60 protein-coding genes and 4 pseudogenes (2 of these 64 only partly in view) are annotated in these 52,691 nt (G+C 72.4%); 23 read left to right on the top strand and 41 right to left on the bottom strand.

Going from position 1 to position 52,691, the window contains the following annotated elements; all coding sequences use genetic code 11:
* A protein-coding gene (locus MOTC310_RS11130; protein WP_331301792.1) for an ABC transporter ATP-binding protein crosses the window boundary here: on the top strand, positions 1-846 show its 3' portion. 132 nt of this gene lie to the left of the window's left edge; only the last 846 of its 978 coding nucleotides appear in the window; the start codon falls outside the window, past its left edge; the stop codon is at positions 844-846.
* On the top strand, positions 843-2,051 hold the full coding sequence (locus tag MOTC310_RS11125; protein WP_331301791.1) for an ABC transporter permease: 1,209 nt from the start codon (positions 843-845) through the stop codon (positions 2,049-2,051). The genes MOTC310_RS11130 and MOTC310_RS11125 overlap by 4 nt, the downstream gene beginning before the upstream one ends.
* Before the next feature lie 29 nt (positions 2,052-2,080).
* On the opposite strand, the gene MOTC310_RS11120 is transcribed toward MOTC310_RS11125, so the two are convergent.
* Together MOTC310_RS11120 and MOTC310_RS11115 are read right to left on the bottom strand one after the other, a co-directional pair.
* Entirely contained in the window at positions 2,081-2,545 is a 465-nt protein-coding gene (locus MOTC310_RS11120; RefSeq protein WP_331301790.1) for a cache domain-containing protein, read from the bottom strand.
* A gap of 148 nt (positions 2,546-2,693) precedes the next feature.
* Complete coding sequence (locus tag MOTC310_RS11115; protein WP_331301789.1) at positions 2,694-3,002, bottom strand: hypothetical protein; 309 nt, start codon at positions 3,000-3,002, stop codon at positions 2,694-2,696.
* Positions 3,003-3,197: 195 nt separating this feature from the next.
* Between MOTC310_RS11115 and MOTC310_RS11110 the strand changes: the two genes are divergently transcribed.
* The 4 genes from MOTC310_RS11110 to MOTC310_RS11095 all read left to right on the top strand — a co-directional run bounded on the left by MOTC310_RS11110 (position 3,198) and on the right by MOTC310_RS11095 (position 7,731).
* A complete protein-coding gene (locus MOTC310_RS11110) occupies positions 3,198-4,046 on the top strand; it encodes a type 1 glutamine amidotransferase (RefSeq protein WP_331301788.1) in 849 nt (282 codons plus the stop codon).
* A gap of 97 nt (positions 4,047-4,143) precedes the next feature.
* The gene (locus tag MOTC310_RS11105) at positions 4,144-5,673 is read left to right on the top strand and encodes a phytoene desaturase family protein (RefSeq protein WP_331301787.1); all 1,530 of its coding nucleotides are present in this window, start codon (positions 4,144-4,146) and stop codon (positions 5,671-5,673) included.
* Between the two features lie 95 nt (positions 5,674-5,768).
* The gene (locus MOTC310_RS11100) at positions 5,769-6,527 is read left to right on the top strand and encodes a lysophospholipid acyltransferase family protein (RefSeq protein WP_331293152.1); all 759 of its coding nucleotides are present in this window, start codon (positions 5,769-5,771) and stop codon (positions 6,525-6,527) included.
* A gap of 67 nt (positions 6,528-6,594) precedes the next feature.
* The gene (locus tag MOTC310_RS11095) at positions 6,595-7,731 is read left to right on the top strand and encodes a glycosyltransferase family 2 protein (RefSeq protein ID WP_331301786.1); all 1,137 of its coding nucleotides are present in this window, start codon (positions 6,595-6,597) and stop codon (positions 7,729-7,731) included.
* 45 nt (positions 7,732-7,776) lie between these two features.
* Here MOTC310_RS11095 and MOTC310_RS11090 read toward each other — a convergent pair whose 3' ends face one another.
* Positions 7,777-8,388, bottom strand: a complete 612-nt coding sequence (locus MOTC310_RS11090; protein ID WP_331301785.1) for a cupin domain-containing protein — start codon at positions 8,386-8,388, stop codon at positions 7,777-7,779.
* Positions 8,389-8,893: 505 nt separating this feature from the next.
* The gene (gene cutA, locus MOTC310_RS11085; RefSeq protein WP_331301784.1) at positions 8,894-9,247 is read right to left on the bottom strand and encodes a divalent-cation tolerance protein CutA; all 354 of its coding nucleotides are present in this window, start codon (positions 9,245-9,247) and stop codon (positions 8,894-8,896) included.
* A gap of 143 nt (positions 9,248-9,390) precedes the next feature.
* On the opposite strand from cutA, the gene MOTC310_RS11080 reads away from it, so the two are divergent.
* The gene (locus MOTC310_RS11080) at positions 9,391-10,158 is read left to right on the top strand and encodes an NAD kinase (RefSeq protein ID WP_331293148.1); all 768 of its coding nucleotides are present in this window, start codon (positions 9,391-9,393) and stop codon (positions 10,156-10,158) included.
* Positions 10,155-10,643 carry a GNAT family N-acetyltransferase gene (locus MOTC310_RS11075; RefSeq protein ID WP_331301783.1) on the top strand — a complete coding sequence of 163 codons (489 nt, stop codon included), beginning with the start codon at positions 10,155-10,157 and terminating at the stop codon, positions 10,641-10,643. The genes MOTC310_RS11080 and MOTC310_RS11075 overlap by 4 nt, the downstream gene beginning before the upstream one ends.
* A 12-nt stretch (positions 10,644-10,655) precedes the next feature.
* Here MOTC310_RS11075 and MOTC310_RS11070 read toward each other — a convergent pair whose 3' ends face one another.
* The 6 genes from MOTC310_RS11070 to MOTC310_RS11045 all read right to left on the bottom strand — a co-directional run bounded on the left by MOTC310_RS11070 (position 10,656) and on the right by MOTC310_RS11045 (position 13,904).
* Positions 10,656-10,856 (bottom strand): hypothetical protein, encoded by a 201-nt coding sequence (locus MOTC310_RS11070; RefSeq protein WP_331293146.1) that lies wholly within the window; start codon positions 10,854-10,856, stop codon positions 10,656-10,658.
* Between the two features lie 35 nt (positions 10,857-10,891).
* Entirely contained in the window at positions 10,892-11,260 is a 369-nt protein-coding gene (locus MOTC310_RS11065; protein ID WP_012321929.1) for a DUF6481 family protein, read from the bottom strand.
* A gap of 122 nt (positions 11,261-11,382) precedes the next feature.
* Positions 11,383-11,592 carry a cold-shock protein gene (locus MOTC310_RS11060; RefSeq protein WP_010683690.1) on the bottom strand — a complete coding sequence of 70 codons (210 nt, stop codon included), beginning with the start codon at positions 11,590-11,592 and terminating at the stop codon, positions 11,383-11,385.
* Between the two features lie 369 nt (positions 11,593-11,961).
* Positions 11,962-13,086, bottom strand: a complete 1,125-nt coding sequence (locus tag MOTC310_RS11055; RefSeq protein ID WP_331301782.1) for a beta-ketoacyl-ACP synthase — start codon at positions 13,084-13,086, stop codon at positions 11,962-11,964.
* A gap of 7 nt (positions 13,087-13,093) precedes the next feature.
* The gene (locus MOTC310_RS11050) at positions 13,094-13,573 is read right to left on the bottom strand and encodes a 3-hydroxyacyl-ACP dehydratase FabZ family protein (RefSeq protein ID WP_012321926.1); all 480 of its coding nucleotides are present in this window, start codon (positions 13,571-13,573) and stop codon (positions 13,094-13,096) included.
* A 22-nt stretch (positions 13,574-13,595) separates the two neighbouring features.
* Positions 13,596-13,904 carry an acyl carrier protein gene (locus MOTC310_RS11045; RefSeq protein WP_010683687.1) on the bottom strand — a complete coding sequence of 103 codons (309 nt, stop codon included), beginning with the start codon at positions 13,902-13,904 and terminating at the stop codon, positions 13,596-13,598.
* A gap of 302 nt (positions 13,905-14,206) precedes the next feature.
* On the opposite strand from MOTC310_RS11045, the gene MOTC310_RS11040 reads away from it, so the two are divergent.
* Entirely contained in the window at positions 14,207-15,319 is a 1,113-nt protein-coding gene (locus MOTC310_RS11040) for an AI-2E family transporter (protein WP_331301781.1), read from the top strand.
* 13 nt (positions 15,320-15,332) lie between these two features.
* On the opposite strand, the gene MOTC310_RS11035 is transcribed toward MOTC310_RS11040, so the two are convergent.
* Entirely contained in the window at positions 15,333-15,836 is a 504-nt protein-coding gene (locus MOTC310_RS11035; protein ID WP_331293143.1) for a thermonuclease family protein, read from the bottom strand.
* Positions 15,837-16,046: 210 nt separating this feature from the next.
* Here MOTC310_RS11035 and MOTC310_RS11030 point away from each other — a divergent pair, with 210 nt between their 5' ends.
* Positions 16,047-16,325, top strand: a complete 279-nt coding sequence (locus MOTC310_RS11030; protein WP_331301780.1) for a hypothetical protein — start codon at positions 16,047-16,049, stop codon at positions 16,323-16,325.
* Between the two features lie 28 nt (positions 16,326-16,353).
* On the opposite strand, the gene MOTC310_RS11025 is transcribed toward MOTC310_RS11030, so the two are convergent.
* Positions 16,354-17,034, bottom strand: coding sequence for a L,D-transpeptidase (locus tag MOTC310_RS11025; RefSeq protein ID WP_331293141.1), 681 nt, complete (start codon positions 17,032-17,034; stop codon positions 16,354-16,356).
* A 171-nt stretch (positions 17,035-17,205) separates the two neighbouring features.
* Here MOTC310_RS11025 and MOTC310_RS11020 point away from each other — a divergent pair, with 171 nt between their 5' ends.
* Entirely contained in the window at positions 17,206-17,646 is a 441-nt protein-coding gene (locus MOTC310_RS11020; RefSeq protein WP_331293140.1) for a VOC family protein, read from the top strand.
* 11 nt (positions 17,647-17,657) lie between these two features.
* Here MOTC310_RS11020 and MOTC310_RS11015 read toward each other — a convergent pair whose 3' ends face one another.
* Positions 17,658-18,101 carry a cyclic nucleotide-binding domain-containing protein gene (locus MOTC310_RS11015; RefSeq protein WP_331293139.1) on the bottom strand — a complete coding sequence of 148 codons (444 nt, stop codon included), beginning with the start codon at positions 18,099-18,101 and terminating at the stop codon, positions 17,658-17,660.
* 79 nt (positions 18,102-18,180) lie between these two features.
* Here MOTC310_RS11015 and MOTC310_RS11010 point away from each other — a divergent pair, with 79 nt between their 5' ends.
* On the top strand, positions 18,181-18,996 hold the full coding sequence (locus MOTC310_RS11010; RefSeq protein ID WP_419539888.1) for a thioredoxin domain-containing protein: 816 nt from the start codon (positions 18,181-18,183) through the stop codon (positions 18,994-18,996).
* Between the two features lie 31 nt (positions 18,997-19,027).
* Here MOTC310_RS11010 and MOTC310_RS11005 read toward each other — a convergent pair whose 3' ends face one another.
* Complete coding sequence (locus MOTC310_RS11005) at positions 19,028-19,234, bottom strand: hypothetical protein (RefSeq protein ID WP_331293137.1); 207 nt, start codon at positions 19,232-19,234, stop codon at positions 19,028-19,030.
* Positions 19,235-19,472: 238 nt separating this feature from the next.
* Between MOTC310_RS11005 and MOTC310_RS11000 the strand changes: the two genes are divergently transcribed.
* Positions 19,473-19,661 (top strand): con-10 family general stress protein, encoded by a 189-nt coding sequence (locus MOTC310_RS11000; protein WP_010683678.1) that lies wholly within the window; start codon positions 19,473-19,475, stop codon positions 19,659-19,661.
* 151 nt (positions 19,662-19,812) lie between these two features.
* On the opposite strand, the gene MOTC310_RS10995 is transcribed toward MOTC310_RS11000, so the two are convergent.
* Both MOTC310_RS10995 and MOTC310_RS10990 read right to left on the bottom strand, forming a co-directional pair.
* Positions 19,813-20,175 carry a hypothetical protein gene (locus MOTC310_RS10995; protein WP_331301778.1) on the bottom strand — a complete coding sequence of 121 codons (363 nt, stop codon included), beginning with the start codon at positions 20,173-20,175 and terminating at the stop codon, positions 19,813-19,815.
* A gap of 437 nt (positions 20,176-20,612) precedes the next feature.
* Positions 20,613-21,416 carry a response regulator gene (locus tag MOTC310_RS10990; RefSeq protein ID WP_192706375.1) on the bottom strand — a complete coding sequence of 268 codons (804 nt, stop codon included), beginning with the start codon at positions 21,414-21,416 and terminating at the stop codon, positions 20,613-20,615.
* A gap of 174 nt (positions 21,417-21,590) precedes the next feature.
* Here MOTC310_RS10990 and MOTC310_RS10985 point away from each other — a divergent pair, with 174 nt between their 5' ends.
* Positions 21,591-21,938: a NepR family anti-sigma factor gene (locus tag MOTC310_RS10985; protein ID WP_331301777.1), complete on the top strand. Its 348-nt coding sequence runs from the start codon at positions 21,591-21,593 to the stop codon at positions 21,936-21,938.
* Positions 21,939-22,134: 196 nt separating this feature from the next.
* On the opposite strand, the gene MOTC310_RS10980 is transcribed toward MOTC310_RS10985, so the two are convergent.
* Positions 22,135-22,311 (bottom strand): DUF1328 domain-containing protein, encoded by a 177-nt coding sequence (locus MOTC310_RS10980; RefSeq protein ID WP_007568853.1) that lies wholly within the window; start codon positions 22,309-22,311, stop codon positions 22,135-22,137.
* Positions 22,312-22,516: 205 nt separating this feature from the next.
* Between MOTC310_RS10980 and MOTC310_RS10975 the strand changes: the two genes are divergently transcribed.
* The gene (locus MOTC310_RS10975; protein ID WP_331293134.1) at positions 22,517-22,693 is read left to right on the top strand and encodes a hypothetical protein; all 177 of its coding nucleotides are present in this window, start codon (positions 22,517-22,519) and stop codon (positions 22,691-22,693) included.
* A 160-nt stretch (positions 22,694-22,853) separates the two neighbouring features.
* Positions 22,854-23,774 (top strand): MBL fold metallo-hydrolase, encoded by a 921-nt coding sequence (locus tag MOTC310_RS10970; protein WP_331301776.1) that lies wholly within the window; start codon positions 22,854-22,856, stop codon positions 23,772-23,774.
* A gap of 13 nt (positions 23,775-23,787) precedes the next feature.
* On the opposite strand, the gene MOTC310_RS10965 is transcribed toward MOTC310_RS10970, so the two are convergent.
* A complete protein-coding gene (locus tag MOTC310_RS10965) occupies positions 23,788-24,567 on the bottom strand; it encodes a DUF1499 domain-containing protein (RefSeq protein WP_331302222.1) in 780 nt (259 codons plus the stop codon).
* A 67-nt stretch (positions 24,568-24,634) separates the two neighbouring features.
* Positions 24,635-26,470, bottom strand: a complete 1,836-nt coding sequence (locus MOTC310_RS10960; RefSeq protein WP_331301775.1) for an AsmA family protein — start codon at positions 26,468-26,470, stop codon at positions 24,635-24,637.
* Between the two features lie 304 nt (positions 26,471-26,774).
* On the opposite strand from MOTC310_RS10960, the gene MOTC310_RS10955 reads away from it, so the two are divergent.
* Positions 26,775-27,515: a CoA transferase subunit A gene (locus tag MOTC310_RS10955; protein ID WP_331293130.1), complete on the top strand. Its 741-nt coding sequence runs from the start codon at positions 26,775-26,777 to the stop codon at positions 27,513-27,515.
* A gap of 24 nt (positions 27,516-27,539) precedes the next feature.
* Positions 27,540-28,202 carry a 3-oxoacid CoA-transferase subunit B gene (locus MOTC310_RS10950; protein ID WP_331293129.1) on the top strand — a complete coding sequence of 221 codons (663 nt, stop codon included), beginning with the start codon at positions 27,540-27,542 and terminating at the stop codon, positions 28,200-28,202.
* Positions 28,203-28,424: 222 nt separating this feature from the next.
* On the opposite strand, the gene MOTC310_RS10945 is transcribed toward MOTC310_RS10950, so the two are convergent.
* The 14 genes and pseudogenes from MOTC310_RS10945 to MOTC310_RS10875 form a co-directional block, all read right to left on the bottom strand.
* A complete protein-coding gene (locus MOTC310_RS10945; protein WP_331293128.1) occupies positions 28,425-28,718 on the bottom strand; it encodes a formate dehydrogenase subunit delta in 294 nt (97 codons plus the stop codon).
* A 9-nt stretch (positions 28,719-28,727) separates the two neighbouring features.
* Positions 28,728-31,589: a formate dehydrogenase subunit alpha gene (gene fdhF / locus MOTC310_RS10940; protein ID WP_331301774.1), complete on the bottom strand. Its 2,862-nt coding sequence runs from the start codon at positions 31,587-31,589 to the stop codon at positions 28,728-28,730.
* 10 nt (positions 31,590-31,599) lie between these two features.
* A complete protein-coding gene (locus tag MOTC310_RS10935) occupies positions 31,600-33,159 on the bottom strand; it encodes a formate dehydrogenase beta subunit (protein ID WP_331301773.1) in 1,560 nt (519 codons plus the stop codon).
* Positions 33,156-33,629 carry a formate dehydrogenase subunit gamma gene (locus MOTC310_RS10930; protein ID WP_331293125.1) on the bottom strand — a complete coding sequence of 158 codons (474 nt, stop codon included), beginning with the start codon at positions 33,627-33,629 and terminating at the stop codon, positions 33,156-33,158. Before MOTC310_RS10930 ends, MOTC310_RS10935 begins: the two co-directional genes overlap by 4 nt.
* Positions 33,630-34,023: 394 nt before the next feature.
* Positions 34,024-34,680 carry a glutathione S-transferase family protein gene (locus tag MOTC310_RS10925; protein WP_331293124.1) on the bottom strand — a complete coding sequence of 219 codons (657 nt, stop codon included), beginning with the start codon at positions 34,678-34,680 and terminating at the stop codon, positions 34,024-34,026.
* A gap of 96 nt (positions 34,681-34,776) precedes the next feature.
* Positions 34,777-35,241 carry a cytochrome c-type biogenesis protein gene (locus tag MOTC310_RS10920; protein ID WP_331301772.1) on the bottom strand — a complete coding sequence of 155 codons (465 nt, stop codon included), beginning with the start codon at positions 35,239-35,241 and terminating at the stop codon, positions 34,777-34,779.
* Positions 35,241-37,241 (bottom strand): heme lyase CcmF/NrfE family subunit, encoded by a 2,001-nt coding sequence (locus tag MOTC310_RS10915; protein ID WP_331301771.1) that lies wholly within the window; start codon positions 37,239-37,241, stop codon positions 35,241-35,243. The genes MOTC310_RS10920 and MOTC310_RS10915 overlap by 1 nt, the downstream gene beginning before the upstream one ends.
* Before the next feature lie 10 nt (positions 37,242-37,251).
* Positions 37,252-37,764, bottom strand: coding sequence for a cytochrome c maturation protein CcmE (gene ccmE, locus MOTC310_RS10910; RefSeq protein ID WP_331293121.1), 513 nt, complete (start codon positions 37,762-37,764; stop codon positions 37,252-37,254).
* 197 nt (positions 37,765-37,961) lie between these two features.
* Positions 37,962-38,628: pseudogene (gene ccmI, locus MOTC310_RS32785) on the bottom strand (c-type cytochrome biogenesis protein CcmI).
* 200 nt (positions 38,629-38,828) lie between these two features.
* The gene (locus MOTC310_RS10895) at positions 38,829-40,247 is read right to left on the bottom strand and encodes an ATP-binding protein (protein ID WP_331293120.1); all 1,419 of its coding nucleotides are present in this window, start codon (positions 40,245-40,247) and stop codon (positions 38,829-38,831) included.
* Between the two features lie 15 nt (positions 40,248-40,262).
* A complete protein-coding gene (locus MOTC310_RS10890; RefSeq protein ID WP_331301770.1) occupies positions 40,263-41,423 on the bottom strand; it encodes a 2-methylaconitate cis-trans isomerase PrpF family protein in 1,161 nt (386 codons plus the stop codon).
* Positions 41,420-42,097: a response regulator transcription factor gene (locus tag MOTC310_RS10885; protein WP_012321897.1), complete on the bottom strand. Its 678-nt coding sequence runs from the start codon at positions 42,095-42,097 to the stop codon at positions 41,420-41,422. The genes MOTC310_RS10890 and MOTC310_RS10885 overlap by 4 nt, the downstream gene beginning before the upstream one ends.
* A gap of 35 nt (positions 42,098-42,132) precedes the next feature.
* On the bottom strand, positions 42,133-42,504 hold the full coding sequence (locus MOTC310_RS10880) for a PepSY domain-containing protein (protein WP_331301769.1): 372 nt from the start codon (positions 42,502-42,504) through the stop codon (positions 42,133-42,135).
* Positions 42,505-42,740: 236 nt separating this feature from the next.
* Positions 42,741-44,132: pseudogene (locus tag MOTC310_RS10875) on the bottom strand (baseplate multidomain protein megatron); the annotation flags it as partial.
* Positions 44,133-44,207: 75 nt separating this feature from the next.
* Here MOTC310_RS10875 and MOTC310_RS10870 point away from each other — a divergent pair.
* Complete coding sequence (locus MOTC310_RS10870) at positions 44,208-44,510, top strand: type II toxin-antitoxin system RelE/ParE family toxin (RefSeq protein ID WP_331301768.1); 303 nt, start codon at positions 44,208-44,210, stop codon at positions 44,508-44,510.
* Entirely contained in the window at positions 44,510-44,794 is a 285-nt protein-coding gene (locus MOTC310_RS10865) for an addiction module antidote protein (protein WP_331301767.1), read from the top strand. Before MOTC310_RS10870 ends, MOTC310_RS10865 begins: the two co-directional genes overlap by 1 nt.
* On the opposite strand, the gene MOTC310_RS10860 is transcribed toward MOTC310_RS10865, so the two are convergent.
* The 4 genes and pseudogenes from MOTC310_RS10860 to MOTC310_RS10845 all read right to left on the bottom strand — a co-directional run.
* A complete protein-coding gene (locus MOTC310_RS10860) occupies positions 44,725-45,261 on the bottom strand; it encodes an NlpC/P60 family protein (protein ID WP_331301766.1) in 537 nt (178 codons plus the stop codon). The genes MOTC310_RS10865 and MOTC310_RS10860 overlap by 70 nt on opposite strands.
* Positions 45,258-46,133 (bottom strand): DUF2163 domain-containing protein, encoded by an 876-nt coding sequence (locus MOTC310_RS10855; RefSeq protein WP_331301765.1) that lies wholly within the window; start codon positions 46,131-46,133, stop codon positions 45,258-45,260. The genes MOTC310_RS10860 and MOTC310_RS10855 overlap by 4 nt, the downstream gene beginning before the upstream one ends.
* 14 nt (positions 46,134-46,147) lie before the next feature.
* A complete protein-coding gene (locus tag MOTC310_RS10850; RefSeq protein WP_331301764.1) occupies positions 46,148-46,789 on the bottom strand; it encodes a DUF2460 domain-containing protein in 642 nt (213 codons plus the stop codon).
* Between the two features lie 214 nt (positions 46,790-47,003).
* Positions 47,004-47,189, bottom strand: a pseudogene (locus MOTC310_RS10845) (phage tail tape measure protein); the annotation flags it as partial.
* A 50-nt stretch (positions 47,190-47,239) separates the two neighbouring features.
* On the opposite strand from MOTC310_RS10845, the gene MOTC310_RS10840 reads away from it, so the two are divergent.
* Positions 47,240-47,785, top strand: coding sequence for a hypothetical protein (locus MOTC310_RS10840; protein WP_331302237.1), 546 nt, complete (start codon positions 47,240-47,242; stop codon positions 47,783-47,785).
* A gap of 466 nt (positions 47,786-48,251) precedes the next feature.
* Here MOTC310_RS10840 and MOTC310_RS10835 read toward each other — a convergent pair whose 3' ends face one another.
* From MOTC310_RS10835 to MOTC310_RS10825, 3 genes are all read right to left on the bottom strand, one after another.
* A complete protein-coding gene (locus tag MOTC310_RS10835) occupies positions 48,252-49,550 on the bottom strand; it encodes a DNA-packaging protein (protein ID WP_331302221.1) in 1,299 nt (432 codons plus the stop codon).
* Positions 49,525-50,178, bottom strand: a complete 654-nt coding sequence (locus MOTC310_RS10830; RefSeq protein ID WP_331301763.1) for a hypothetical protein — start codon at positions 50,176-50,178, stop codon at positions 49,525-49,527. The genes MOTC310_RS10835 and MOTC310_RS10830 overlap by 26 nt, the downstream gene beginning before the upstream one ends.
* Before the next feature lie 117 nt (positions 50,179-50,295).
* On the bottom strand, positions 50,296-50,622 hold the full coding sequence (locus MOTC310_RS10825) for a DUF3761 domain-containing protein (RefSeq protein WP_331301762.1): 327 nt from the start codon (positions 50,620-50,622) through the stop codon (positions 50,296-50,298).
* A gap of 372 nt (positions 50,623-50,994) precedes the next feature.
* On the opposite strand from MOTC310_RS10825, the gene MOTC310_RS10820 reads away from it, so the two are divergent.
* Together MOTC310_RS10820 and MOTC310_RS10815 are read left to right on the top strand one after the other, a co-directional pair.
* Positions 50,995-52,086 (top strand): sensor histidine kinase, encoded by a 1,092-nt coding sequence (locus tag MOTC310_RS10820; RefSeq protein ID WP_331301761.1) that lies wholly within the window; start codon positions 50,995-50,997, stop codon positions 52,084-52,086.
* A gap of 80 nt (positions 52,087-52,166) precedes the next feature.
* Positions 52,167-52,595 carry a SufE family protein gene (locus tag MOTC310_RS10815; RefSeq protein ID WP_331291491.1) on the top strand — a complete coding sequence of 143 codons (429 nt, stop codon included), beginning with the start codon at positions 52,167-52,169 and terminating at the stop codon, positions 52,593-52,595.
* 6 nt (positions 52,596-52,601) lie between these two features.
* Here MOTC310_RS10815 and MOTC310_RS10810 read toward each other — a convergent pair.
* Positions 52,602-52,691, bottom strand: a pseudogene (locus tag MOTC310_RS10810) (DUF6456 domain-containing protein); its annotated part runs 219 nt beyond the window's last position; the annotation flags it as partial.

The following is a 52,691-nucleotide window of genomic DNA, read 5'->3' as shown; positions in this document are numbered from 1 at the left end:
TCCTCGCTGATGCGGCTCGTGGCGGGGCGTCTCGCACCGAGTGCGGGATCGGTGCGCGTGGCCGGAGCGGACCCGTGCCGCGCCGGGCAGGCCCGCCGCGCCATCGGATGGGTGCCGCAGGAGATCGCCCTCTACCCGCGCCTGACCGTGTCGGAGAATCTCGGCGTGTTCGGGCAGCTCGCGGGGGTTTCCCGGCGCGACCGTAAGCGGGCCGTCGAGGCCGCCCTGGCCATGGCCGACATCGCCGACGTGTCCGGACGCCCGGTCGGCGTCCTGTCGGGCGGGTACCGGCGGCGGGTCAACATCGCCGCGAGCCTGATGAACCGGCCCCGGCTGGTGCTCCTCGACGAGCCGACCAGCGGCGTCGACCTCGGCGCGCGGGCCGCGATCCACGCGGTGCTCGATCGCCTGAAGGCCGCCGGCACCGCGATCCTGATCGCCACCCACGATTTCGCAGAGGCGGAGCGCCTCGCCTCGCGGGTGGCGTTCCTGGCCCAGGGCCGGGTCGTCCGCGCCGGCCGGCTCGCCGACCTGCTCGCGCAGCTGCGCACCGGCGCACCCGAGCGGGAGCTGAGCCTCGCCGGTCCGGCGACGGGACCGGCCGAGGGTGTGCTGCGCCGGGCCGGCTTCGTGCCCGCCGAGGCGGGCGGCCTCGTCTGGCGATCGGTCGAACGGTCCGGACTGGACGGCGCGGCCCTGCTCGGCGCCCTGCGCGCCCAGGGCGTTCCGGTGGCCGAGATCCGGGTGCGGGCGCCGCGGCTGGAGACCCTCTATCTCGACGCCCTCCGGCCACGCGAATTCTCAGATCCCGAGACGGCCCCGCGCCGGGCCGGTGCCGCCGGATGATCGCCGCCGCCTTCCGCGTGATGCTCCTCACCCTCCTGCGCGACCGGGCCGCGCTGGTGATGGCCTTCGTGCTGCCGACCGTGATCTTCTCGATCTTCGCGGCGATCTTCTCCGGGGCAATCGGCGACCGCATCCGCATCCATCTCGGCCTGGTCGACCTGGCCCGTACCGCGGCGACAGAGCGCCTCGCCGACGCGCTCGCGGCCGATCCCTCGCTCCGCGTGACGCGGCTGCCCGCGACCGACATCGACGCCGTGGCGCGGGCAGTGCGGGCCGGCGAGGTCGACGTGGCGCTGATCCTGCGCGGGGACCTGATCGCCGCGCCCGCGGAGACCGCGCCCGGTCACGCGGATCAGCCGGTGGTGCTGGTCGAGAACCCGGCCAAGGCGCTGGCGACGCCGATCGCCCTCGGCCAGCTCCAGCGGGTCCTGAACGAGGCGCTGCCCGACGTGGTCCTGTCGCGGATCGTCGCCGACGTCGAGCGCACGGGCAAGATCGGGCCCGACGAGCGCCGCTTCCTCGACGAGGCCTTCGCGGAGCAGCGGGCCAAGAAGGAACCGTTCAGCTTCGCCTCGCTGGTGGAACGCCGCAGCACCGCGGCCGGGACCGCCAACGCCCGGGTCAGCTACTACGCCGGCGCGATCACCGCCGTGTTCCTGCTCTTCGCCGCCATGCAGGGCGCGATGTCCCTGGTCGAGGAGCGCGAGACGGGCCTCACCGAGCGGCTGATGGCCGGACCGGGCGGATTGCCCGTCGTGGTGCTCGGCAAGTTCGCCTTCCTGACGCTGCAGGGGCTCGTCCAGGCCGGGCTGATCTTCCTGGCCGCTGCCCTCCTCTACGGCGTCGAGATCGGGCCGCACTGGCCCGCGTTCCTAGCCGCCTGCCTGCTGGTCTCCGCGATGGCGGCCGGCCTCGCGCTCGCGGCCTGCGCGCTCGCGGCCTCGCGCCAGCAGGCGCATCTCGCCTCGACGTTCGGGGTGCTGCTGCTCTCGGCGGTGGGGGGCTCCATGGTCCCGCGGTTCCTGATGCCGCCCTGGCTGCAGCAGGCCGGCTGGCTCACCCCCAATGCCTGGGCGATCGAGGCCTATCAGAGCGCGCTGGGCGAGGGGTTCTCCGCCGCGGCCCCGGCTCTCGGGGTCCTGGCGGCGCTGACCCTGGCCGGCCTCGCCTTCGCCCTCGCGCTGGCGGCGCGGCGGACGGCTTAGGGCCCAGCGCCGTCCCGGTCCCGATAGCGCTACTCCACGTAGACGCCTGCGCCGACGAGCGCCTCCACGCCCCCCACGCGCGTCGCGCAGACGTAGCTCCATTTCACGCTCGGAACCGGCTGACCGGGCTTCGGGAACATGTAGTCGACCCAGCCGGACCCGAACCGCGTGACGGCGTCGATGAAGTTCTGGTGGAACTGCTTCCCGTCGGCGTCGCGCTCGTGCAGCAGGTCATGCCCCTCGCGGTTCGGGTGCGCGGCGTTGAAGAGAACGACTCCCCGCAGGTCGACGACGAACAGGTAGACATCCCCATATCGCCAGACGCTTCCCCTGCGCCGGAACGCGTCGAACGCCCGGGCGCCCTCCGCCTCCAGGAGGTCGGCCGCCTTGTTGACGAGGGCTTCGATCTCGGCCGCCTGGTGCAGCGGCGGGGGTGCTCGCCGGGCGGGGGCCGGAAGGGCCATCCCCAGGACGAGCAGCACGGCCCAGATCACCGCGGCTCTCGGCAGGCCGGCGCACCAGCGCGCCGCCGGACCCCAGGGATCTCCCCGCCTCGCACGACAGGGCTCGCCGCGCGAGACCCGTCCAATCGCGAGCGCGGCGGCCGGAACGCGCAGGATCGGACGCACCGCCGAGAGGGGCCTAGGAACGCGCCTCGATGCCATGGCCCGGGTGCCCGACGCGCGGCCTGAGGAAGAGCAGCCAATTCCGTTTCTGGGGCGCTGGCGGGGGCGGGCCGACCGCGTTGGGCAGGGCCTGGAACGTCAGGCGCCTGCGGTGGCGCTCGATGATGCGGTCCAGGTTCCGCAGCGCCGCGAGGCCCTGGCTCGCCATCATGCGGTGCCCCTCGCAGGCACCTCTCCGGCCCAGGTCGTGAACGATATCCTCCGCGTGAGCGAGGATGTCCCGGGCTTCCGCGCAGTAGAGTTCCACCTCGGCGAGATCTGGCATCCTGTCCTCCGCGATGACCGCTCCTCGGAGACCGACACCGGAGAGGTAAACCCGGCACCGCAACGCGCATCACCCGTTTGGGGGAGTCGACCCGATTCCGGGCCCGACACCCGCGACGATCCGCGCCGTTCCTGCGACGCGGTGTGCACCGACATAGAGGCGCCTCCGCCACGGCCGCGCTCCCCGGTAGCCCGCATGCTCCGCCTCCTCATCGCTGACGGCAACGATCGCGCCGCCCGCGACCGCCATGTCGCGGCCACGGGAAGAACCTCGGCCGAGTCCTACGCGGCGGTGGTGCAGGACCTCGCGCCGGGCACCGTCTGCCAGCACGTCAACGCCGCCGACGCCGACGCGACCCTGCCGGCGGACCTCACGGCATTCGACGGGCTGATCTTCACCGGCTCGACCCTCAAGGTCTCCGAGGGCACGCCGGCCGTGACCCGGCAGCTCGACCTGATGCGCGCGGCCTTCGAGGCCGGGCGCGCGGTCTTCGGCTCGTGCTGGGGCGTGCAGGTCGCCGCGACGGTGGCGGGGGGCCGCGCCGCCGCGAACCCGCGCGGGCCGGAATACGGTTTCGCCCGGGCGATCACCCCGACCGAGGAGGGCCGGACCCACCCGCTTCTGGCCGGCCGCCCGGCGAGCTGGGACGCCCCGGCGATCCACTCCGACGCCGTCCTAGAGCCGCCCCCGGGCGCCCGCGTGCTCGCCGGAAACCGCGTGCTCGGCGTTCAGGCCATCGAGATCCGGCAGGGCCGTGGCTGGTTCTGGGGGACGCAGTATCATCCCGAGCTCGACCTCGACGACCTGGCCGCGATGCTGCGCCTCTGCGACGCCGCCATCGTCGAGGCGGGGCTCGCCGAGTCCCCGCGGGCCGTGGCGGCCTACGCGGAGGAGGTCGCGGCGCTCCGGGGCAGTGATGCCGAGGCCGCGCGCCGACTCGCCTGGCGCCACGGCATCGGTCCGGAGGTGCTGGAGGCGGACCTGCGACGCCGGGAGATCGGCAATTTCCTGGCGCACCTGTCCACAGGCGAGGGCGGCCGGTAGGCTGCCGCGACCGGGTGGCGCGTTGACCCGCCCCGCCCCAGGTCTAGCTTCGCCCTGCGGGCCACGCCTTCTTCGGCCCGGGGAGCCAGCCAGCAGGATGAGCCAGGATTCCACGGTCGCCGTCATCGGCAGCGGGCTCGGCGGACTCGCGGCCGCGTGCGTCGCCGCCGCGCGGGGTCACCGCGTGACGGTCTACGACAAGAACGGCTGGCTCGGCGGCAAGGCGGCGGTGCTGCACGAGGGCGGATTCCGCTTCGACATGGGCCCGACCATCCTGACGGTTCCCCGGGTGCTGGAGCGTATCTTCGCGGAGGCCGGCCGCTCGGTCCACGACTACATGGACCTGCGCCGCCTCGACCCGCAGTGGCGCTGCTTCTTCGACGACGGCACCCACATCGACCTGATGCAGGACGTCGAGCGGATGGCCGGCGACATGGAGCGCTTCGCTCCCGGCAGCGGCGAGGGCTACAAGAAGTTCATCTCCATCTCGCAGCACCTCCACGGCGTCTCCGAGAAGTTCTTCTTCTGGAAGCCCGTCGAGGACCTGTTCGACACGATCAACATCCGCGCCAACATGAACCCCGGCACGCTGCGCGACGTGCTGTCCCTGCGCATGCACGCCTCAGTGGCCTCGACGATCCGCGGCAAGGTCAAGGACGCCCGGCTCGCGCAGATGCTCGACCACTTCGTGCAGTATGTCGGCTCCTCGCCCTACGGCGCGCCGGCGGTGCTCTGCGCCATCGCCCACATGCAGACCGCCGACGGGGTCTGGTACCCGATGGGCGGCACCCGCGCCGTCGCCGAGGGTCTGGCGAAGCTCGCCCAGGAGCTCGGCGCCACCTGCAAGACCGACACCGAGGTGACCGGGATCGAGACCGCCAACGGCACGGTCCGGGGCGTGCGGACCGCCGCGGGCGTCACGCCCTACGACGCGGTGATCTCCAACATGGATTCGGTGCGCACCTACCGCGAGCTCGTCGGTGGCGACGCCGCCAAGGCCTACGCCAAGAAGAACCCCGAGCCGGCCTGCTCGGGCGTGGTGCTCTATCTCGGCCTGAACAGGCGCTACGAGCACCTGAACCACCACGACTTCGTCTTCTCCCGCGACCCCGAGGAGGAGTTCGACTACATCTACAACAAGGGCGAGCCTGCCCCGGACCCGACCGCCTACCTCGCCGCCCCCTCCTCGACCGATCCGAGCGTGGCGCCGGAGGGCGGCGAGGCGCTCTACGTCCTCGTGCACACGCCGTATCTGCGGCCGCACCACGACTGGCGCCCGGACGGGCCGCTGTTCCAGAACTATCGGCGGACGATCCTCGACAAGCTCAAGCGCACCGCCGGCATGCCGGATCTCGAGGAGCGCATCGTCGTCGAGCGCCACCTGACGCCGCAGGACATCCATGAGCGCTACAAGGTCCTGAACGGCGCGATCTACGGGCTCGCCTCCCACGGGCGGGTGATGGGCGCGTTCAAGCCCGGCAACCGGTCCCGACAGGTGCGGGGCCTCTACCTCGCGGGCGGCGCCGCTCATCCGGGGCCGGGCATGCCGATGGTGATGATGTCGGGCTGGATCGCCGCCGACGCGCTCGACCAGGACGCGCGCGGCGCCCTGCGCGCCTCGGCGTGACAACGACGTCGCCGTCTCCGCCCTCCCACGCGGGGGGCGGGAGAGGCACGCGCGGCGCCCCCCTGTCCCCGGTCTCGCCCCGGATCCGCGCCTTCATGGTGGCGTGGTTCGAGCGCTACCTGCACCGCCACCTCGACGCCCTGCGCCTGCCCCTGTGGAGCACCCCGCCCGCCGCGAGCCATCCCGGCGCGATCGTGGTCTACTGCAACCATCCGGCATGGTGGGACGCCGCGCTGATCATCGTGCTGGCCGGTCGCCTCTATCCGGAGCGGGCGAGCCGCGCCCCGTTCGACGCCGCGATGCTGGCACGCTACCGCATCTTCGAGCGGATCGGCGCCTTCGGCGTCGACCTCGACAGCCCGCGCGGCGCGGCGCAGTTCCTGGCCGCCGCCCGGTCGATCCTCGGGGCGCCCGACGGCATGCTCTGGATCACCGCGCAGGGCCGTTTCGCCGATGCCCGCGCGCGGCCGCTGGCCCTGCGGCCCGGCGTGGCGCGGCTCGCCGAGATCGCCCCCGACGCGCTCTTCGTCCCGCTCGCCGTCGAGTACACCTTCTGGGACGAGCGCGGCGCGGAGGCCTTCGCGGCCTTCGGGCCGGGGATCGCCGGATCCGAACTCGCCGCGCTTCCGCGCGACCTCCGGCTCGCGCGCCTGGAATCCGACCTGACCCGGACCCTCGACCGCCTGAGCGCCGACGTGATCAGCCGGGAGCCCGGACGCTTCCGCACCCTGGTCTCCGGACGGAAGGGCGTCGGCGGCCTCTACGACCTCTGGCGGCGCCTGGCGGCCCGGCTCTCCGGGCGGCGGTTCGATCCGGCGCACCGCGCGACGGGCGGACGGGATCGCGCCGGATGAGCCCTTCCGCGCGCGCCCGGCCCCGTGCGATCCCGTGTCCTGGCGCGACACCCTCTCGGCGCGGACGATGACCGATTCGATTCTCACCGCCCTGGCGCTGCTCTGCCTCGCCACCGCCCTCCTCCCTGCCGTGCTGGCGGCGGTGAATCTCGCGGCTCTCCGCCGGCCCGCCCCGGAGGGCGGGACGAGCCTCGTCTCGATCCTGATCCCGGCGCGCAACGAGGCCGGCAACATCGACGCCACCGTGCGGGCGGCGCTCGCCAGCGTGGCGGTCCCGGTGGAGGTGATCGTCGGCGACGACCATTCCACCGACGCGACCGCGGAGATCGTGCGCGCCGTCGGCGACCCGCGCCTGCGTCTCGTCTCGGTGCCCGCCCTCCCCGAGGGGTGGACGGGCAAGAACCACGCCTGCAGCCACATGGCCGGGCTCGCCCGCGGCGACCACCTGCTGTTCATCGACGCCGATGTCCGCCTCGAGGCCGGAGCGGCCGCCGCCCTCGCGGCGCAGGCCCGCCGCACCGGCGCGGCCCTCGTCAGCGGCGTGCCCCGGCAGCGGACCGACACGATCGGCGAGATGCTGACGGTGCCGATGATCGACTTCCTGCTCCTCGGTTTCCTGCCCGTGCCCCTGATGCGCCGCCTAGCGGACCCCTCGCTCGGCGCGGCCTGCGGTCAGCTGATCCTGATGGATCGGGCGGCCTACGCGACCACGGGCGGCCACGGCGCGATCCGCACATCCCTGCACGACGGCGTCCGCCTGCCCCGGCTGTTCCGCGCCGCGGGCTACCGGACGGATCTGGTGGCCGCCGCCGCGCTGGCCACCTGCCGGATGTACGACGGCTTCGCCCAGGCCTGGGCCGGCTTCTCCAAGAACGCCCACGAGGGCATGGCCACGCCCCGCGCCCTTCCGGTCTGGACCGTCCTCCTCGGCTGCGGGCAGGTCCTGCCGCCGCTCCTCGTCCTGGCCGGGCTGCTCGGGCTGCTGCCGGCCCCTGCCCTGGCCGCGGCCGCCCTGGCGCTGGGCCTGTCCCTGTCGACCCGGACGGTCGTCACCGCAGCGGTCCGGGCCCCGTGGGCGACGATCCCGCTTCATCCGGCGGCCGTCGCGGTGGCCCTGGCGATCCAGTGGAACGTGCTCCTGCGCCGGGAACGGGCCGGCGCGGCGACCTGGAAGGGCCGCAGCTATCCGGTGAGCGGCGGCTGACCCGCGCGGGCCGGCGGAACGCGCGTGCCCGGCCCGCGCGGGGGGTCAGGGTTGGGACGGCTGGCACGGATCGGTGGAGCGGGCCTTTCCGGGCTGCGGCTTCAGCGAGACGATGAGCTGCACGTTCGGCACGGCGCCGACCTGCCGGGTCAGGTGGCCGACATGGCCTTCCGGTCCCTGCGGCGTCGATCCCATGTCGGCGTTGAACTCCACCTCGCCGGGCCCCTGCTCGAGCACGGACCCATCCGTGGCCTCCACGGACCAGCGGCCCGACAGGGTGATGACCCACTGGGGACCCGGCGCCGTGTGCCACGTGCCGACATAGCCGACCGGCAGGACCGCGTACTTGATCGACGTCACCTCACCCGGCGGGAAGCCGACGTATTGCGGGGCCGCCGGAGGCGCGTAGCTCTTGAAGAGGAAGTTCTTCAGGTCGCAATATTGGATATGGCTGTGGCCCTTGCCGTCGGCGTAGAGGACGCCGTACCGCAAGGCGGGCGGGTCGGCCGACGCGAGGCCGGCCGGACCGGACGGCGCCGGCGTGATGGTCATCAGGGGCTCGCTCTGCGGGGCCCCGGCCGCTCGGGCACCCACGGCGCCCGCGATCGACGCGAGCAGGGCCAACTTCACGCGCCCTGCCTTCCTGAACCAACCCATGGTTTCCCCTCCGGCTCGCTTCTGTGCGGCGACCGCACGGAGGATGTTCTAGGCCGCGGCGTCGCATAACTTCAAATTTTCACCGCCCACCTCTGGATAAATCGCATAATCTATCTTGAGTTATCGAATTTCACGTTCCGCAAGACCGATATCGTCTTCAGTTGAGTTCAGCCTATCGCTCAGGATACAGTTACCGGTCTCGGGTGAACCACCATTGCACCTCGCGCGGACCACGTGCCGCGCTTGTCCACAGGTGTCCGGCCCCTGGCCTGGAGGCTGTCAGGGTCAGCCGAAGCGACGCTGGCGCGAACCTCGGGCTGGGATTGTCTTCGCCAATAGCCGGAGCGAGGCGTCGGAGAGCCGCATCGTCCCGGCGCGTCGCGACCGGCGCACGGAACTTCGGCGCCCGCGTCGGCGACAGGGTCCGGGTCGGCGCCGAGACGGGGATCGCGCCGGGCGCCGTGCTCACGCCCGGGACGGGCGCTCCGCGGCCCGGTCCCGTCGGTCAATCCGTCTGAGGCTTTGTGCCGGCCGGCCCGCCCGGCCCCGTCTCCGCCAGGATCCAGGCGGCGGTGTCGGCATCCGCTCCGGCGACAGGCAGGTGCAGGATGATCGGCGTGTCGTAGGGGTGACGCGCCTTCAGCGCGGTCGCCAGCGCGTCGGCCAAGCCCTCGCGGCTCTTGAGGATGGCCGCGACTTCGGTGCCGCGCTCCACCGCGCCTTTCCAGCTGTAGACGGACTGCATGCCCGGAAGCACGTTGATGCAGGCGATGAGACGCTCGCGGACCAGGGCCTCGCCGATGTTCAGCGCAGAGGCGAGGTCGGGAAAGGTGGTGTAGACGAGGAGCGGACGCTCCATGCTATGCCTCCGGTTGCGCGTGTGCTCCCGGAGTGAGGCGCATGCCGGGCAAGGACGTCAACCGGGCGGTTCGCTCATCAGACTGGAGCCGTGACGTGAACCCTGAGGCGACCCCGACGCGCCTGCGCGGCTGCGCCTGATCCATGCCGCGCTTCCAGAAAATCGCCTTCGTGGCGAGCCCGACCGGCTATGCCCGCGAGGCCGCGGCCGCCCTGATGCGGCGCTACGACCACGTCCCGCCCGAGGAGGCGGACGTCGTCGTGGCCCTCGGCGGTGACGGCCTGATGCTTCAGGTGCTGCACCGCTTCATGGACAGCCCGAAGCCGATCTACGGGATGAACCGTGGCACGGTCGGCTTCCTGATGAACGAGTTTCGCGACGACGACCTGCTGGAGCATCTGGAGAACGCCCAGCGCAGCGTCATCCACCCGCTGGTGATGGACGTGCTCGACACGGAGGGCCGCTCCCACCGGGCGCGGGCGATCAACGAGGTCTACCTGCTGCGCCAGACGCATCAGACCGCCAAGCTGAAGATCGCCGTCGACGGCAACGTCCGGCTCGACCTGCTGATCGCCGACGGCGTGCTCGTCGCCACCGCGGCGGGCTCGACGGCCTACAACCTGTCGGTCGGAGGCCCGATCCTGCCGCTGGACGCCAAGCTGCTGGCGCTGACGCCGATCTCGGCCTTCCGCCCCCGGCGCTGGCGCGGCGCGCTCCTGCCGGACTACGCCCGGATCCGGATCGACGTGCTCGACGCACCCCACCGCCCGGTCGCGGCGGTGGCCGACCACACGGAGTTCCGCCGGGTCTGTACCGTGGAGACGTCCCTGGACCGCGCCACCGAGCTCGTGCTGCTGCACGATCCCGGCCACAGCCTCGACGAGCGCATCCTGCGGGAGCAATTCGGGTGAGCCCACACATCAGGGCCGCGCGGGCGGCCGACCACGCGGCCATCACACGCATCATCGTGCCGACCATCCGGGCCGGGGAGACCTACGCCCTCGACCGCGACCTCAGCGAGGCCGAGGCCCTCGCCTACTGGACCGGGCCGGATCGTGAGACCTTCGTTGCCGAGGAAGCGGGGACCGTGCTCGGCACCTACTATCTGCGCGCGAATCAGGCCGGCGGGGGCGCCCATGTCGCCAATTGCGGGTTCATGACCGGGGAGGCCGCTCTGGGTCGCGGGGTCGCCCGGGCCATGTGCGCGCACGCCCTCGATCGGGCGCGGGCGCGGGGCTTCGCGGCGATGCAGTTCAATTTCGTGGTCAGCAGCAACGTCCGGGCCGTCCGCCTGTGGGAAAGCTTCGGCTTCAACGTGGCCGGCCGGCTGCCGGGCGCCTTCCGGCATCCGACACTCGGGCCCGTCGACGCGCTGGTGATGTTCCGGACGCTCTGAGTCGCGCCCGGATCAGGGTTGCGGGGCGGCGACGAGGTCGCCCTCGCGGATCGCCCGCTCGCCGGTCTTCGTGCGGATCCGGTAGCTCGGCTCGCCGGTCTGGTCCTCCGGCATGAGCCGCAGGACCTCGAACACCTCGGCCTCGCCCATGTCGCCAGGCCCGCCCGGCCGGGGCCGGCAGACGCGCTGGCCGATCTTGAACTTGTGGGTCATGCCGGCTCCTCGACGGGTGTGGCTGCGGTCGCGCCTCAGCGCTTCTTCTGAGCCTTCGCCTTCCGGGCGAGATAGCGCGCGTCGCGCTGGGCCTTCTGCTCGGCCTGCAGGGCCTTGGCGCGCTCCTGGGCCGCCAGTTGCTCGGCGTGCTTGCGCTCGATCTCGGCGAGGCGTTCGGCCTCGGCCAGGGCGGCGGCGCGCTCGATCTCGGCCTGACGCTGGGCGGCACGTTCGGCCGCACGGGCCTCGCGGGCGTCGACCACGGCGCGGCGGGCGGATTGGCGGGCGAGGACGGCCGGGTCATCGGCGGACGGGCGCGCCCGGAACCGGGCCAGCATTTCAGACCGCGCCTTGGCGGCGGTCTCGAGGCGGTCGGCGACACCCTGCTTGTTCAAAAAGCTCACAGACACTCCTGGATCGGGCGCGGCGAAGGCCGTCACCCACAGCGGGAAGACAGAAACACGATTGCAGATACGAAGAAGCCGCTCCGAGGGAGCGGCTTCCGAAGAAACGCCGAGGACGGCGATCAAGCCGTCTGGAGCTGACCGGCGGACTGCTTGCCGCTGCGGCGGTCGGTTTCCAGCTCGTAGGAGACCTTCTGGCCCTCGTTCAGGCTGCGCAGGCCGGCGCGCTCGACGGCCGAGATGTGGACGAACACGTCCTTGCCGCCGTCATCCGGCTGGATGAAGCCGTAGCCCTTGGTCTCGTTGAACCACTTGACGGTTCCGGTGCTCATGGAAGTCCTTGATCTTCGCAGGCATAGTGAGAGGTGGCACCCGCTCGAACGAGGGGGCGCCGGCATCGACCGATAGCGATAGGAAAGTCAGAACCGCCCTGCGAAGGCGTAACGGTCCAAGATATCCGGACACGTGCCGATGCGGTAGAAGTAGACCGCCGGCGGTTCTTTGGCAAGAGCGGGGAAATATTTCCCGCGGCAAGCGCCGCAGCCATGCGGGAAATTCTTCTCGGAAAATCCGGTTGAGCAGGGCCAGAACGGTCGCTTGAACAACGGGATAAGGCATTTCAGCGCGGTACGGGCACGCGAAACCTGTGCTGCCACCTGGCCGATCGGACGCGGCCGACGCGCCCCCGGCGGCGGGCTCGCTCAGGCCGGAACGAGGCGCAGGACACCCTCGCCGCGCCGGTGGCCGACGGCGGTCACGGCGACCTCGCGGGCACCGCCGGCGACGAGTGCGGCGGCGAGCGCCGCCCCGAAGGGCGCCGCCACTTCGAGCCCGTGCCCGATCACGTCCCCGAGGCCACGCAGGCGCGCGCCCGGGGCGAGGTGCGACAGGACCGCGCGCTCCTCCGCGGTGATCGGCGCGACACCGGTGGCGCCGGACAGGACGTGGTCGGGGGCCGAAAGGCCGGCCTGCCGCCAGAGGGTCTCGAGGCTGCCGGCGACGCTGCCGGGTGCGCGGCGGGTCCGGTCGCTCGCCACCGGCTCCAGCCGGGCCAGGGCGCGGGCGCCGCGGGCGGCGGCATGCGCGGCGGATTCGAGCATCAGGAAGGCCGCGCAGCTCCCGAGGATGAAGCCACCCGCGTCGCCCCGCGCGAAGACGGGGCGGTAGGCGTCGCGGGCGAGATAGCCGCCCATCTCGTGGATCACCAGCACGTCCGGCCGCTCCGCGCTGTAGGAGCCGCCGACCAGGATCGCGTCGATCTGGCCCGAGGCCACCCGCGCCTGGGCGATCCGCAGGGCGTCCACCCCGGCGGATTCCTCGCCCATGAAGGTGCGCGAGGCGCCCGTCACGCCGTGCACGATGGCGATGTTGCCGGCGAGCAGGTTCGAGAGCTGGGCGAGGAACAGCGTCGGCCGGAGGTCGTTCTGGAGCCGCTCGTTCAGGTAGGCACCAGGATCGGCGGCGTCGCGCAGGCCGGTCAGGATCGCTCCGTCCGCCGCGTAGTCGCGCTCGCCGCCGCCCGCGGCCACGACGAGATGGAGCGCCTGCTTGAGAGCGGCGTCGTCCTTCACGCCCGCCTCGTCGAGGGCCAGGCCGGCGGCGTAGACGCCGAGCCGCTGCCACGCCTCCATCTGCCGCTGGTCGCTGCGCTTCGGAATCTGGCCGTCCCACGCGATCGCCGGGGCCGGGTGCACCGGGTAGGGCGCGAAGGTCTCGCTGTCGGTGCGCGGGGCCGTCGCCCCGGCGAGCGCGGCCAGATGGGCGTCGACGCCTTCGCCCGCGCAGGAGACGAGGCCGAGGCCGGTGACGACGACGGGGCGGCTCATGACTGACTCAGGGCTCGCGTTCGGCGGGCGCCGAATCGGGGAACAGGCCGATCGTCCGCGCCCGTTCGCGCATCGGCGCGTCGAGGCCGTCCGGGAACGGCATGGTGCGGAAGCGCAGTTCCGCGTCGCACAGCGCCTTGCCGTCGTGGCTGATCGCCGCCTTGGTCACCGCGTAGCCCGAGCCGTCATGCTCGAGGGTCGCCGTGACGAGCAGATCCGCCCCGGGGCCCACGAAGGACCGGAAGCGTGCCTTGTCGACCCCGGTGAGGAACGGCATCCGCGCGAAGTCGAGATGGGCGAGCACGAGGTACCCGGAGGCCTGCGCCATCGTCTCGGTGAGGAGAACGCCCGGCACGAGGGGATGGCCGGGGAAGTGGCCCTCGAAGACCGGGCTGGCCATCGGCACCCGGGCGAGCGCCTCGATGCGGCCGGCGGCCCTGTCGAGGAGCCGCACGGAATCGATCATCTCGAAATATTCGAGGCGCATGACGGGTCGGATCGGCCTCGGTTCAGACCTTGGCGGCCTTCTCGGCCACGAGGCCGTCGATGCGCGCGCACAGGTTCTTCAGGACGAAGTACTCCTCGGCCGGGACCTTGCCCTCGTTGACCTCCTGGGTCCACCGCTCGAGCGGCAACTTGATCCCGAAGGCCTTGTCCACCGCGAAGGCGATGTCGAGGAAGGCGAGGCTGTCGATGCCGAGGTCGTCGATCGCGTGACTCTCGGGCGTGATCTTGTCCCGCGGGATGTCGGCGGTCTCGGCTATGATGTCGGCCACGCGCTCGAAGGTGGCGCTGCCGTGGGCGGGCTCGTCGGACATGTCTTCTCGCGGGCTGTTCGAGTTCCGGATCGGTCGTGCGGGAGCCCCCTCGCCGCCCGGGCGGCCCGGCGCGAACGCCCCGCGCGGCCGCCCTACGCGTGGACGGGCCCTAAAATGCGGCCCGGTCGAATGGCGGCGACCTCTACACGAGGGTGCCAGGGGCGGCAACCGCGGCGCTTCCCCGGCGTTTCAGCGCCTATCCACAGGCGTGCGCCGCCGGGTGCGGGGACGCGCGCACGCTCCGGACGCAGCGGCCCTAGCTAGACGACGGGACGACCGCGCGTCCTCAGGAGATCAGACGGATGCCACCGATCACCAAGCCCGCCGCCCCGCCGGCGCGCCTCGATACGCCGCCGCCGCAGGAGCGCGCGCGCTCCCAAGGGGTCGCCCGCGTCCTTCTGGTCCTGACGCTGACGGCCCTGGGCCTCTGGATCCTGCACGAGTTCCTGCCGGCGCTCGCCTGGGCGTTGGTTCTGGCGATCGCCCTGTGGCCGGTCTACCGGCGGCTGGAGCACCGCTTCCCGCCGGGCAAGCACAACATTCTCCTGCCGACGCTGGTGACGGCGGCGGTGGCGCTGGTCTTCCTGGCGCCCCTGGCGATCCTCGGCATCCAGGCCGCCCGGGAGGCGCACGACGTGGCCGAGTTCGTCCGGAATGCGGAGGCGAACGGCATCCCGGCGCCGGACTTCCTCCAGCACCTGCCCTACGGCGCCGCGCAGGCGACCGCGTGGTGGAACGACAATCTCGGCCACGCACAGGCGGGCTCCGACCTGCTGCGCCGGTTCGAGAATCACTCGGTGCTCGGGGCTTCGCGGAATGTCGGTCGCGAGGTGGTGCACCGGGTCGTGCTGTTCGGCTTCAGCCTCGTGGCCCTGTTCTTCCTGTTCCGCGACTGGCGGACGGTGCGGGACCAGTCGCTGACCGCCTGCCACCGGCTGTTCGGACCGCGGGGCGAGCGCGTCGCCCGCCAGATGGTGGCCTCCGTGCACGGCACCGTCGACGGGCTGGTGCTGGTCGGCCTCGGCGAGGGCTTCGTGCTCGGAATCGTCTACCACTTCGCGGGGGTCCCCCACCCCGTTCTGCTCGGCGCCTTCACGGCGGTGGCGGCGATGATCCCCTTCGGTGCGGCCGTGGCCATCGCCATCGCGGCGCTGCTCCTGGTGGCGGCGGGCTCGGTGACGGCGGCCCTGGTGGTGGCGGCTGCCGGCCTCGTCGTGACCTTCGTGGCCGACCACTTCATCCGCCCGGCGCTGATCGGCGGCACGACCAAGCTGCCGTTCCTGTGGGTGCTCCTCGGCATCCTCGGCGGCGTCGAGACCTTCGGGCTCCTCGGCCTGTTCGTCGGGCCGGCCGTGATGGCCGCCCTGGTGCTGCTGTGGCGGGAATTCACCGAGGGCCAGGACGCGAAGGCCTGAGCCGACCGCCCCGCTAGTCGGCCGCGCTCGTCCCGGCCGAGGCCTCGACCCGGCGCCGGTCCTGGCGCCAGTCGGCCGGCTTCTCGAAGGTGCCGGCCCAGATGCCGCGGCGGGTGGCCCAGGCGCGGCCCTCCTGGCGCGTATAGGCCGCCGCCACGTGGCGGCTCGCGAGCGCCAGACCCTGGTCGACCATCCAGGCCGACAGATCCTCGCCGTGGACATGGCAGATCCCGGTGACGCGACCGGCCACGCCCCCGTCGCGGCGCTCGCAGGTGACGACGCCGCCCCCGATCCGCGCGCGCAGAGCCTGCGCGGCCTCGCGGCCGCAGCGATACTCCCGCCCCTTGGCGGTCTCGCAGCTCTGCGCGGTCTCGGGGGCGTCGATGCCGTAGAGATGGATTCGCGTGCCCTGCACCTCGATCGTGTCGCCGTCGATCACGGTCGCCGGGCCGCTGACCGTCCCGGCCGCGGCCGCGGGGCCGCAGAGGAGGAGCAGGGCGAGCATCGGTCTGATCATAACGGGGATGTCCACGCGGGCGGCGAGAAGTCAGTTGACGGGTTCGTCGAGGCCGCGACGGTGCCCGGCCAATGTGGCGATTTGCCGGGCCATGGGAGCGACGCGGCAGGTCCGGCGCCGAGATTCGCCGGCCGCGGTTGCGAAAGCGTTCCGGTTGTCCGCGGGACGCTCGGAACCGGAACGACGGCCCCGGCGCGACCGTTATGTCGCATGACCTTTCTCAAGACCCTGCTGGCCAGCCTGGCCCTGTGCGCGGCTCTCCTCGTCTGGGCCGGCTTCGCGATCGGTCCGGAACGGCCGACCGACAGGACCGTGCCGGGCCTGACCACCGCCGCGGTGCTGGCGAGCGACGGCATGGCGCCGGACGGTCGGCCGGGCGACCCCGCCGCGGGCCGCGGCGGGCTCGATCGCGAGGCCCTGGACCGTCTCGCCCGACGCGCCTCCGGCGAGGTCCGCGACGCGTCCGCCGCGGCGTCGCCGGCCGGCTGACCGGCGCTGCGACGGGGCGCCGGCCCGATCAGGTCCGATACTTGCCGTTGCGCTTGATGAGGACCCGGGTGCCCACCGGAACGCGGTCGTACAGGTCGGCGATATCCTCGTTCAGCATCCGGACGCAGCCCGACGACATCTGCTCGCCGATGCTCCAGGGCTCGTTCGTGCCGTGGATGCGGAAGAGGATGTCGCGGTTGCCCTGGTAGAGGTAGAGGGCCCGGGCCCCGAGGGGATTGTCGAGGCCGCCCTTGCGGGTCCGCGGCAGGTCGGGATGCAGCGAGACCATCGTGACGGTCGGGCTCCAGTCCGGCCAGACGCCCTTGCGCCCGACCCGCGCCTCGCCTTTCCAGGAGAAGCCGGCCTTGCCGACGCCGACACCGTACTGCATCGCCGTGCCGTCGGCCTGGACGAGGACGAGCTGACGCTTGTCGATGTCGACCACGATCGTGCCCGGCTGCTCGGGACCGTTGTAGCTGACCTGCTGGCGGCGATACTTCGGGTCGAGCCGCTGGGTGTCGACCAGCGGAATGTCGAAGGGCTTGTCGGGCTTGCTGCCGATGTACCAGGCCGAATCGTCGTCCTGGGCGACCTGGACCGGTCGGGTCTGGCAGGCCGCCAGGGGCGCGATCGCCACGACGGCGAGGAGGATCCGCGAGAGAACGATCCGGCGCAGGCGGCTCCAGGCCGAGGGAAGCGTGGCGATCATAGGTCCTGTCGTGCGGGATACGGTCGTCGCGCCATGCCTACCGTCTCCGCGTCGGCGACGATGTAGCTTTTCCGCCGCAGCCGGCCGCGCCCGGGCCGCTCCCACGGCCACGGTTGTGCCCTAATTCTGAATCGCAGCGGTGCTCTACTGCGCCCGGCGCGGAGGTGAACGATGCCCGAGACCGAAACTCTTCCGACCGAGGCGGCGGTCGCTCCCGATGTCCCGCTCAGCCCGGCGATACACCTCGATCACTGCGTGATCCACGTCAGCGACTGGGCGCGGTCCAACGCCTTCTACCGGGACGTGGTGGGCGCCGAGATCGTCCAGCGCGGCCCCGGCTTCGCCTACCGGTTCGGCGGCGTCCAGCTGAACTGCCACGGCCCGGGCGTCGAGGCGGTGCCCGTGGCGGCGAAACCCGTCGAGCCGGGCAACAGCGACCTGTGCTTCCGCTGGTCGGGCGCGATCGAGTCGGCGATCGCGCATCTCGAGGCGGCCGGGATCCCCGTGGAACTCGGCCCGGTGGAGCGGCACGGCGCCGCGGGCGCGGGGATCAGCGTCTACTTCCGGGATCCGGACGGCTCGCTCCTGGAGTTCATCACCTACGCGGTCTGATCGCGGCGCGATCAGCTCCGGCTCTCGGCCAGCGCCTGGTTGGTCTGCTCCAGACGCAGCGCCAGCACGCGCATCAGCGCGATGCTGATCTGTGGAAACTGTGCCAGGAGTTCCAGGAACACGCCGCGGTCGATGCGCAGGGCGGTCACCGCGGATTGCGCCGTCACGGTGGCGGAGCGGGGCTGCTCGGCCAGGATGCCCATCTCGCCGACGAGGGCGTCCTGGCCGAGCAGCGCCAGCCGGACCGGGCCGGCGGGACCGTCGATGCTGACTTCCGCGGTGCCCGACAGGATCACGTAGGCCGCATCCGCCACGTCGCCGCGGGCGAAGAAGCGTTGCCCGGGCTCGAAATGAACCCGCTCGCTGGTGAAGGCCAGGAGTTTCAGGCGCGCCGGCTCCACCTCGCGGAACAGCGGCACCTGCTTCAGGGAGGAAACCTCGGTGTCGAGGGTCATTCGGGGGCTCCGCGACGGGTCTCACGCCCAGGACGGCGGGGCCGGACGGGCCCGCATATCCATGCGGTTCGTCAGGCACTTGTCCAGCCCCGCGCCCAACGCAACCTGCCGGTGTGGTCTCGGCGCCCTCCTGGCGCTGGGCCTCGTCCTGGCATCGGGACCGGCCGCGGCACGCCTCGTCCAGGCCGATCTCGCCCGCGTCGCGGTCGCGCCGCCCCCCGGAGCCCGGGCCCCGCTCGACCTCGCGGTCACCGACGCGCGCACCGGACAGCCGACCACCCTCGGGCAGGCCCTCGGAGGCCGGGCCGCCCTGCTGCTGCCCGTGGACTACACCTGCGGCAATGTCTGCGACCCCATGCTGTCGATGTCGGCGGGCGCCCTGGCGGCGACAGGCCTCCCGGCGGACGACTACGCCCTCGTGCTGGTCGGGATCGACCCGCGCGACGACGCCGCGGCCGCGCGCCGCATGCTCGCGGAGACGCTGGGCGACCGGGCGACATCCGTCCGGCCCCGGGCGCTCCTCGTCTCGGACAGCGCGCTCGCACGCCTCACCGGAGCCCTGGGCTACAGCGCGGTCTACGATGCCGGGACCGACAGCTTCGCGCATCCCGCGGCGGCGCTTCTTCTCGCCGCCGACGGCCGGGTGGCCCGGGTGCTGTCGCCCCTGGCCCTGACCGGAAAGGACCTCCGCCTCGCCCTGACCGAGGCCGGCGAGGGCCGGGTCGGCAGCATCGCCGACCGGCTCACCCTGCTCTGCTACGGCTACGATGCGGCGCGGGGCGTCTACACGCCGCTCATCCAGCAGATCCTGACGGTGGCCGGGATCGTCACTATCGCGGCGATCGCCCTTCTCGTCGCAGGCCTGACTCGCCTGGCACGCGGGCGTCAGGCCTGAGATCGTAGGCCTGAGATTTCTGCGTCCCCGCTCAGCGCTTGGTCGAGAGGCCCTGGACGCCGGGAGCGGGCGCGTCGCGCTTGAGGCTGGCATTCAGGTGCGGCGAATCCGTCGGCTCCTCGCGGGTGGTCGGCGTGGCGGAATCCTCCGGTGCGGGCATCGGCGGCAGGGGTGGCGTGTTCGGCTGCGCTGCCGGAGCGCCCGGAGCGGCATCCTTGACCATGTTGCGGTTCGTCATACGCGAAAACCCTTCTCTGCAGCCCCGGCCACGCTACCCGCCCGGATCAAGTCGCCGGGCCTCCGGGCACGCCGGAGCGGACGCGGACCTCGACCAAGGTCGAATGCCGACCAACGCGGTACACAAGTCGCGGTTGCTGCCAAGCTTAGTTGGCGGAAGCTTGAGCACGTCTCAGGCTAGGAACCTTGGTTATTGCTGAAGGTTGTTGCGGGGTGAAGCGAAGCCTGAGGAGGAACTGATGGCATCCGGAAATTCGACCTCGAAGCGGGGCTTTGCCTCGATGGATCTGGAGCGGCAGCGCGAGATCGCCAGCAAGGGCGGCCGCAGCGTGCCCGCCGAGAAGCGCTCCTTCTCTCAGGACCGTGAGCTCGCCTCGTCCGCCGGCCGCAAGGGTGGCCAGTCCACGGGGACCGGCCGGGCCGAGTGAGGCTGCCGCTGAACCGTACCGCGTAGCGGCGCCGCGTCCCTCGGGACCGGCGCCGTTTTCGATTCCGGCGACGCGCAAGAGTCATTCCAGACAACGAAAGGCCCCGCCGGGACGGCGGGGCCTTTCGCTGCGCGGTTGCTGGCGGAGCAGATCAGGAGATGCAGCGTCCGGGGGTCATGCGGCGCGCCTCGGGGCCGACCAGCGAGCTCAGGGCCGCCTCGCAGCCCTCCCGCATCCGCCGCGGCGGCTGCCGCAGGATCGGCTTGATCTCGAGGTCCTGGGCCTCGCCCGCGACGGGCGCGTTCCGGCTCTCGATCCGCTGCACGCCCGCCACCCGCGTCGGGCTGATCGAGAGTGAGACGGGGCGCATCCCGGGGAGCGGGGCCTGAACGGTCTGAGCCGTGGGCACCGGCATCGTCCAGCGGTCCGCCGTGTCGCGCACGACCGGCTGGATGAGAACGGTGAGAAGAGCGGCGGGAGCACTCACGCCCAGGATGAAACCAGACCGCAGCATCGCCCCGACCTCATTGCGAGAGCTTGACAGGATGTTTGTACAACGCGCCCTGCAATCGCAGGTTCCTAGACTGTGTCGCGTCTACGCTACCTGAGTATTCGAACCCAGCGCGGCCGTTGGTGCGGCGGCGCACGCACGCTATCCACAGGGCCCCAGCGTTGCATAAAAACCACCATCTCCGAAAAAGCGCGCGCTCCGGAACCTCCTGGGCCGGCGCCCGTTCTCTGTGCACCCGGCCACCTGGTCCTCCCCGCATTCCCCTTGTGCATCGGCCGGAACCTTCGCGACGGGCTGGAGCCTTCTCCGGCCCGTTTTTTTGTGTGCCGCCGCTGCGGGTCGGCCCGGCACGGACAACAAAAAACCCCGGCTCGCGCCGGGGCTTACGTCGTCAGCGTCGATCGAGGGTGATCCCGGGCGGCGACCCGCCCGGCTCGATATCAGGCCGTCTTGGCTTCCCGACGACGGGCGGTCTGCTGGAAGAACAGCGCCTGGCTGATCACGGCCGAGACGTTGGCGGGCTGGAACGGCTTGGCGATGAGGAAGGCCGGCTCGGGCCGCTCGCCGGTCAGGAAGCGCTCCGGATAGGCGGTGATGAAGATCACCGGAACCTCGAAGGATTTCAGGAGGTCGTTCACCGCGTCGAGGCCGGAGGAGCCGTCGGCGAGCTGAATGTCGGCCAGGATCAGGCCGGGACGCTTGCCCTCGCCGGCGATCTTGACCGCCTCGGTGCGGGTGCGGGCGACGCCGATGACGTTGTGGCCGAGGCCCTCGACCAGTGCCTCCAGATCCATGGCGATCAGGGGCTCGTCCTCGATGATGAGGATCTCGGTCGCCATGTCGGCGGCGAGCTCACGCCCGGCCTCGTCCACGAGGTCGCGGACCTCGGACACGTCGACGCCCAGGATGATGGCCGCGTCCTCCTCGGAGAAACCCTCGAGGCAGGACAGCAGGAAGGCCTGGCGCGGCAGCGGCGTGATCTGGCCGAGACGGACCTCCGCCGGCAGGTCGTGCTGGACCTGCTCGCTGCGGCCGTTCACCGAGAGCGAGTTCCAGATCCGCGTGAACACGCGGAACAGGTCGGCCTTGATGTTGGTGCTCCGGCCGAGCGTGTCCGGCTCGTTGACGAGGGTCTCCAGGGTGGCGGCGACGTACGCGTCACCCGCCACTTGGCTACCCGTGAGCGCGCGCGCGTAGCGGCGCAGGTACGGCAGGTGCTGTACCACGAGTTGCGATGTCGACATTCGATCCCCTGTGCCTCGCCGTGTTGCCCGGCCGCGAACGCCTCGATCCGTCACCGAGGGCCTGCCGGGGCCGGCTTTGTGTCCTGCGCAGCCTACCGCCCAACGCGGAGGCCCGCACTCCGTTCCACCCCCCAGCGGAACCGATGCCGGCGCGCAGGCGTTGCCGCCGCAGCCATGGCGTATGTCGAGCCGCAGCACAATGCGGCCGGGCCGACTTCGGCAACAAGGGGCGTGTTGATGGTGGACCAGGGCAAGGAGGCAGGTCTTCGCGCGCGCGATCCGCACGCCGAGACTGCTTCGGATCGCTCATCGGAGGCCGAGAACAGCTCCGTCGGCGCATCCGCTTCCGGGCAGCACGATCAGGCCGGCCGCGCCCGGAGCAGGAACGGCCTCAGCGATCAGACCCGCAATCGCATCGCCTCGCAATTGCGCGCGATGTACGACACGGTCACGCAGCAGCCGGTCCCCGACCGTTTCGCCGAGCTGATCGCGAAACTCGACAGCGCCGACCACAAGGCCTGAGCCTCCGTCTCTCATCCCCACCGCGATCTGGGCGCACCTCCGCCCCTCTCTCCACACGCGATCGTGGTCATCGGGCCGGACGAGCCCCGCATCCGTCATCGGTATCGTCCGACGGAAAAAGCCGCCGCACCGCGCGACGGCTTTCCCACGAGTCCATCTGCCGGCCGCGATCGCGGCCGGCAACTCCGCTCACCCGTCAAAGTGTCGGCGAGCGACCCCGCATGAGGCCCACGACCGCCGAGATCGCGAACAGGACGATGGCCACGAAGAACACCAGCTTGGCAGCCTCCATAGCGGTGCCGGCGATGCCGCCGAAGCCAAGCAGAGCCGCCACGAGGGCGACGACGAGAAAAGTTACGGCCCAACCGAGCATGGTTCGTATCCTTGGAAAGTACCAACGCGGGCGGGCCGCGTCGTTCTGAACACGAAAACGCCAAGGTTTCGGTCCGGTTCCGCCCCGATCGCGAAGTCCTGTGAGTCTCTGCGGCCGCCGGCGCCGTCCGCGACATGGGGTGACGGAACGAGACAGGGGCGCTAGCGTTCGAAGATAGGTCTCCAGGCTCGATCCGGGATTTGCGATGCTGCAATCTGCCAAGAGTGCCGTTCGATCGAAGGCCGCCGCGATGGCGGCGCGCGTGACCGAGATCGTCGACAGGGTCGGCGACGCCCTGCGCGCGGCGGCGCTCGGTCTCATGCCGGCACCGGCGCCCGTACCGGTCCGCGTGCGCGCTCGGCAGCCGCGCCGCCAGGACTGAGTGCGGCGATCGCGGGCCGCGATGTGGAACGCGGCGGACAGATCCCGGCGCGGCCCGACACGCCCCGCGTCGTGACCGCCGGTCTGCAAGGCGTGCAGGGCGATTGCCACGGGTCCGCGAACCGTCCAAGGAACCGCCGTTTCGGTCGCACGGGATCGCGATGGCGGACACCGACGAGAACACCCTGACCTTCGATCCATCGATGCCTCCGAGTGGTCGGCTGGAGAAGGTCGCGCCGCTGATCCGCCGACGGGTCGCGCCCAACGGCGGCCCGTTCACGGCGAGCGGCACCTGCACCTACGTGGTGGGACAGGACCGCGTCGCGGTGATCGATCCGGGTCCGGACGATCCGGCCCATATCGAAGCTTTGCTTCAGGAACTCGGCGCGGAGCACGTCGAGGCCATCGTGGTCACCCACACCCATCGGGACCATTCGCCGGGCGCGCGTCTGCTGGCCGCGCGCACCGGCGCTCCGATCATCGGCTGCGCGCCGCACAGGGCGGCGCGCGCCCTGTCGGAGACGGAGACCCCGATGCTCGACGCGAGCGCCGACCGGGCCCACGCGCCCGATCGGGTCATGGCGGACGGCGATGCCGCATCCGGCCCGGGCTGGACCCTCGTGGCCGTCGAGACCCCCGGCCACACGATGAACCACCTCGCCTTCGCGCTGCCGGAGGCGCGGGCGCTGTTCTCCGGCGACCATGTCATGGCGTGGTCGACCACGATCGTGGCGCCGCCGGACGGCGCGATGCGGGCGTATCTGGACTCCCTCGACAAGCTGCGGGGGCGCGACGAGTCCGTCTACTGGCCGGGCCATGGCGGACCGGTGCGCGAGCCCGCCCGGTTCCTGCGGGGGCTTGCCGGGCACCGCCGCCAGCGCGAGGCGGCGATCCGCGCGCGGCTCGTCGCCGGCGACGGGCGGATCGCCGACATCGTCGCGGCAATCTACCAGGGGCTCGATCCCCGGCTCCGCGGCGCGGCGGCCCTGTCGGTCTTCGCCCACCTGGAGGACCTGGTCGGGCGCGGGCTCGCGACCTGCGACGGCGCGCCCCGGCTGGACGGCACCTACGCGCCGGCCTGAGCGGCAGGTCGGCTCACTTCACCGCGAGGGCGAGGTTGGCGACGTCGTCGAGATAGGCCCGGATCCGGTCGGCGTTGCTGCCGAAATCGCGGCCGCCGAGGCGCGAGGCCGAGCGTACGTCGATCCGAGCCCCGTCCGCGCGGGGGCGGATGCGCACGGTGACGTCGTCCGGCAGGTTGAGGATCAGCCCCCGCGCCACGGCCTCGATCCGGCCGTTGCCGGTCCGGCCGCCCGGCCGGATCGCCTCGACGATCTGCCAGTGCCGCTTCAGGGCCGCCTGCCGGGCGAGTTCGAAGGCCTCGTCGGCGCCGATATCGAGGGTCAGCGGCGCGATCTGCGGGTAGGCGCCGCGCTGGCTGTCGCGCGCCGCCGGGCTCGGATCGGCCGGGTAGCGCCCGCCGCGGGCCGCGAAGGCCGCCCGCGAGCGGGAGAAGGCCGGTGGATTGTCGATGTCGGTGGTGATGTCCGACAGGGCGGGCAGCCGCAGGCCGCGCAAGCCGAGGAAGGCGGGGTAGCCCAGCACCGCCAGCGCGAGGACCAGCCCGGCGAGGGCGGCGCCGAGGCCGCGGGCGCCCTCGCGCCAGACCCGCACGAAGGCGAAGATCGCGGCCCCGGCGGCCAGCAGCGCGACGCCGAGGCCGGCTACCAGGGCCACGAGCGCGGCATCCGTGTCGGAGCGCGGATCCCGGACCAGGACCAGGGCGATCCCGGTGGCGATGACGGAGAACGCGGCGAGCCGCCGGGCCAGCGGCCCCGCGCGGGTGACGGGTTCCTCGATGAGCAGGCGGCGCATGGGGATCATGAAGGCGTTCGGGGCCCGATCTTAGAGCTTGGCCGGGGCTGGCGCCATCGCGCGGCCGTCACGGGGCATACGCGCGGGCGTTGCCGGGCAGGCCGAGCGTGGCGGGCAGCTTGAGGGAATCGGGGAGCATCGCGTCCCCGTACCGCCCGGCCGGGTCGGACGCCTCGCCGTGGGCGACGGTCTGGGCCCTCAGGGCGCTCCACGGCCCCGTCACCGCGAACAGGATCCCGCGAGAGGAATCGCCGGGCGGACGCAGGACGAGGTCGCCCCGGGCATCGAGCCGCCGCTCCGGCAGGGATACCTGACCGTGCAGGGTCGCCCCGACACTCGGCCCCAGCAGCCCCGACTCCGCGATCTCACCCACGCCGTCGACGAAGCGCAGCGTCACCACGGCGCGCTCGAACGCCGTCCGCCCGTTCCGGCGCGCGAGGGCCCCGGACGCCACCGCTCCGTTGCGATGGACGATGTCGGCGAGGTCGAGTCCCGCGATGGCACCGCCGTCCATGGCGAGCGTGGCACGTCCGCCGAGATGCGCCAGGAGGCCGACCGTGTCGCGGCCCCTGGACTCGAGGGCGAAATGCCCCTGTACGGGCCCGACCACCCACCGCGCCGCGCCGATCTCGCCCAGCAGCGCGCCGAGGTCGACGCGGTCGAGGCTCCCCTGCGTGCGCAGCTCGGTCGCGGCCGGATCGGCGCCGCTCGTCAGGGTCACGCGGCCCTTGAACGTGCCGTCCTGGATCCGGGCCCGGTTCACCGCCACTTCCAGGGCGGCATCCCGCACCAGGACGCTCGCCGCCAGGTCCTGCACCCGGACCGCGCCGACGCGCCCCTCGGCCGCCGACAGGCGCAGGTCGAGGTCGCCCCGCGTGAAGGGCGCCAGGGCGAGCGACGCGGGCGCGGGGTCGAGGAGCCGCTCCAGATCCGCGACGAGGGGCGTGAGATCGAGCGCCTCGGCCGCCAGGGTCGCCTGCACCGAGAGGCGCGGCACCTTGCCGGGCCCGAACGCGACGGCGCCGGCCCCTTCCAGGACGTTCTGGCCGAGGCCGATGCGCAGGCTCGGCCACGAGACGGACCGCTCGGCCGTCTCGAACCGGCCGTCGATCGAGAAGGCACCGGCGAGCGGCGCCAGCGGCACATCGCGCCCGATCCAGGACAGGCTCTCCGGGAGGGATCGCGTCTCGAACCGGACCTGCCCGGACAGGACGGGCAGCGCGCTGCCCTCCGCGGGCGGCGCCACAGTTCCGTCCGCCGCGAGGCTGCCGTCCGGCCACGCGACCTCCGCGGTGAACGGGCTGCGGCGGTGCTGGGCCATCTCGGCCGGACGCAGGTGGGTCAGGGTGATCCGGGTCGGCACGCCCCGCCAGGTGAGGCTGGCGCGGCCCTCGGCGGCCTTGCCCCAGAGCGGCCACGCGACGTCGAGGTCGATGTCCCGGGCCGTGTCGCCGGCGGCGAGGCGCGCGCCGCGCACGACGATCCGACGCGGTCGGGCCGTCTCGCCGGACCGGGCCTGCTCGGCGAGGCGCGCGAGGGGAGCTTCCCAACCCGCGGGGTCGTCCGACAGCCGCGCGCCCTCCAGGCGGAGCCCGCTCACATCCGCGCGCTCGCCGACGAGGCTCAGCGGGTCGAGATCGATGATCAGGCGGCCGTCATCCGCCAAAACCGGGCCGTCGGAACCCGCGGCGAGCCGGACGCGGTCGAGGGTCAGGCGCGGCCAGGGCAGAACCGCGAGGTGCGCGGGCCCGTGCAGTGTCAGCCGGAGGCCGTACGCGTCGAAGGCGCGGCGGGCGAACGCCGTGACCCGGCCATCCTCCAGGGGCCAGTCGCGCAGGCCGAGGCCGGCAGCGATCAGGCTCCCGAGTGCGAGGACGAGGATCGGGCGGCGCAGCGACATCATGCTCCGAAGGGGCGGCGGCTGTGGCCGGAAGCCGGGCGCCGCGCCGGCCCCTCGGGCTGCCGCGGCCCGGCAGGGTCTGCACGTCGAATGGGCAACTTAGCGTCCTCGGCCGGCTTTGTCTGCCGCGCCCGCGCAGGGCCGCCCTGCCCTCCCCAGCGCAGTGCCGGTTACGGATCGCCCGAGACCGCGCGCGCCGGTGCGGCGCACCACTGGATTTCGCGCGCGGAATCGGGGAGAGCAGGCGCGAGGACACGCGCTTCCCAAGGTTTCGGCCGGTCGGGTCCGGCGGGAAAAGGACGGTTCGATGAAGAAGGTCTACACGGATGCCGCCGCGGCCCTGGCCGGCCTCCTGCACGACGACATGATGGTGATGTGCGGCGGCTTCGGCCTCTGCGGTATCCCCGACGAGCTGATCGAGGCGGTGCGCCTCTCGGGCGTCAAGGGCCTCACGGTCGTCTCCAACAACGCCGGCATCGACGGGGTCGGCCTCGGCAAGCTCCTGGACACCCGCCAGGTCCGCAAGATGATCTCGTCCTATGTCGGCGAGAACAAGGAGTTCGCCCGCCAGTATCTCGGCGGCGAGCTGGAGATCGAGTTCAACCCGCAGGGCACGCTGGCCGAGCGGATCCGCGCCGGCGGCGCCGGCATCCCGGCCTTCTTCACCAAGACCGGCGTCGGCACCAAGGTCGCCGAGGGCAAGGAAGTCCGCGAGTTCGACGGCGAGCAGTACGTCATGGAGCGCGGCCTGTTCGCCGACCTCGCCCTGGTCCACGCCCATACGGGCGACACCGAGGGGAACCTCCGCTACCGGATGACCGCGCGCAACTTCAACCCGATGATGGCGACCGCCGCCAAGATGACGGTGGCGCAGGTCGAGCACCTCGTGAAGCCCGGCGCGATCGATCCGGACACGATCCACACGCCCGGCATCTTCGTGAAGCGGATCATCGACGTCGGGCAGCGCGACAAGCGCATCGAGCAGCGCACCACGCGCAAGCGCGACGACAGCACCCCGGCCGCGGCGGCCGGCGGCGGCACGCACTGATCGGACGGGAAGGGAGCGAGAACGATGGCCTGGACCCGCGAGCAGATGGCGGCGCGCGCCGCCAAGGAGCTGGAGGACGGCTTCTACGTGAACCTCGGCATCGGCATCCCGACGCTGGTGTCGAACTACATCCCTGAGGGCATGTCGGTGCAGCTCCAGTCGGAGAACGGCATGCTGGGCATGGGCCCCTTCCCCTACGAGGGCGAGGAGGATCCGGACCTGATCAACGCCGGCAAGCAGACGATCACCGCGCTGCCGACGACGAGCTACTTCTCGTCCGCCGATTCCTTCGGGATGATCCGCGGCGGGCACATCAACCTGTCGATCCTCGGCGCCATGCAGGTGGCCGGCAACGGCGACCTCGCCAACTGGATGATCCCCGGCAAGATGGTGAAGGGGATGGGCGGCGCCATGGACCTCGTGGCGGGCGTGAAGCGCGTCGTCGTGGTGATGGAGCACGTCGCCAAGAACAAGGACGGCACCGAGAGCCCGAAGCTGCTCAAGGCCTGCGACCTGCCGCTCACCGGCACCCAGGTGGTCGATCTGGTGATCACCGATCTCGGCGTGTTCGAGATCGACAAGAAGGGCGACGGCGGCATGAAGCTGATCGAGCTCGCCGACGGCGTCACCGAGGACGAGATCCGCGGCAAGACCGAGGCCGACTTCACGGTCGCCCTGAAGAACTGAAGTCTCCGGGCCCGGCGGCGGACGTCGCCGGGCCAGCCGGGGCGAAGGCGCGGCCAGCCGGGGCCAAGGCGCCCCTCAGCCGGCGCAGCCCCGTTCCCCGCACGATCGGCACGGACGCGAAACACCCCCTCGCCCGGTCGGGAGAGGGGGTGCTTCGCGTGATCCTGCGCAGGTCAGGTCGAGCAGGGTCCGGGCCCAAAGCCCCGGACCGGCGCCGAGCGGTCAGCCCGCGTCGCTGGCGCCCGCACCCGCGAGCTGCGGATCCCGGGTGGCCGGACGCACCGGGCTGTCGGCCGCCGGCTCCGCGCCCTGCAACGCCCGCCGCACGTAGCTGTCGACCCGGTCGCCCTGCTCCGGCAGGGCGGCCTCGAGATGGGCGATCATCTTGGGCGTCCAGAACGCCTTGATGTGCTTCTGGATTCCGGCGACCGCCTCCTCCTCCGGGTAGGACCGGAAGAAAGTGGCGATCTGGTTGGCCATGCGGACGAGCTTGTCCGCCTGTGTCACGGCGCTCATCGGGTACGCTTACTCCGCCGCGTCCAGGGTCTGGGCGATCCGAGTCAGGGAGAAGTCCTCCTCGTAGAACTTCGCCTGCCAGTCGGAGGGCCGGTTGGTCCGCCGGACCTGCACCGCCGTCACCTTGTACTCGGGGCAGTTGGTCGCCCAATCGGAGTAGTCGGTGGTGATCACGTTGGCGCCGGTCTTGGCGTGGTGGAAGGTCGTGTAGACCACGCCGGGCTGCATCCGCTCCGAGATCTTGGCCTTCAGGGCGATGTCGCCCGAGCGGCTCTCCAGGGCGACGAGGTCGCCGTCGACGATGCCGCGCAGCTCCGCGTCGAACGGGTGGATCTCCAGCACGTCCTCCTCGTGCCAGCGCGAGTTCTCGGTGCGCCGGGTCTGCGCGCCGACATTGTACTGGGACAGGATCCGGCCCGTGGTGAGGATCAGCGGGAACTTCGCCCCCGTCCGCTCCTCGGTGGCCACGAACTCGGTGATCATGAACCGGCCCTTGCCGCGGACGAAGCGGTCCACGTGCATCATCGGCGTGCCGAGCGGCGCCTTCTCGTTGCAGGGCCACTGCACCGAGCCGAGCTCGTCGAGCTTGGCGTACGAGACGCCGGTGAAGCTCGGGGTGAGCCGGGCGATCTCGTCCATGATCTCGGACGGGTGGTTGTAGTTCATCGGATAGCCGAGGGCATTGGAGAGCAGCACCGTGCCCTCCCAATCGCCGTAGCCGCCCATCGGGGCCATGACCTTGCGGACCCGCGAGATGCGGCGCTCGGCGTTGGTGAAGGTCCCGTCCTTCTCCAGGAACGAGGCGCCCGGCAGGAAGACGTGGGCGTACTTGGCGGTCTCGTTCAGGAACAGGTCCTGGACGACGATGCACTCCATCGCCATCAGGCCCGAGGTCACGTGGTGCGTGTCGGGGTCGGACTGCGCGATGTCCTCGCCCTGGATGTACATGCCCTTGAACGTGCCCTCGACGGCCTCGTCGAGCATGTTGGTGATGCGCAGGCCCGGGGCGTTGTCGAGCTTGGCTCCCCAGATCGCCTCGAAGCTCTCGCGGGTGGCGTCGTCCGAGACGTGGCGGTAGCCGGTGAGCTCGTGCGGGAACGAGCCCATGTCGCAGGAGCCCTGGACGTTGTTCTGGCCGCGCAGCGGGTTCACGCCGGCGCCGAGCTTGCCGATATTGCCGGTGGCCATGGCGATGTTGGCCATGCCCATGACCATGGTCGAGCCCTGGCTGTGCTCGGTGACGCCGAGGCCATAGTAGATGCCGGCCGCGCCGCCCTTGGCGTAGAGCCGGGCCGCGCCGCGGACCTCCGCCGGGTCGAGACCGGTGAACTGCGCCTGGTTCTCGGGGGAGTGGCGCTCCTGGGCGATGAACCGGGCCCAGGACTCGAACTCCGCCAGATCGCAGCGCTCGCGGACATAGGCCTCGTCGATCAGCCCCTCGGTGACGATCACGTGCGCCAGCGAGTTGATGAAGGCGACGTTGGAGCCGGGCTTCAGCGGCAGGTGATAGTCGGCCTTGATGTGGGCCGACTTCACCAGGTCGATCTTGCGGGGATCGGCGACGATCAGCTTGGCGCCCTGGCGCAGGCGCTTCTTCATCCGCGAGCCGAAGACCGGGTGGCCGTCGGTCGGGTTGGCGCCGATCACCAGGATCACGTCGGAATGCTCGACCGACTTGAAGTCCTGGGTGCCGGCCGAGGTGCCGAGCGTCGACATCAGGCCGTAGCCGGTCGGCGAGTGGCAGACGCGGGCGCAGGTATCGACGTTGTTGTTGCCGAAGGCGGCGCGCACGAGCTTCTGGACGAGGTAGGCCTCCTCGTTGGTGCAGCGCGACGAGGTGATGCCGCCGACCGAGTCCTTGCCGTACTTGGCCTGGATCCGCTTGAACTCGGAGGCAGCGCGGTCGATCGCCTCCTCCCACGAGACCTCGCGCCACGGATCCGTGATCTTCTCGCGGATCATCGGCTTGGTGATGCGGTCCTTGTGGGTGGCGTAGCCGTAGGCGAAGCGGCCCTTCACGCAGGAATGGCCCTCGTTGGCCTTGCCGCCCTTGTACGGAACCATGCGGACGACGCGCTCGCCCTGCATCTCGGCCTTGAACGAGCAGCCGACGCCGCAATACGCGCAGGTCGTCACCTCCGCGTGCTCGGGCTGGCCGAACTCGTGGATCGACTTCTCCTGGAGGGTCGCGGTCGGGCACGCCTGGACGCAGGCGCCGCAGGACACGCACTCGGACTCGAAGAAGTTGGTCGGGCCGGCCGCGACGCGGCTGTCGAAGCCGCGGCCCGCGATGGTCAGCGCGAAGGTGCCCTGCACCTCCTCGCAGGCGCGGACGCAGCGGTTGCAGACGATGCACTTCGACGGGTCGTAGGTGAAGTACGGGTTCGACTCGTCCTTCGGCAGGTACTTCTCGGAGCTCGGCCGGACGTGGTTGTCGCCCTCGTAGCCGTAGCGCACGTCGCGCAGGCCGACGACGCCCGCCTGCGTCTGCAACTCGCAGTCGCCGTTCGCCGCGCAGGTCAGGCAGTCGAGGGGGTGGTCGGAGATGTAGAGCTCCATCACGCCCTTGCGGAGCTTGGCGAGCTTCTCGTTCTGCGTGTGCACCACCATGCCGTTCTCGGCCGGGGTCGTGCACGAGGCGGGCGTGCCGCGCCGCCCCTCGATCTCCACGAGGCAGAGGCGGCAGGAGCCGAAGGGCTCCAGCGAGTCGGTGGCGCAGAGCTTCGGGATCTGCGTCCCGGCCTGCATCGCCGCCGCCATCACCGAGGTGCCGGCCGGCACCGTCACCGACATGCCGTCGATCGTCAGGGTGACAGTCTGCTCCGCGACCCGGATCGGCGTGCCGTAGTCGATCTCCTTGATCAGGCCCATCGACGTCTCCTCACTCGGCCGCGGCCGGCAGATCGCCGGCGCGCCTGAAATCCTCGGGGAAATGGGTGATCGCGCTCATCACCGGCATGGGCGTGAGCCCGCCCATGGCGCAGAGCGACCCGTCGGTCATGACCTCGCAGAGATCCTCGACCAGCTTCAGGTTCGCGTCCGTCCGGATGCCGGCGATCACCTTGTCCATGGTCTCGACGCCGCGGGTCGCGCCGATGCGGCAGGGGGTGCACTTGCCGCACGACTCGGTGGCGCAGAACTCGAAGGCGAAGCGGGCCTGGGCGGCCATGTCGACGGTGTCGTCGAACACCACGATGCCGCCGTGGCCGACGAGGCCCTTCTTGGCCGCCATCGCCTCGTAATCGAGGGGCGTGTCGAGGAGATGGTCGGGGAAGTAGGCCCCGAGCGGCCCGCCGACCTGCACGGCCCGGACCGGCCTCCCTGAGCGGGTGCCGCCGCCGAAATCCTCGATGACCTGCCGGAGGGTCATGCCGAAGGCCACCTCGATCAGGCCGCCGTGCCTGATGTTGCCGGCGAGCTGGATCGGCAGGGTGCCGAGCGACCGGCCCATCCCGTAATCGGCGTAGGCCCTGGCGCCGTTCTCGAGGATCCACGGCACGGCCGTGAACGTCATGACGTTGTTGACCAGCGTCGGCTTGCCGAGGAAGCCCTTGAGCGCCGGGATCGGCGGCTTCGCCCGCACGATGCCGCGCTTGCCCTCCAGGCTCTCCAGCAGCGAGGTCTCCTCGCCGCAGATATAGGCGCCGGCGCCGAGGCGCACTTCCAGGTGGAAGCTCTTGCCGGAGCCCAGGACGTTCTCGCCCAGCACCCCGGCCTTAACGCCGTTGGCGATCGCCTCCTTGAGGGTGGCGAAGGCCTGCGGGTACTCGGAGCGCAGGTAGATGTAGCCGCGGGTGGCGCCGGTCGCGACGCCCGCGATGGTCATGCCCTCGATGAGGTTGAAGGGGTCGCCCTCCATCATCATCCGGTCGGCGAAGGTGCCGGAATCGCCCTCGTCGGCGTTGCAGACCACGTATTTCTGGTCCGCCCTGGCGAGCATCACGGTGTTCCACTTGATGCCGGCCGGGAAGCCGGCCCCGCCCCGGCCGCGCAGGCCGGAATCGCGCACCGCCGCCACGACGCCCTCGGCATCGAGCCTCAGCGCGGCCTCGAGGCCGCGATAGCCGCCATGGGCCCGGTAATCGTCCACGGAGACCGGGTCGATCACGCCGCAGCGGTGGAAGGTCAGGCGCTGCTGCCGGGCGAGGTAGGGGATCGTCTCCGGGGCGCCGAGGCGGAGGGCGTGGTCGCCGCCCGTGGTCAGGCCGGCGTCCAGCAGGGCGTCGACGTCCTTGACCGTCACCGGACCGTAGGCGACGCGCCCCTCGGGCGTGCCGACCTCGACCATCGGCTCCAGCCAGAACAGGCCGCGGGAGCCGGTGCGCACGATGGTGACGTCGAGGCCGCGGCGCTCGGCCCCGGCGAAGAGGGCGCGGGCGACCTTGTTGGCGCCGAGGCCGAGCGCGACGGCGTCGCGCGGAACGTAGAGGGTGACGCTCACTGGCGCACCTCCGTCAGGGCGGCTTCCAGGGCGTCGGCGGTCAGGTGCGCGACCGGCTCACCGTCGACCAGCGCGGCGGGACCGTTGGCGCAGAGGCCCAGGCAGTAGACCGGCTCGACCGTGGCGCTGCCGTCGGCGGTGGTCTCGTGCCAGCCGCATCCGAGGCGGCCGAGGATCTCGCGGTGGAGCTTGTCGGAACCCACCGCCTGGCAGGCCTCGGCGCGGCACAGCTTCACCTCGTGGCGGCCGGCCGGGTGGGCGCGGAAGTCGTGGTAGAAGGTGATGCAGCCGTGCACCTCGGCGCGCGACAGGTTCAGCGCGTCCGCGATCAGCGGCACGGCGCCGGAATCGACGTAGCCGAACGTCTCCTGCAGCGCGTGCAGGATCGGCAGCGTGGCCCCTTCGAGGTGGGTGTGTTCGGCGATGATCCCGGATGCGCGCTCCGCGCTCCAGGGCTCGTGACGCGCCATGGTTTCCAGCCCAGTCTGTTCCTGTTCTAAAGCGAAGAGGAACAGAAATGCATAATGGCATCAATCGCGCTGTCCGGTCGGGCGACAAAGGACGTTTGTCGAGCTGTAATGCGCCGGCCTGAGGAGCGAAGCCAATTCGTTAACGTGTTGCCGCAGCGCGATTTTTCAGATCCGATCAGCAGTCAGAATTTGTCGCGTGCGTCGCAACATAAATTTGTGCCCTGCAAGAAACTGCATTCCGCCACGTCGGGTCCGGAACGTCCGGTTAGAGTACTCCGTCCTTGCGGGCGGAGCGAAGCAATCCAGTCGCGCCACGCTTGCCGAGGTCGCGCTGCCCTGGATCGCTCCGCTCGTGAGGACGGCGGCGGGCTCCGAGACCGGAGCCTCGGCCGCGTCAGAACTCCATCTCGAGTTCCTCGATCTCGTCCGGCTCGTCGGCGGCGGCCTCCGCCCACTCGATCATGAGGGGCCAGTGCAGGACCGTGTCGCGGTAGGCGGCGGCCCGGGGCGGCAGCGCCACGTCGTAGGTGCGGAAGCGCGTACAGACCGGGGCGTACATGGCGTCGGCCAAGCAGGGGCGATCGCCGAACAGGAACGGCCCCTCGTAGCGGTCCAGGCAATCGTCGAAGATCGTGACGATGCGCTCGATATCGGCCTTCGCGCCGTTGAACACCCGGAAATCGGGGTGGAAGGCGCGCAGGTTCATCGGCAGGGCCGAGCGCAGGTTGACGAAGCCGGAATGCATCTCGCCGGAGATGGATCGGCAATGGGCGCGCTCCGCGATGTTGCCGGGCAGGAACCCGGCCTCCGGGAACGTCTCGGCGAGATACTCGGCGATGGCCAGCGTATCCCAGACGACCACGTCGCCGTGGCGCAGGCGCGGCACCAGGAAGGACGGCGACAGGTGCAGCAGCTCGGCCCGGCTGGTGGCATCGGCGCCGGACAGGACCTCGGTCTCGAAATCGAGCCCCGCCATCCGGCAGATGAGCCAGCCCCTCAGGGACCACGAGGAGTAGTTGCGGCTCGAGATGGTGAGCGTAGCGGCCGTCATCGTCCTGCCCCGGGCGCGTCGCCGATCGTGCGGTCTGCGAGGCCCGATCCAAGACTCGTGCCGGTTGGGGCGGGCGAATCGCTTCCGCCAGCGATTCTACTCCCGTCGTAGCAGCGCCGCGACCTCCGCCTCCTCGGCGGGCGACAGGTTTCGGGCCGGCGCGGCCGGCCGGCGGCGCGCGAGCCGCCAGATGCCGAACCCGCCGAGCAGCACCGCGAGCACCGGGGTCAGCCACAGCAGCAGGGTGTGCAGCGCGAAGACCGGGCGCAGGAGCACGAACTCGCCGTAGCGGGCCACGACGTAGTCGAGAACCGCCTTGTCGCTGTCGCCCTTCTCCAGCCGTTCGCGGACGATCAGGCGCAGGTCCTTGGCGAGCGGCGCGTCGGAATCGTCGATCGACTGGTTCTGGCAGACGAGGCAGCGCAGTTCGGCCGAGATCTCCCGCGCGCGGTGCTCCAGGACGGGGTCCTTCAGCACCTCGTCGGGCTGGACCGCCAGGGCCGGCAGTGACGCCAGCAGGACGAGCGCGGCCAGCGCCGGCCGGAGCGAACGGCGCGCCATCACTCGGCCGGCACCGCGACCGGCAGCGGTCGCGCCTTCGCCTTGGCGGGCACGCCGACGCGCATCCGCCGGTCGGTGAGCGACAGGCCGCCGCCCAGGGCCATCACCACCGCCCCGAGCCAGATCAGCAGGACCAGCGGCTTGTAGTAGAGGCGCAGGCCGACGCCGCCGTCCTGCCCGATCTCCCCGAGGCTCGCGTAGACCTGGCTGGCGCCGACGGTCAGCAGGCCCGACTCCGTCACCGCCATCTTGCGGCTCGGGTAGAAGCGCTTGCCGGTCTCGACCTGCCCGACCTCGTCGCCGCCGCGGGTGCGGATCGTCAGGTAGGCGGCGGCCTCCTCGTAGTTCGGGCCCTTGCGCGGCGCGACCCGGTCGAGCGTGGCCACGTAGGGCCCCGTCGCCAGGCTCTGGCCGGGCTTGAGGGTCGCCAGGCCCTCGGTGGCCCAGCCCTGGGCGGCGATGCCCAGCACCACGACGCCGACCCCGGCATGGGCGAGGGCGGTGCCCCAGGCCGAGCGCGGCAGGCCGACGGCGCGGCGGCCGATCTGGCCGAGGGAGCGGGCGCGGCTCGCCCCGTAGCCCCGGGCGCGGGTGACGATCTCCAGGGCGGAGCCGATCAGCAGGTAGGCGCCGAGGCCGATCCCGACCGGTGCCATGACCGGCCCGCCCCAGGTCAGCGCCAGGACCGCGAAGCCGACCACCAGGGCGACCGCCAGGGCCGCGAACAGGCGCTGGGCGGCGGCGAGCACGTCGCCGCGCTTCCAGGCCAGCGCCTGGCCGGCGGGCACGATCAGCAGGAGCGGGATCGCCAGCGGCACGAAGGTGGAATTGAAGAAGGGCGGCCCGACCGTGATCTTCTCGCCCGTCAGCATCTCCAGCACGAGCGGGTAGAGGGTGCCGACCAGCACGGTGGCGCAGCCCGCGACCAGGAACAGGTTGTTGAGGACGAGCGACCCCTCGCGGGAGATCGGCGCGAACAGGCCGCCCTGCCGCAGCAGCGGCGCCCGCCACGCGAACAGCGTCAGCGAGCCGCCGATGAACAGAACCAGGATCGCCAGGATGAAGACGCCGCGGGTCGGGTCGGTGGCGAAGGAATGGACCGAGGTGATCACGCCCGAGCGGACCAGGAAGGTGCCGATCAGCGAGAGCGAGAAGGTCAGGATGGCGAGCAGCACCGTCCAGACCTTCAGGGCGTCGCGCTTCTCCATCACCACGGTGGAGTGCAGCAGCGCCGTGCCGGCGATCCACGGCATCAGCGAGGCGTTCTCGACCGGGTCCCAGAACCACCAGCCGCCCCAGCCGAGCTCGTAATAGGCCCAGTACGAGCCCATCGCGATTCCGAGCGTCAGGAAGCACCACGCCGTCAGCGTCCAGGGCCGCACCGCGCGGGCCCAGACGGCGTCGATCCGCCCGTCGATCAGCGCGGCCACGGCGAAGGCGAAGCTGATCGAGAAGCCGACATAGCCGATGTAGAGGAGCGGCGGGTGGATCGCGAGACCCGGATCCTGCAGCAGCGGATTGAGGTCGTTGCCCTCGAGCGGTGCCGGGATCACGCGGGTGAACGGGTTCGAGGTCGTGATGATGAACAGCACGAACACGAAGGTGATCAGCCCCTGCACGCCCAGCGTGCTGGCCCGCAGCCGCGGCGGCACCGAGTTCTTGGCAGCCGCCACGCAGGCGCCGAACAGCGTGAGGATCAGCACCCAGAGGAGCATCGAGCCCTCGTGGTTCCCCCAGACGCCGGAGATCTTGTAGATCAGCGGCTTCTGCGTGTGCGAGTTCTCGACGACGTTCTGGACCGAGAAGTCCGAGGTGACGTGCGCCCAGGTGAGCGCCGCGAAGGCGAACAGCACGCAGGCGAAGGCGCCCAGCGCCGCCTGCGAGGCGATCTGGCGGAGCGCCGGATCACCCGAGCGGGCGGCCCAGATCGGCATCACCACCTGGACGAGGGAGATCGCCAGCGCGAGCGCGAGGGCGAAGTGGCCGGTCTCGACGATCATGCGGGTTCCCTCACCGCTCGCTGCGGGGGCCGAGGGTGCTGTCCGCCGCCGCGGTGGCGGGCTTCGGCGCGGGGCCGGCCTTGTTCGGGCCGCCCTCCTGCCAGCGCCCCTGCGCCTTCAGCGCGTCGGCCACCTCGCGGGGCATGTAGGATTCGTCGTGCTTGGCGAGCACCGTGTCGGCGCGGAACTGGCCGCCCGGCTCCAGCACGCCCTCGGCGACCACGCCCTGCCCTTCCCGGAACAGGTCCGGCAGGAGCCCCTTGTAGTGGACCTCGACGGTCGCGTTCGTGTCGGTGACGGCGAAGTCGACCGCCTGGTCGGGGCCGCGCCTGAGCGAGCCGTCCTTCACCAAGCCGCCGAGCCGCAGGCGCGTGCCCGGGGCGATGGCCTGCTGGGCGATGTCGGTGGGCGAGCGGAAGAACACGATCGAGCCGCTCATGGCGTACAGGATCAGCCCCACGGCGAGGGTCAGCACGCTGCCGCAGGCGGCGATCAGGATCAGGCGGCGTTTCTTACGCGTCACGATACTTCCACCCCGCGGTCCGGCGCGCGGAGACCCGCCCCGACCGGAACCGTTCTCATTCTAGTCTTGAGGGTGTCGGCTCCAGGCGCCCGCGGGTCAAGGGCGGGCGTCGGGACCGATTGTCGTACGGGCCGCCCCGCGGAGGCCGCCTCGCGATTTCGTGGTGTCGGGATTGGACTTGCCGGGGAACGGGCCTGTCAGGGGTTGGGCTTGTCGGAGAGGTCCAGCTCCCGGGCGAGCCCGTCGAGCCGCGCCACCGCCTCGCCGTTGGCGGCCAGCGCCATCCGGGCGCGGTCGAGGGCCTTCACCGCCTGGTCGCGCTCGCCCAGCGCGCTGTAGGAGCGCACGAGCCGCATCCACTCGTCCGGCGTGCCGCCCCGCGCCGCGAGGCGCCGGTCGAGTCCCTCGACCATGCCGCGAATGGCCGCCTGCTGCTCCGCCTGGGGCATGGCGCGCACGGCCGCCATCGCGGCCTCCTTCTCGGCCGGTCCGCCCGGTCCGGCCCGGCCCGATTCGGCCGGCGCGGGCGCCCCGCCCTCCGCGCCGAGACCCACCCGGCTCGGCCGGGCGCGCGGCCTCGGCGATGCCGTCATCCTCGGCCTCGCGCTGCGCCTCGCGGCTCGCCCGGAGCAGGCGGCGCGCCGCCTCGGCCTTGGCGGTCTCGGCCTCGTCGGGAGCGATCAGGCCGCGCTCGAGGTCGCGCTCGATCTCGGCGACCTGATCCTCGTAGAACGCCGTCTCGGTGCCGAGCCCGGACCCGCCCACCTCGCCGGTCGGCACGGCGGCGCGCCGCGACATCGGCCAGAGCAGGCCGAGAACGGCCGCCGCGGTCATGGCCGCCAGGATGAACCAGATCGCCGTCATGGACCTTATCGCCAACGAGCCGGACCGGCCCGCCCCTCCCCACGCCATGTGGAGCCGGCAGCGTGACGCCACGACGCCTCCCGGCGGCGGCACGGTGTCACGCAACTCTGTTGCGAAGACAAGGGCCTGGGCGGAGCCATGAGGCCGCGTCCCGCGTCCCGGTCGCTGCCGGGGCGCCGCCGGGGAGGCCCCCCGGCGGCCTAATGCGCCGCGGTGCCGACCGGCAGGTCCCCCGGCACCTCCAAAACCGCTCGCAGGCCGCCGAGCGCCGCCTGCTCCAGCGTGAAGCGCCCGCGGTACAGGGCGGCGAGGTCGGCCACGATCGACAGGCCGAGGCCGGAGCCGGGCTTCGACTCGTCGAGGCGCCGCCCCCGGCCGAGCACGGCCTGGCGGGCCTCCGGCGGCAGGCCGGGACCGTCATCCTCGATGGCGACGACGAGGTGGGGATAATCGTTCGTCTTCACCGCCTCGGCCCGGATCGCCACCCGGCCGTGGGCCCATTTGGACGCGTTGTCGACGAGGTTGCCGACCATCTCCTCGAAATCCTGGCGCTCGCCGCGGAAGCGCAGGCCCGGCGGCACGTGGACGTCGTAGGCGATGTCCTTGTCGCGGTAGATCTTCCCGAAGGTGCGCACGAGGCCGGCGAGCGCCGGCTCGACCTCCGTGGAGGTGCCGAGCGTGCCGGCGAGCGCCGCGGCGCGGGCCCGGTCGAGGTGGTAGTTGACCTGATCGCGCATGACCGCGGCCTGCTCGCGGATCTTCTGCGCGAGCTCCTCGGGGGCGTCCGAGGCCCCGACCTCGTTGACGATGATCGAGAGCGGCGTCTTGAGGGCGTGGGCGAGGTTGCCAACCTGGGTTCGGGCGCGCTCCAGGATCTCGCGGTTGGTCTCGATCAGGAGGTTCACCTCGCCGGTGAGCGGCGCGATGTCGCGGGGATAGGTGCCGGTGATGCGGTCGGCCTCGCCCCGGCGCACGGCCCCCAGCGCGGCGCGCATCTTCTTGAGCGGCGCGAGACCGAACCGGATCTGCAGCAGGGTGGTGATCGCCAGCGACAGGCCGAGCAGGCCGAAGGTGATGGTCAGCGAGTTCCGGAACCGGTCGACATCGTTCACGATCTCGTCGGCGGGGCCCGCGACCCGGACCGTGTAGCGGCCCTCCTCACCGAGATCGACGTCGCGCTCCATGATGCGCAGGAGGCGCCCGTCCTGCCCCTTGCCGTAGCCCTGGCGGATCTGCCCGACCCCGACCTTGCCGTCGGAATCGGTGGCGGGCGGCAGCGGCACGCCGACGAGGGAGCGGGAGGTGCGCACGTCGCGCGGCTTCGCGTCCGGCTTGCCGACCTGCCAGTACCAGCCCGACAGGGGCAGGTCGAAGCGCGGGTCGCCGAGCGAGAAGGTCCGGCTCTCGGGATCGTTGGGCGAGACGAGGTCGGTGGCGAGGTTGTTGGCGAAGACTAGGAGCCGGCTGTCGAAGGAGCGCTCGGTGTTCTCGCGGTAGAGGGTCGTGAGGATCCAGGCCGCGATCAGCAGGATCGCGGAGCTCGCCAGGAACGCCGACACGGCGAGCCGCACCGCGATGGAGCGGCGGCGCAGGGAGAAGAGGCCGATGAGATCGATCATGGATGCGTCGGTCGCTCAGACGGGCGGCTGCGCATCGTAGAACACCGCGCCGCGCATCAGCGGGCGCGCCGTGCGGAAGAAGGCGCCGCGTTCGGCCCGCCAGCCGTCGGCCTCGCGGATCACGGCGGCGTCGGCGGTGAGGATGCCCGACGGCATGCCGACCCGCAGGGCCGCTTCGGTGGGGCGGGCGGCCTCGTGGACGAGACTGCCCTCGAGCCGGGCGGCGACCGCGAGGCACAGGGTGGCGGTGAGCGGCAGCGCCTGATGCGGCACGCCGTTGGAGATGACCCGGGCGGTCAGGTCGACATCGGCGCCGCGGATGGTCTCGCCCGAGAGGCTGCCGGAATCCTGCGGCGGGGCGACGAGGCCGACGAACGGCACGTGGACGACGCGCGCCGCCGCCTCGAGATCGGGCGCGATGCCCATCGCCACGGAGCCGGCCCGGCGGATCCGCGCCAGCCGGTCGAGGAGGCCCGGCGCGGCCTCCAGGGCGGCGGGCAGCTCGGTGCCGGCGAGGCCGAGATCGGCGGCGCGGACGAACACGCAGGCGTTGGCGGCGTCGATCAGCGAGGCCTCGATCGCGCCGAGGCCCGGCACGTCGAGCCACTGGCGGACGGTGCCGGTCGGCAGCAGCCGGCCGGTCGTGGCGCCGCCCGGATCCAGGAAGTCGAGCCGGATCGGCGCGCCGGTGCCGGTGACGCCGGGGATCGCGAGGTCGCCCCGGTAGACGCTGCGCCCGCCCGCGGCCGCGAAGGTCGCCACGACCAATTTGCGCGTGTTGGTGTTGAAGATCCGCAACCGCACCGCGCCGTCGGGGACGTCGACGAGCCCCTCGTCGACCGCGAACGGTCCCACGGCGGCGAGCATGTTGCCGCAATTGCCCGAGAGGTCGATGCGGCCGTCGCGGACCACGACCTGCACGAAGGTGTAGTCGATGTCGGCTCCGGGCCGCGCCGAGCGCTCGACCACGCAGATCTTCGAGACCGACGAGACGCCCCCGCCCATTCCGTTAAGCTGCCGCCCGAACGGGTCGGGGCTGTCCATGGCGGAGAGGAAGACCGGCTCCCAGGCGGCGAGATCCCCCGGCACGTCCCGGCGGTGCAGCATCAGCGCCTTGCTGGTGCCGCCGCGCATGAACACGGCCGGCAGCGTGCCGGAACGCGCGGCCGCGCTCACATCCGCGCCGGCGGCTGGTTGGGATCCACGAGGTAGCCGAGGCCGCGGACCGTCTGGATCAGGTCCACCGCGAGCTTCTTGCGCAGGCGGCCCACGAACACCTCGATCGTGTTCGAGTCGCGGTCGAAATCCTGGTCGTAGAGGTGCTCGGTGAGTTCGGCGCGGGACACGACCCGGCCGGTATGGTGCATCAGGTAGGAGAGCAGCCGGTACTCGTGGCTCGTCAGCTTCACCTGGGCGCCGTCGACGAAGACCTTGCCGGAGCGGGTGTCGAGGGTCACCGGCCCGCAGGCGATCTGGCTGGTGGCGTGGCCGGCGGCCCGGCGCAGCAGCGCGCGCACCCGGGCCATCAGCTCCTCCATGTGGAAGGGCTTGGTAACGTAGTCGTCGGCGCCGGCATCGAAGCCGTCGACCTTGTCCGACCAGCGGTCGCGGGCGGTGAGGATGATCACCGGGGTCTTCACGCCGGCCCGGCGCCACTTCTGGAGCACGGTCACGCCGTCGGCCTTGGGCAGACCCATGTCGAGGATGATGGCGTCGTAGGGCTCGCTCTCGCCGAGATAGCCGCCCTCCTCGCCGTCATAGGCCTTGTCGGCGACGTAGCCGGCCTCCTCCAGCGCGGCCACGACCTGCCGGTTGATGTCCTTGTCATCCTCCACGACCAGCAGACGCACGGCTCACTCCCCTCCGAAACGGTTCCGGCGCCCGCTCAATACTGTCCCGCCACGGTGCCGGTGCGCGCGTCGACAATCACGTGCACGAAATGCCCGTCCCGGCGCAAGGCGGTGAGCATGTAGACGAGGCCGTCCTCGTGACGGCAGAGGCTCGCCCGCTGGATCTCGGCGCGCGGGATCACCGTGCGGGCGGCGCGGATCGCCGCCACGGGCGGGATCACCCGGCGCTCGCCGACCTCCTCGCGCAGGTCCGCGGGGGACAGGCAGCTCTCGATCCGCAGCGGCGCCTGGCTGGACACCGCGCCCGCCTGCGGAGCCGGCCCGTCGTCGGCCATGGAGCCGAGGCCGCCCGCGGCGAGGGCCGCGGCGGTCAGGCTGATGGCGACGAGGGCGATGGCGTAGCGCATTGGCGGACGATGTGCGCCCAGGGCACTGAATGCGTCCTGAATACGTAGCCGTGCGTCGCCCCCGGCGGCCGTCGGCGGCGGTCCGGACATTCCCTTCGCGTTTGACTCGGTGGCGGACGGCATCGTGCGGACATGACGGCCGGGGCGGCGCCCGGTTCCACGCCGCGCACAGCTGCGCACAGGCGCGTCGATCGCGCTCACGGCGACCGCGCGGACGGCGCCGCCGCCGGGACGGGCCCGCAGGCCGCGGCNACCCGGGTGAGGCCGACGAGCTCGCTGACGATCACGAAGGCCGCGAGCGGCGCGCCCGAGGCCGCCCAGCCGGCCGCGAGACCGGCGTAGTGCAGGACCGCGTCGCGGTACCCGCCCGCGAAGAAGGCCGCGACCTGCGCGTCGGCCGCTTCGGTCCCGTCCGGGCTTCCCGGGCGGCCGGGGGCCGGATCGCAGGTGATGCGGCCGCGCCAGGGATAGGCGGGCTGCGCGGCGCCGGGGACGTGCGGATCGGGCAGCGCGTTGCCGGCCGGCACGTCCATCATGACGAACGGGTAGAGCGACACCGCCAGCCCCCGGCGCGCCAGCTCGGCCACCAGCCGGGTCAGGCCCGCGTCAGCCGGCGTGCCGCCGTAGGCCGGGCTGCCGTCCGGCAGGGTCGAGACCGTCTCGGCGCGGTCGCGGGTGATCCCGGCGACGCGCCAATCCTCCGGCCAGGCGCGCTTGTCGGCGGCCTCGACCTTCGGGACCACCCGGCAGGATCCCGCCCGCAGGTCGGTGCCGAACCACGTCGCCACCACGGCGACCCGGCGCAGGTTCGGGCACAGTGCCTGGAGCGCGTCGAGGGAGGCGACGACGTCGGTGCCGCGCTGGAGCTGGTGCCGGTTGGCGGCCTCGGTGCGGCCGAGCCCGAGATCGACGGTGACCCGGTCCGGATCGAGGCCGAACTCGCTGGCGCCGGGGATCAGGTCGACGGCCCGCACCCGGTCGAACAGGCCGTTGACCGGGCGGATCACCTCGAAGGCGAATTGCGGGACCCGGTTGCCGAAGGCCGCGAGGGCGAGGTTCTCGAACACCACGTAGGCGAGGCCGCGATAGGCCGGCGCGTTCTCGGCGCCCTCCTTGGCGACGATCAGCGGGTCGGGCTCCTGGCCGGGGCCGCCGGTATGGACCCGCAGGGTCAAGCCCGCCTGGTCGATCTCCCGTCCGTCCGCCCAGATCCGGCGGACGCAGGCGATCTCGCCCTCGCACAGGCCGACCGCGAGGTTGGCGAAGTAGCTGTAGCGGGTCGTGACGGTCTTCGGGCCGCCCGCCAGCCCGCCCTTGGCGGGGGCGGCGGCGCGCTGCACCGCGGTGTTGGCGACCTCCAGCGGGCGGGTCGCCCAGATCAGGGTGCCGCCGATCCGCGCCCGCCCGTAGACCCGGGGGATCGGGTCGCCCTCGGTGGAGGTGAGCCCGGCGACGTCGGCGAGTCGCGGCCCCTCGACGAAGCGCGCGTGCCGTCCGGCCCCCGACAGGGCGCCGCCGAGGGCCGCGCCCGCGGCAGAGCCGAGCGCCCGCCCGACCATGCCGCCGATCGGGCCTCCGAGGGCGGTGCCCACGGCCGCCCCGGCCGAGGACAGGATCAGCGTCGCCATGGCGGGGCTCCGGATCTGATGGCGGTACCGCGTGGACGGGTTGCCGTTCCGTATCCGATCGGATACGTTCGACCTGTGACGACGATCCTGCTGTCCGACACCTTCCGGACTTGGCTCACGGGCCTGAAGGATCACCGCGCCAGGGCGCGCATCGCGGCACGTATCCGCAGCGCGGGGCTCGGCAATTTCGGGGATTCCAAACCGGTCGGGTCAGGTGTGTTCGAGATGCGGATCCCGTATGGCCCCGGCTTTCGCGTCTACTATGTCCGGCGCGGCGAGGTAACGTACCTGCTCCTGTGCGGCGGCGATAAGTCCAGCCAGACCCGGGACATTCAGAGGGCCAAGTCCATGGCCGCCTCTCTCGACGGAATCACCTGATGCGTTTCACACCGTTCGACGCCTCGGAATTCCTTGACAGTGAGGAGGCGATTGCCGAATACTTGGCGGCAGCGCTCGACGACCCCGACCCCGAGCTGTTCATCGCGGCCCTGGGCGATGTCGCGAAGGCACGCGGCATGGCGCAGATCGCCCGGGAAGCGGGTGTCGGTCGAGAGAGCCTCTACAAGGCGCTGACGCCGGGCTCGAAGCTCCGCTACGAGACGGTCCGCAAGGTCATGGACGTGCTCGGCGTCAAGCTCACCGTATCGACGCGTTCCTCGTAGGCGCCGCAGCGCTCGGGAAACCGGAACACCCCCGTCGCGTGCCGGCGCCACCATCCGGTGAGCGCCACCTCGGCGACCACCGCGCCGTCGTGGGCGTGGATCATCGCGCCGTCGCCGGCGGCGATGGCGCAGTGGCGGGCCGGCAGGTGGCGGCGGAAGGCGAAGAGCAGGACGTCGCCCGGCCGCGGCGCCAGGTCCGCCAGGGGTCCGGGCACCGGCACGAGGTGGCGGGCGGCCGCCTCGGTGAGCGGGTCGGTCCCGGGCGCGGCCGATTCCGCCCAGGTGCCGGAATAGGGCGGCGGCACCTCCGGCTCGGCGCCGTAGAGCCCGCACCAGACCCCGCGCAGCAGGCCCAGGCAGTCGCAGCCCACGCCGCGCAGCGACGCCTGGTGGCGGTAGGGCGTGCCCAGCCAGAGCCGCGCCTCGCCCAAGGCCGCCGCGCCGATCGCCCGCCGCATCGCGCTCATCGGAACAGGCTCCCGCCGTCGAGGACGTGATCGGACCCCGGTACCGCCCGCATCACCGCGTCGTTGCCGGGCATGTGCGGGAAGCCCTGAAAGTTGACCGCGTTGGCGAAGCGGTCGCGGCAGGTGGCGAGGCGCTTGTCGCACCCGGCCGTGAGGCCGAATCCGTCGCCGGCGGCGACGGGCCGGGGCGGCGCGGTCCAGAGCTCGATCAGGGACCCGAGCTGGAGGCGCACATCCGCCGCGAGCCCGGCATTGGCGCCGGTCGTCCAGGTCAATCGCCCGCCGGTGAACAGGCCGTCCGCGAAGGACCCGGCGAGCGTCGCCGCGAGCGTGGCCGGCTCCGGGAGGCCGGTCACCCGGCCGGTGGTCGTCCAGGCGGCCCGGTCCACGCGGCAGCGCCCGTCCCCGAGATCGGCGCCGCAGGTCGCCCGGTAGGTGCGGCCCCGCTCGGCGCCGAGCCGGTGCGCGAGCCCGCGCAGCTCGGCCACGAAGGCGTCCCCGTCCCGGCGCACCTCGCCGATCGTGGCGACGTCGAGGAGGAGCCGGGTCTCGGGCTCGGTCCAGTCGACCAGCCAGGTCTCCACCGCGGCGCCGTCGTAGAGGCCGCCGGCGATGTCCGCCTCTGTGAGGCCGAGGCCGCTGAGCGCCCCGGCCACGTCGCCGCCGGAGACCGCGAATCCCAGCTCGGCGCCGGCCTCGGCCGCCTCCAACCCGGTGCGGGCGGCGTGGACGAGCCCCGCGATCGTCAGGTCGCGGTCGTGATCGGTGAAGCCGAGGGCGAGCCCGTCCGGCCGCCGCAGGGACCAGCAGCGGCACAGGGTGGTCACGCCGCCGGCCAGATGGGCCGCGAAGGCCTCCGGGATGTCGCGCATGGCGTCACGCCTCCTCAGGGCACGATCTCGACGAGCGGCACCTTGAGGATCTCGCCGGCCGTGAAGGCGGCGAGGTCGACGGTCAGCGCGTCGGTGTCGAAGCGGACCGGCACGTCGAAGGTGAAGCCCGCCGTCACGGCCGCGCCGGGTTGCGGGGCCTGGCCGGGCGCGAAGGTGACGAGGCCGGTGGCGGGGTCGCAGGCGAAGGCGCCCGGCTCGATCTCCCGGCCCGAGACCGCGACCCGCACGCTGCCCGCCACCGGCTTGGCGATCCGGCGGCGGTAGGGCGCGAAGCCCGCGCCGTAGGTCTTCATCAGCGGGAAGGCGGTCGCGGTGCCGTCGCCCGCGCCGAGCGGCTGGTCGAGGGGTCCGATCGGCCGGCCGGGCGGCCCGGAGCGGCAGTCGACCCGGTCGCGGAACCGGAAGCCGTAGAGCCGCCCGCGCCGCTCCTCGAAGAAGGCCAGCACCGCGTGCAGCGCGTCGAGGCCGCGCATCCCGAACCCGGCGTCGTAGCGGCGGCGGGAATCGGCCCAGCGGCCGTTCCGGTGCTCCCGGCCGGAGGCCAGGGTCACGATCTCGGTCAGCCGGTGCGGACCGCCGCTCGCGCGCAGGGACACGTCGAGGGGGAACAGCACCTCGTGGAAGTCGTCGGCCATGGCGGGAACCTCCGGTCCGCGTCGGGGACGCGTCGCCTCGATCGTCCGCGCCGCCGCGATCCGGGGCGCGACGGGGGAAGCCGTTCGATGGGTGCCCTCCCTCACCCCCTCACGCGCGCCGGTGATCGTCGACGGCCGCACCGGCCGGGCCCGGGCCCCGGAAGGGTGCAGGCCGGCGTGATTGGCGGTGGCGGGAGCCGCGCGCCTGGCGGCCTCACGTCGCCCGCTGCCCCCGCGCCACCGCCCGGGCGAGGCTCGCGGTCACCTGCGCCTCGGAGCGGCGGAAGGCCGCGGGATCGGGGGTGGCGATGTTGACGGTCACGGAAACCGGGCGGGCCTGCGCGCCGCCCGCGGCGACGCCGAGGCGGCCGTCCGGCCCGCGGCCGAGGGGCAGGATCGCGGCTCCGCGCCCTGCGCACCGGGCGGAGCTGGGCCGAGACCGAGACCCGCATGGCCTGGGATGGGCCCTCCGACCCGGCCGACGAGCCCGCCGCGGACTGTCCGACCAGCGCCGCGCCGGACGCGATGCCGGCCCCGGTCCTGCGCAAGCGGATCGCCCTCGGCCTGCCGGGCCTCGGCAACGCCGTGGAGGTGCAGACGAGCTTCGTCCTGTCCGAGCCCGCGGCGGCGCTCCGGCTCGAACCCCTCGCCGCCGCCGTCCCGGCCGAATTCTCCGCGGCCTGGCGCTTCGACCGGGCCACCGGCGGGATCGCGCCCCTCGACCCCGGACCGGGGGAGCGGCCGGACCCCGTGATCCTCGCGACGCCGGAGGGCTCGCACGCCCTGGCGGTCTGGGCGCCGGGCCCCCCGGACCAGGAGCCCGACGCGCCCCGGCCCGGTTTCGCGGTCGCGCCCGAGGCCGGGGCGAACCGCCTGAGCTGCCGCTTCCGGGTGGCGAACGCCGCCGCCGGCGCGCACGATCTCGCCTGCTACGCCCTGCTCGGCTCCCTCGCGGACGTCCGTGCCGCCCTGCGGAGCCTGACCGCGCCCCCGTGACGGCCCCGGCCGACGCCGGCGTGACGCGACCGACGAACCGCGGAGGTTCCGACGAACAGGAAGCACGTCCTCGGGCGCGCGATCTTGGTCGTCGCGCCCGTCCCCTCGGGCGGGGGCGATGGCGGCGGCGATTGACCGCCCGACGGCGACCCCCGATCCGGAGACGCGACGCGACGCGCCGGGCACGCGCACCGACGAAGGGTCCGGGCCCCGGGCTCATCCGCGGCGTCCCGGAAGGCCAGCGCGGCTAAACGCGGCAGATGTGCCGCTCAAAGCGCCCGCCCTGGGCAAACAATACGCAGAATTACGGTGGCGATTCCCAGCTCAGGACCGTGCACCGTGTCCGGAGCGCTACAGATTTGGCGCACGACATTGTGTATACAGCATGCAGTTCGTTCCAGAGACCACGAACCGACTCCGGCGCGCTTCTCCGTGAAGCGCGCCGAATTGTTCCGGGCCACCGCCCTCACAGCCGCCGGATGCGCGGCTCGGCCCGAGGCTCCAGCATCAGGTGCGTGAGCGCCCAGACCAGGGCGTCCAGGCGGTCGGGGGATGCCCCGCCGGACAGGCCGTCCGGCCCGAAATCGCACAGCTCGTCCTCCAGCGCCGGGAAGGCCCCGACATGGTGGACCAGCCCGCGGGCGTAGAGCAGCGAGACCGGCTCGGCGCGCAGGTACTTGCCCCGCGTGGCGTGGACCCGGGTGACCGGCACCGCGGGGTCGCACTGACCCAGCACGGCGGCGGCCATCTCGCCGCCCTGGTTGACCTCGACCACGAGGGCGTCGGCCCGGAGCCGGTGGTAGAGCGCCAGCGCCGCGGCCGCCCAGGCCTCCGGGGTGGCGCGGGCGAGGCTCGCGTCGGCCAGCACGTAGGCGTGGCCGCCCGCGCGCCCGGCCGCCACGATCCCGCAGGCATCCGAGCGCGCCCCCGAGGCGGCGGGCGGATCCACCGCCACGACGATCCGCCCGAGATCGGGCGCGGAGGTGACCCGGCCCGCCTCCAGGGCGGCGCGGGCCCACAGGGCGTCGTCCCGGTCGGCGATGAGCTCGCCGTCGAGTTCCTGCCGGCCGAGCCGCGTGCCGGCGTAGCGCCCGACCACCTGCTGGAGGAAGTCGGGCGCGAGATGCGCGGCGTTGTCGTGGGTCCGGGCGCGGCTGACCACGGTGCGCGGGTCGGCGAGCAGGCGGCGGATCAGCGGCACCGGCCGGGGCGTCGTCGTCACGAGGTTGCGCGGCCGGGCGCCGAGGCGCAGGCCGAATTGCAGCATGTCGAAGGCCGCCTCGGGCCGGCGCCACTTGGCGGCCTCGTCGCACCACGCGGCGCCGAATTGCGGGCCGCGCAGCGCGTCGGGCTCCTCCGCCGAGAAGGCGAGCGCGACGGCGCCGTTGCTCCACTCGAGCCGGCGGCGGCTCGGCGACCAGGTCGGCCGGGCCCGCCCCCGCGCCGGCAGACCGAGCAGCCCCGAGGGCCCCTCGACCATCACGTCCCGCACGTCGAGATGGGTCTCGCCGACCAGGGCGATCCGCCCGACCGGCACCCCGGCGAAGGCCGGGTCGCCCCGGGCGAGGGCGTCGACCCACTCGGCCCCGGTGCGGGTCTTGCCGCTGCCGCGGCCGCCGATCACCGCCCAGGTGGTCCAGCGCTCCGCGTCGGGCGGCGGCAGCTGGTCCGGCCGGGCCTGGTGCAGCCAGTCGCCCGCCAGCGCCCGGACGAGGTCCGGCGGCAGCGTCGCGAGGAAGTCAGGGAGCCGCCCGGTCGCCGACAAAGCCAGCAGCGCGTCGCGCGATCTCCGCGCGCAGGGCGGGCAGGTCGGGTTCGGTGTCGGGTCCGGTGCCATCGCCCCCCTCCCCCGCCCCGCGCGCGCCGTCCGCATCCAGAGTGTCGAGGAGCCGCTTGAGCCCGCCGAGATCGCGCAGGGTCCGGGCGGAATCGCGCGCGCCCGGCCCCGCCCCGCTCAAAGCCGCGTCGAAGGCGGCGATCTGCCGGGCGATATGGGCGCGCAGATGCGCCCGCAGGGTCGCCGGATCGGTCGCGGGGACGCCGCGCCCGGACACGGCCGGCGGCAGCGGCAGCTCCGCCCCGAAGGCCGAGGCCAACATCGCCGCGTCGAGCCGGCCGAGGCCCAGGATCTCGGTGACGTCGCCGGGATCGGCGCCCGGCGCGCAGAGCAGGCGGATCAGGGCGGCCCGGCGCGCCGCCGGCCACCGGGCCGTCAGGAGCCTGGGCCGGTGCCGCCGCGGCCTCGGCCAGCCGGCCCGGGCGTTCCAGGTGCGGATCGTGCTCGGACGGACGCCGATCCGGGCACCGATCGCGTCGATTGGCAGGTCGGTCTCGCGCAGGAGTTTCAGCGCCTCGGCGCGGCTGTCCGCCCTGCTGGGAGGGGGTGGCCACATCGACGTCTCTCCGCACACGTCTCGACCGTGCCGGGTTGATACCCCGGCAGCGCGACGGTGTCAAGCCCAAATTCCTAGAATGCGCGTGTTATAGGATTTAAGGCAGAGACCGGGGGCTCAGCCCTCCCACTGCGCCACGCCGCCGTGACGCGAGCAGGTGCCGCGATGCGTGTGGCTGAAGCTCCACGTGCCGTCCCGGCACTTGGCCGAGGCCCCCGCGGGCTTCCGGCCGTTGAGGCTTCGGGCCGGCCGGTGGACATCGGACCCGTCGCGGCTGCGGTAATGGCCGTGCCGGTCGAGGTTGCGGTCGTCGGGCTCGGAGAACGGCCGGGCGGCCGCGCCGCCGGCCAGGCCGAGGAGGACGAGACCGGCGAGTACCGACCACCGGGCGGCGCTGCGGGCGGAGCTGCGGGCGGCGGTTATCGCGATCGGGCCAGGCAGCACGGCACCCTCAAGGTTGTGTCGTCTGCCAAGAGACACAACCGAAGGGAAGCGTCACGACCTATCTACGGTTATCCAGGGTTCGATTGAAGGTTGCCGGTTCGGGTGGACGGCACTGCCCCGTCAGCGTCCGCCGGTGCCGGCGCGCTCCCGCCGGCCGCGCGTCCTGTACGGGCCCTGTGCCGGCCCTGTGCCGAGCCGCATGGCGGCGAGGTGGGGAACGGGCTCGAAAGATATCGTCGCTATTGTCCCGGTGAATGGCGGTCCCGAAGGCGGTTGCGGACCGGAACGGCCGTCCGGTCGACACGTTGACCGGCGCCATCCGCACGCAGGCATCGCCTTTCACGCAGTTCGTCAGAGTGAATCGGGTACAGAATGGTCGGTGAGCCACCAGGGTCCGGCGCGGAAGACCCGTTGGGCGACGGCCCCGCGGGGGATCCCGGTCGGGGTCCGGCACAGGGCACCGCGGAAGCCGCCGCCCTGAGCGACAGCTTCAAGCGCTTCGCCGACGTCGTGCCGCTGATGATGTGGCGCTCGGACGAGGCCGGCCACGCGATCCACCACAACGAGTGCTGGCTGAAATTCACCGGGCGCCCCCTGGAGGCCGAACTCGGCCTCGGCTGGCGCAGCGGGCTGCATCCCGAGGACTTCGAGCGCCACGCCAAGATCGTCGCCGACGCCTTCGAGGCGCGGGCCCCCTTCACCGTCGAGTTCCGCCTGCGGCGTCACGACGGCGAGTACCGCTGGCTCCTCGACACGGCCCGCCCCCTCGTGGAGGACGGCCGGTTCCAGGGCTATCTCGGCTCCTGCTTCGACATCACCGACCGCAAGCACGCGGAGGAGCATATCGAGCACGCCCTGGCCGAGAAGGAGGCGCTGCTGGCCGAGGTCTACCACCGGGTCCGCAACAACCTCCAGGTGATGGTCAGCCTGATCGGCCTTTACGGGCGGGCGGCCCCCGACGCCTGCCGCGGCAGCTTCGAGGCGCTGGGCCAGCGGGTCCGGGCGATCGCGCTGGTGCAGCAGCACCTGCACGAGGCGCCGCACATCGCGTCGATCGACCTCAAGGATTACCTGCACCGCCTCGCCTCGGGGCTCGGGCAGCTCCGGCGGGCCGGGCGGATCGGCGTCCAGGTCGGCGGCTCCGGCAACGGACTCGTGGAGCCGCGCACCGCGAACGCGCTGGGCATGATCGTCGCGGAGATCGTGGCCGAGTGCCTCGACGCCACCGCCGAGCACGTCGCCTGCTCCATCGCCATCGACATTGAGGTCGGCGCGCCGCTGCGCCTGTCGATCGTCTCCGGGGTGAGCGAGATGGCCGCTTCCGGCCGGCCGAACGTCCCGAAACTGGGCCCCCGCCTCATCGCGGCCTACGCGGCCCAGGCCGAGATCACCGTCTCGGGCGATGCCAGCCCGGGCGATCCCCTGTGGCTGACCCTGCCGCCGGGGCGCCCCGCCGCGCAGTGAGCGCCCGCGGCGCCGGACCCCGTCGCCACGACGGCGCGGCCGGCCTATAGCGGCGCAGACCTTTCCGGATCCGGCCGAGCATGCTTCCTCCGATCGACACCATCATCGAGAACTTCGAGATCGTCGAAGACGATGACATGCGGCTCGAGTACCTGATCGAGCTCGGCCGCGCCCTGCCGCCGATGCCGGAGGCGGAGCGGACCGAGGCGAACCGCGTCCACGGCTGCGAGAGCCAGGTCTGGATCGAGACGCGGGCGGAGCGGCAGGACGGCACGCCGCGCCTCGTCCTGCACGGCTTCAGCGATTCGTTCATCGTCCGCGGCTTCGTGGCGCTGATGGTGGCGCTCTACACCGGCAAGACGCCCCAGGAGGCCGCCGGGACCGACGGCCTCGACCTGTTCCGGCAGCTCCGCTTCGGCGCCCACGTGACCTCGAAGCGCTCCAACGGCGTGCGGGCGATGGCGGAGCGCATCCACCGCGACGCGGTCCGGCTCGCCGCCGAGGCCTGAGGGAGCTCACCCCCGCCAAAGCCGCAGGCGGGCCCGGTCCGGCCCGGTCGCCTCCCGCTCCAGACCGTAATGCTCGGCCAGCCGCCCCAGGGCGAT

Origin of the sequence: Methylobacterium oryzae, assembly GCF_036441375.1 — a bacterium.
GTDB classification, from domain to species: domain Bacteria; phylum Pseudomonadota; class Alphaproteobacteria; order Rhizobiales; family Beijerinckiaceae; genus Methylobacterium; species Methylobacterium oryzae_A.
Note: the sequence above shows the minus strand (reverse complement) of the source record. Positions and strands in the feature narration are given on the sequence as shown.

Coding starts and splice junctions, on each gene's coding strand:
- MOTC310_RS11125 (WP_331301791.1), top strand. CDS start 843: ATGATCGCCGCCGCCTTCCGCGTGATGCTCCTCACCCTCCTGCGCGAC.
- MOTC310_RS11115 (WP_331301789.1), bottom strand. CDS start 3,002: ATGCCAGATCTCGCCGAGGTGGAACTCTACTGCGCGGAAGCCCGGGAC.
- MOTC310_RS11110 (WP_331301788.1), top strand. CDS start 3,198: ATGCTCCGCCTCCTCATCGCTGACGGCAACGATCGCGCCGCCCGCGAC.
- MOTC310_RS11105 (WP_331301787.1), top strand. CDS start 4,144: ATGAGCCAGGATTCCACGGTCGCCGTCATCGGCAGCGGGCTCGGCGGA.
- MOTC310_RS11100 (WP_331293152.1), top strand. CDS start 5,769: ATGGTGGCGTGGTTCGAGCGCTACCTGCACCGCCACCTCGACGCCCTG.
- MOTC310_RS11095 (WP_331301786.1), top strand. CDS start 6,595: ATGACCGATTCGATTCTCACCGCCCTGGCGCTGCTCTGCCTCGCCACC.
- MOTC310_RS11090 (WP_331301785.1), bottom strand. CDS start 8,388: ATGGGTTGGTTCAGGAAGGCAGGGCGCGTGAAGTTGGCCCTGCTCGCG.
- cutA (WP_331301784.1), bottom strand. CDS start 9,247: ATGGAGCGTCCGCTCCTCGTCTACACCACCTTTCCCGACCTCGCCTCT.
- MOTC310_RS11080 (WP_331293148.1), top strand. CDS start 9,391: ATGCCGCGCTTCCAGAAAATCGCCTTCGTGGCGAGCCCGACCGGCTAT.
- MOTC310_RS11070 (WP_331293146.1), bottom strand. CDS start 10,856: ATGACCCACAAGTTCAAGATCGGCCAGCGCGTCTGCCGGCCCCGGCCG.
- MOTC310_RS11060 (WP_010683690.1), bottom strand. CDS start 11,592: ATGAGCACCGGAACCGTCAAGTGGTTCAACGAGACCAAGGGCTACGGC.
- MOTC310_RS11055 (WP_331301782.1), bottom strand. CDS start 13,086: ATGAGCCGCCCCGTCGTCGTCACCGGCCTCGGCCTCGTCTCCTGCGCG.
- MOTC310_RS11050 (WP_012321926.1), bottom strand. CDS start 13,573: ATGCGCCTCGAATATTTCGAGATGATCGATTCCGTGCGGCTCCTCGAC.
- MOTC310_RS11045 (WP_010683687.1), bottom strand. CDS start 13,904: ATGTCCGACGAGCCCGCCCACGGCAGCGCCACCTTCGAGCGCGTGGCC.
- MOTC310_RS11040 (WP_331301781.1), top strand. CDS start 14,207: ATGCCACCGATCACCAAGCCCGCCGCCCCGCCGGCGCGCCTCGATACG.
- MOTC310_RS11035 (WP_331293143.1), bottom strand. CDS start 15,836: ATGATCAGACCGATGCTCGCCCTGCTCCTCCTCTGCGGCCCCGCGGCC.
- MOTC310_RS11030 (WP_331301780.1), top strand. CDS start 16,047: ATGACCTTTCTCAAGACCCTGCTGGCCAGCCTGGCCCTGTGCGCGGCT.
- MOTC310_RS11025 (WP_331293141.1), bottom strand. CDS start 17,034: ATGATCGCCACGCTTCCCTCGGCCTGGAGCCGCCTGCGCCGGATCGTT.
- MOTC310_RS11020 (WP_331293140.1), top strand. CDS start 17,206: ATGCCCGAGACCGAAACTCTTCCGACCGAGGCGGCGGTCGCTCCCGAT.
- MOTC310_RS11015 (WP_331293139.1), bottom strand. CDS start 18,101: ATGACCCTCGACACCGAGGTTTCCTCCCTGAAGCAGGTGCCGCTGTTC.
- MOTC310_RS11005 (WP_331293137.1), bottom strand. CDS start 19,234: ATGACGAACCGCAACATGGTCAAGGATGCCGCTCCGGGCGCTCCGGCA.
- MOTC310_RS11000 (WP_010683678.1), top strand. CDS start 19,473: ATGGCATCCGGAAATTCGACCTCGAAGCGGGGCTTTGCCTCGATGGAT.
- MOTC310_RS10995 (WP_331301778.1), bottom strand. CDS start 20,175: ATGCTGCGGTCTGGTTTCATCCTGGGCGTGAGTGCTCCCGCCGCTCTT.
- MOTC310_RS10990 (WP_192706375.1), bottom strand. CDS start 21,416: ATGTCGACATCGCAACTCGTGGTACAGCACCTGCCGTACCTGCGCCGC.
- MOTC310_RS10985 (WP_331301777.1), top strand. CDS start 21,591: ATGGCGTATGTCGAGCCGCAGCACAATGCGGCCGGGCCGACTTCGGCA.
- MOTC310_RS10980 (WP_007568853.1), bottom strand. CDS start 22,311: ATGCTCGGTTGGGCCGTAACTTTTCTCGTCGTCGCCCTCGTGGCGGCT.
- MOTC310_RS10975 (WP_331293134.1), top strand. CDS start 22,517: ATGCTGCAATCTGCCAAGAGTGCCGTTCGATCGAAGGCCGCCGCGATG.
- MOTC310_RS10970 (WP_331301776.1), top strand. CDS start 22,854: ATGGCGGACACCGACGAGAACACCCTGACCTTCGATCCATCGATGCCT.
- MOTC310_RS10965 (WP_331302222.1), bottom strand. CDS start 24,567: ATGCGCCGCCTGCTCATCGAGGAACCCGTCACCCGCGCGGGGCCGCTG.
- MOTC310_RS10960 (WP_331301775.1), bottom strand. CDS start 26,470: ATGATGTCGCTGCGCCGCCCGATCCTCGTCCTCGCACTCGGGAGCCTG.
- MOTC310_RS10955 (WP_331293130.1), top strand. CDS start 26,775: ATGAAGAAGGTCTACACGGATGCCGCCGCGGCCCTGGCCGGCCTCCTG.
- MOTC310_RS10950 (WP_331293129.1), top strand. CDS start 27,540: ATGGCCTGGACCCGCGAGCAGATGGCGGCGCGCGCCGCCAAGGAGCTG.
- MOTC310_RS10945 (WP_331293128.1), bottom strand. CDS start 28,718: ATGAGCGCCGTGACACAGGCGGACAAGCTCGTCCGCATGGCCAACCAG.
- fdhF (WP_331301774.1), bottom strand. CDS start 31,589: ATGGGCCTGATCAAGGAGATCGACTACGGCACGCCGATCCGGGTCGCG.
- MOTC310_RS10930 (WP_331293125.1), bottom strand. CDS start 33,629: ATGGCGCGTCACGAGCCCTGGAGCGCGGAGCGCGCATCCGGGATCATC.
- MOTC310_RS10925 (WP_331293124.1), bottom strand. CDS start 34,680: ATGACGGCCGCTACGCTCACCATCTCGAGCCGCAACTACTCCTCGTGG.
- MOTC310_RS10920 (WP_331301772.1), bottom strand. CDS start 35,241: ATGGCGCGCCGTTCGCTCCGGCCGGCGCTGGCCGCGCTCGTCCTGCTG.
- MOTC310_RS10915 (WP_331301771.1), bottom strand. CDS start 37,241: ATGATCGTCGAGACCGGCCACTTCGCCCTCGCGCTCGCGCTGGCGATC.
- MOTC310_RS10895 (WP_331293120.1), bottom strand. CDS start 40,247: ATGATCGATCTCATCGGCCTCTTCTCCCTGCGCCGCCGCTCCATCGCG.
- MOTC310_RS10880 (WP_331301769.1), bottom strand. CDS start 42,504: ATGCGCTACGCCATCGCCCTCGTCGCCATCAGCCTGACCGCCGCGGCC.
- MOTC310_RS10865 (WP_331301767.1), top strand. CDS start 44,510: ATGCGTTTCACACCGTTCGACGCCTCGGAATTCCTTGACAGTGAGGAG.
- MOTC310_RS10860 (WP_331301766.1), bottom strand. CDS start 45,261: ATGAGCGCGATGCGGCGGGCGATCGGCGCGGCGGCCTTGGGCGAGGCG.
- MOTC310_RS10855 (WP_331301765.1), bottom strand. CDS start 46,133: ATGCGCGACATCCCGGAGGCCTTCGCGGCCCATCTGGCCGGCGGCGTG.
- MOTC310_RS10850 (WP_331301764.1), bottom strand. CDS start 46,789: ATGGCCGACGACTTCCACGAGGTGCTGTTCCCCCTCGACGTGTCCCTG.
- MOTC310_RS10840 (WP_331302237.1), top strand. CDS start 47,240: ATGGCCTGGGATGGGCCCTCCGACCCGGCCGACGAGCCCGCCGCGGAC.
- MOTC310_RS10830 (WP_331301763.1), bottom strand. CDS start 50,178: ATGTGGCCACCCCCTCCCAGCAGGGCGGACAGCCGCGCCGAGGCGCTG.
- MOTC310_RS10820 (WP_331301761.1), top strand. CDS start 50,995: ATGGTCGGTGAGCCACCAGGGTCCGGCGCGGAAGACCCGTTGGGCGAC.
- MOTC310_RS10815 (WP_331291491.1), top strand. CDS start 52,167: ATGCTTCCTCCGATCGACACCATCATCGAGAACTTCGAGATCGTCGAA.